Origin of the sequence: Mariniflexile sp. HNIBRBA6329, from assembly GCF_043558645.1 — a bacterium.
Classification (GTDB): Bacteria; Bacteroidota; Bacteroidia; order Flavobacteriales; family Flavobacteriaceae; genus Mariniflexile.
Genome location: NZ_JBIFXS010000009.1, coordinates 1 through 57,671 on the forward strand (window position 1 = coordinate 1; position 57,671 = coordinate 57,671).

Genomic DNA, 57,671 nt, shown 5'->3' on the forward strand with positions numbered 1-57,671 from the left:
GTCAATCCTAAATTAAACAGCTCATTTAAACCAAAAACCACACTGTTTTCCAAGGCTGCAGAAGAGGACATGCCGGCGCCTCCAGGGATGTCGCCACCAAAAGCAATATTGAAATTGCCCAAAGTTTTGCTTCTTTTTTGAATTTCGGCAACAACTCCAAGTATGTAATTTTGCCAACTACCCTGTGCCAGTGGTTTAATCTCATTAAGAGAAAATTCTATGGTTTCGTCTTTATCGGCAGCAAAAGCCATTGAGGTTTTTGCATCGCTTTTTTGGATGCCAGCCACAATACCTTTATCTACGGCAGCGGGAAAAACGAAACCATCGTTGTAATCGGTGTGTTCACCAATAATATTGATCCGTCCTGGGGAAAATATCATAAGAGGTTCTGCTTGGAACTTCTTAATAAAGCTGTTTTTAATGGTGTTGATTAATGTTGTGTTCATGTTTGATTTTATAATTAGTTACAATGAATTTCTTAGTTTTAGGTTGTTGGCGTTTTCTATTTGTAGTTGTTCTTTGTTAAGTATCATTTTTGCCAAACGTTCTCCCATGTTGTTGAAATTGGTAGAGATGGTTGTAATGCCACCTTCAACAATTTCCTTTAGAAGTGTGTCATTGTAAGAAATGATTCCTATGTCTTTTGAAAGCGTAAATTCTTTTTCCTTAATTTTTTTGATAGCTATTAATAGGCTTTTGTCATCAGGTATTATATAGACCTCACCTTTATTTAAGTCCTTATTTTGTAAGGAGCTAATAACTTCGTTTGCAATAGTGTTTAATTGACAAAAATCTTTGAATCCTTTTAGCATGCCTTGGGGCTGCCTATTGTGGTCAAAAAGAAGAATGATTTTTTTATAATGCTGAATGTATGGTAATGCCTTGTTTAGGTTGTTGAAAATATCTTTTTCAAAATTTTGATAGATACCTGAATATTCAGATAGTTCGGGGTGTGTTTGGTCTAGAATGTAAACCTTGTCTTTGGGAAGTGCCTCTAAAACCAAATGGGTGTTCTTTAAATTGGCTGGCATAATCACGTAATGGTTGTAAGCGCCAACGTTTTCTTGGATCAATTTACTGAACATGTCTTCATTAAAATGATGGAAATAGGTGTCTACACGAACGTTTTCTCCAAGATTATTAATAAATGAAGTATATAAATCTTCTTTAAATGAATTGAGTTCGTCAAACAATAAAAATACTTTTTGGGAAACTTCAATATTGTCATTTATAAGGTAATAGCCCTTTCCCACTACAGATTGGATGATGCCTCTATTTTTTAATTCGTTAAAGGCCATCAAAACCGTGTCCCTAGAAAGTTTGTGAGCATCTCTAATACTGTTTAAAGAAGGTAGTTGATCTCCTTTTTTTAAAGTACCAGAAACTATAGCATCTTCAATGGAAGCTATAATCTGCTTGTATTTAGGGATGCTTATTTGTTTTTTTACACGAATCATGCTCATGTGGCAAAGGTAAAAAAAATAATTAAATAAAAAACTAGTAGGTACTGGTATGTTTTATTCATTTTTTCATATATTTGAGAACTTAAATACCATGACTTTCTTAATGGATAGGTAATTCTAATTCTATCTTTAAGATTTAAGTTCTTAACTAATTATTTAACTGACTAATAACTATGACAAATGGATTTGAATTTTGGGACTATGCTGTGTTTGTGGCATATGCTATACTGATATTAGGTGTAGGTCTATGGGTGTCTCGCGATAAGGCAGGGCATGAGAAAAATGCTGAAGACTATTTTTTAGCTAGTAAATCGCTACCGTGGTGGGCCATTGGAACCTCGTTAATAGCGGCCAATATTTCGGCAGAACAATTTATTGGTATGTCCGGTTCTGGGTTTGCATTGGGATTGGCCATAGCCTCCTACGAATGGATGGCAGCTATAACTTTAATAATAGTAGGTAAATATTTTTTACCCATTTTTATAGAAAAAGGACTTTATACCATTCCTGAATTTGTAGAGAAACGATTCTCCACCAATCTTAAAACTATATTAGCGGTATTTTGGATAGCGCTTTATGTATTCGTAAATCTTGCTTCTGTATTGTACCTAGGAGGTTTAGCAATAGAAACCATCATGGGCGTGGATATGATGTATGCCGTATTAGGTTTAGCATTATTTGCTGCGGCTTATTCATTGTACGGTGGATTATCCGCTGTTGCCTGGACAGATGTGATACAAGTAGTGTTTTTAGTTTTAGGTGGTTTGGCTACCACTTATTTAGCTTTGAATACGGTGTCGGGAGGCGAAGGAATGCTAGCAGGTTTTTCTAAAGTAGTAGAAGCAGCTCCAGAAAAATTCCACATGATACTGGATGAATTTGATGCAGATGGAAGTACCAATGCAAATTATTTAAATTTACCAGGGATCTGGGTACTTATTGGAGGTTTATGGGTTGCCAATATTTACTACTGGGGCTTCAATCAATATATTATCCAAAGAACTTTAGCGGCAAAATCTTTAAAAGAATCCCAAAAGGGTATTTTGCTTGCAGCAGGGTTAAAGATCATAATTCCTTTAATTGTTGTAATTCCAGGAATAGCAGCTTATGTTATGGTGAACGACCCATCCATCATGGCAGGTCTAGGTGAAGCAGGACAATTGAGTATGCCCTCTACTGGGCAAGCTGATAAAGCATATCCTTGGTTGTTGCAGTTTTTGCCAACAGGACTTAAAGGTGTGGCTTTTGCTGCTTTAGCTGCTGCCATTGTATCCTCTTTAGCATCCATGTTAAATTCAACATCAACCATCTTTACCATGGATATTTATAAACAATACATCAATAAAAATGCGAATGATAAAACTACTGTAAACGTAGGGCGTATATCGGCAGCTGTAGCATTGATAATAGCCGTTATAATGGCACCGCTTTTAGGCGGCATCGATCAGGCGTTTCAGTTTATTCAGGAATGGACCGGTGTTGTGAGCCCTGGTATATTGGCCGTATTTATTTTAGGCTTGTTCTGGAAGAAAACAACAAACAATGCTGCTATTTGGGGAGCACTTTTATCGATTCCAATAGCATTGTTATTAAAATATATACCTATTGAAGCGTTAAAGCCTTGGATGCACCAAATGGGATTGACCGCAGTATTTACGATGTTGGTTATTGTAGTTATGAGCTACCTTCAAAATAAAGGAAAAGATGATGAAAAGGGCATAGATTTGTCTAAAGATTTATTTAAAACGACACCATTGTTCAACATTGGGTCTTTTGTAGTATGCATTATTACGGCGGCTTTATATTGCCTGTTTTGGTAACAGTGCATTCAATTGATATTTAAATTAAAGAAAACATAATGATACAAAAAGTAGTAGTAACAGGTGGGTTGGGTTTTATTGGCTCGCATGTTGTTGTTGAGCTTCAAAATGAAGGATTTGAAGTTGTTATAATAGATAATCTTTCAAATTCATCAATAGATGTTTTAAAAGGCATTACCGCAATTACGGGGAAACAGCCACTGTTTGAAAAACTGGATTTGCGAGAGAAAGAATCGGTAATCGATTTTTTTAAAAGACATCATGATATTATAGGGGTTATTCATTTTGCGGCTTCTAAAGCAGTGGGTGAAAGTGTAAACCTTCCATTGTTGTATTATGAAAATAACTTGAATACGCTCATCTACATTTTACAGGAACTTCAAAAAAAGGAAGCTGCTAATTTCATTTTTAGCTCATCATGTACTGTTTATGGTCAAGCAGATACCTTGCCAATTACAGAATCAGCTCCCATAAAAGAAGCTGAATCTCCATACGGAAACACCAAACAAATAGGTGAGGAAATTATAAGGGACACGTGCAAGGTAACGGATACATTAAACGCCATTGCACTGAGATACTTTAACCCGATAGGCGCCCATGAATCGGCAAAAATTGGAGAATTGCCCATTGGTACGCCTCAAAATCTGGTGCCTTTTATTACACAGACTGGTATAGGATTACGAGAACAACTATCCATTTTCGGAAATGATTATCCAACAGAAGATGGTACCTGTATTCGTGACTACATTCATGTGGTCGATTTGGCCAAAGCCCACGTAGCTGCTCTAAAGCGCCTTATTAATGGAAATAATACTGATAATTATGAGGTTTTTAATATTGGGACAGGCAAAGGCTCATCGGTACTGGAAGTGATTACCGCGTTTGAAGATGTTTCTAATAAAAAACTTAATTACAAAATAGTTGACCGACGAGAAGGTGATGTTATTGCAGCTTATGCAGATACATCAAAAGCCAATAAAGTATTGGGTTGGAAATCAAAATTAAACCTAAGGGACGCTTTGGCTTCAGCATGGAAATGGGAACAGCGTATTAAATAATTTAGTTCTATTCTGATTTAGTATAAACTGACTAAGTTTCTACCTTTATTCGAACAAAATTTATGACTCTTTGTTGCAAATCCAGATTAAGAGATATTTGTAAAAGAAACAGTAAATCAATATTTAAATTTTTCACCATTATTTGAGTATTAATATTTTTGATTTCTTAAAGAAGATTTTCTGATAATTAATTCTGGCGTTAAAACCACATGCTTTTCAGATTTTACATTTTTGTTGTTTTCTAGTTCTTCTAAAAAAATGTTAGCTGCTATTTTTCCCATTTCTAATGGGGATTGGTTAACTGATGTAATGGGTAATTCCATGAAGCTCGAAAATGGCTCGTTGCTAAAACCGACAACACAGATGTCTTCTGGAACTTTAAGATTATGAGCCTTAATTTCTTGAATGGCACCTAATGCTAGATAGTCATGGATAGCAAATATGGCATCAGGTGGATTATTCATTTCTAAAAGCTTTTTTGTGGTTTTTCTGCCTTCTAGCACCTTATATGGCGTTTCTATTACTAGACTTTCATCATAATCGAGCCCATAATCCAACAAGGCTTGTCTATAACCTAAATACCTGTTTTTAAAAATTTGTAATAAATGATTATTGGTTAAATGAGCAATACGTTTACAACCTTGTTCTATTAAATGTTTCGTAGCGTCGTAGGCACCTTTGTAATCATCAACTACAACAGAACTTATTCCCTTAATATCTTTTTTTCTGTCGAAAAATATAAAAGGTATATTTTTCTTTACTAAACCCTTAAAGATTTCAGTATTGTCTATATCTGAATTAGAAACAGACATAAAAATACAGTCTATTTGAATATCTAGCAAAGAGTTAATGTTCTTAACTTCTAAATCTCCTTTGTCATAGGTTTGGCTAATAATTACATGATATCCATGAGGGTTTAAAGTTTCTTCAATTCCCCTTATAGCAGCTCCAAAAAAATCAATATCTATTTTAGGTACAATAACTGCAACATTATAGCTTTTACCGCTTTTTAAGGCTTGGGCAAATCTATTTTGTGTGTAATTCATTTCTGCAGCAGTATCTGAAATAAGTTTACGCGTTTTGATGCTTATTTTTGTACTACCGTTTAATGCTCTGGATACAGTAGCAGCAGTCAGATTCAGTTTTTCTGCTATGTCATAAATTGTTGTTTTTTTAGCCATTGACTACTAAGGAATAATTTATCAAAAATATTAATTAACCATATAAAGTGCATCCTGTCCTGTCATGGAGAATATGATTTTAGTTAACGGTTTTTTTTAATTTTTCAAATTGAATTTATTTTATAAACCTTTAACATAGAATTTAAAATTTATAACGTTTTGAAATTAAAGTAAGCTCTAAAAAAGTAATATGATTTTTTCAATTTTGTTTACATTTATTCTATCTTTACTTTAGATTGAAAGTGAAAATGCAACAAACTAGTTCAAGCAAAAAGGTAGCAATATACACACCTTAATGTTTGGTTTATTTGTAAAGTATTGAAATTATGACATTTACATAATGGGTTTGAATTCAGTCGATGAATAAAAGACTTAATTTTAAATTTATACCCCTGTAATTATTAAGATTTGCGGGGTTTTTGTTGCAAGTCCAATATTTTTATCATCATTATTAAGTGCAAAAAGAAAAGAGTTACCAAAAACAGGATGATTTAAACTTTAGCTATAGGTGTTCCTTTAATTCCTTCTTCTACAAGCCAAGCAATAAACTTAGCAAAAGGCTTAATATCGTTATCAACACTAGCTTTTTCTAAAGCGTTCATGTATGTATTACGCTCCTCTACTGGTATCACAGTCCAAGGATAGCCTCCAGAGGCCAACATGGTATTCATTAAAAAGCGTCCCATCCTACCGTTGCCATCTTTATACGGATGGATATAAACAAAAATAAAGTGCCCTAAAACAGCTCTAACGCCAGCATGGGTTTCATTTGTTAATAACTCAAATAATTCAGGCATAGTGTCTCTTACCGCTGCTACGTTTAGTGGTACATGTTTTGATTTTCCAATATATACTTGATCATTCCGATAGCCTGCAAGGTCTGATATTTTTAGTATACCTGTGGTTACGCTAGGTGCAAATAATTGCCGATACCAATCTCCATGATCTTCATCTGCGACACTTCCAGAATTTTCATTGTTAAGTATGAGCTTCAAGCTATTTCTCACTCGCTGTGTTGCTAACCAATATCCTCTGGCGGCCATGGCATCTCTTTGTTTTCTATCTTCTTCGTTTTCTTCTGGATTCCATGCGCCACTTCTTACCCTCTCAATCAATCCGGGCGTTACTCGATAGCGTTCAATGGATAATGAATGGTAGGCATCCGTAACATACATATCTTCTACGGCTTTCATATAGTTTTCATGATCATTAGCTAGTCCAGGTTCTTTTGGAAATATTTTTATCACCTCTTCTCGCGTGGTAAACCACATCAGTCTAATTCTGTTTACATATGGGGATTTGTCGCGTATGGATAAAGCAACTGGAGGAGGTGTTTCAAATGGGTCTTCTTCTCGCACATCATAACTGGCTGTTTTCATGGTTTTTATAATTTCATCAGCGATACGAAATCTACCAATGTTTCTAAAAGCACCAGCAAGTCTTCCAGCAATCTTTGTGTGTCCGCCTTCTAATAGAATTTTCAATATTTCAGACGAATCTTGTATCATAGCTAATGCTGTACGTATTTCAATTGAACTTTGCTTAAACATTGTTGGTGTACAATTTACAAGCGAGGATGCGAGATTTAGCATCCGAATATTGTCTTTGGTTTCTATTTCAGCTTTATTAGGTAGCGTAGACTTCATACTGAAAAGAGATGTACCATGTATTAAAGGCGTTATTGCATTTGTACTCTTTATCGTTCTTATAATAAGTTGTTGGGGTACCGCGTTATTGCCAGCATGTATTTGTAGGGATTGTTCTGCTGAAATGCAATAGTCTTGGCCAAAGCGGTCTTCTAAATAGCGTGCACAAAAATTCCAATAGGATGCATACCATGATGTGCTATCTCCTTTTTGCTCATCAGGAGGTACTATGATATACCATCCTTGCATAACTTCTTTTATAAAACCATGCTCTATTAGGCGTTCCCGATTTAGCCTGCTCAAATCCTTAGTTTTAATAGCTGTATATCCCTGATCTTGTAACTTTTTTAGTTTTTCTAAAGATTGGGCTAATTTTTCTTGCGGTGTTGCCATCTTGTTTTTCTTAAATCATAAATATTCAAATACTATAGTGGTGTATACCAATTAGATTTTTGCGATGTGCATATATTAGATTTTTAAGTTGTGCATATGTTAGAATATTGTGTTGTGCAAATATTAGATTTTTAAGTATTAAAACCAAATAAATGCCTAATTTATTATAATTTAGGGCAAAATGAAAATAAATAATATTGTATAATATGTTTGTGGACTTAATATATTGTACTGGACAAAAATTTGCAAGATTTAGAGTTACATAAATTAACTTTGAATCATGAAAAAAAATAGAAATTAAAACGCATCATTTAAACAAAAGGATCGTCTAAATCTATGGGACCTGATAAGTTTATGTTATTTCAAAATTTTAAAATTCATATAGTTTCTGCATTTGTAGATAATATTTAGTTCATTTTATTTACTTTTGAACTTTAGAAAGCTAAAACAGTATATTTCGGTGTCTTAATAGGTGTCCTAATTTGAAATTTAACACTTATTTAATTGATATAAAGGTAGTTGAATCAGGTGTTTTAAATCCTGTCATCCCGACTTTTTTACAAATACATATTCACTTAAAATGTGTTTTTAATAGGCAGAAACTCCTAAACAAAGTGGGGGTATATACTTCCCACTACTTCCTTAAAACTTCAAATTATAATCCTTTTAGGCATAAGAGGGTATACCATGAATTAAAATGTATTACTATGAAGATTAATATATTATACATTTTGGAAAGGAGTAGAATTAACCAACTAGGAGAATGTCCAACAAGATGTAGGGTTACATATCCCGACTTTTTGTTGCAATTCCAATGTAAAGACTTAATGACCCCATATGTTTTATCTTATAGAGCTAAAACACAGTATAAAAAAGCCCCACATTTTTGCATTTATTTATTGCAAAGATGCGGGGTTCTTCAAACTAACTTTTTTAAATCACGTCTATTTAATAACGATCTTAATTAGGCTAGACTTATCTTTTTCAATTACCTTAAGAAAATAAAGGCCTGAATTATATGCATCTACTGAAATTAATAACTCTTTTTCCATCACAGATTCTTTTGCATAAAGCAACTGTCCAGTAGTTGAGTAAAACAAAACTGTAGCCCCTCTTCCTTGTTGACCAAAATTAACACGAAGATTATCATATGTAGGGTTTGGATAAACTAGTAGGGTTTGCTCTTCCTCTGTACTGTTGCTTGATAAAGAAGATTCTTTTGATTTACCTCTTGAAATGGAGCCTGTATTATCATAACTATATACTCCTAATTCATAGATTTCAACGGTTTTGCCATAATAACTGTTGGCAACATACACTCTAACATACCTTGCTTGGAAAGAAACATTATGGATATCAGTACCTCCGTTGCCATTATTAATATAAGTCTCTGTAGTCCAACTAACGTCGTCCTCACTATATTCTATAGCATAAGTAATACCATAAGAAGAACCCCAGTCTATAGTTACATTACTAACATTTATTGGTTGCCCTAAATCTATCCTAATCCATTGCGGCATGCCATTTTTACTTTCCCAATATGTAGAACCAATACCATCATTAGCATATGCTTCTTCACGACCTCCTTTTGATGTCGAAGCCAAAATTGGTTGAGACAAACCAACATTGGAACTCACAGGTGTTACTGTAGAAAACGCAACAGTTTCACTGAATGCTGACTGGTTTCCTGCAGCATCTTTCGCTACTACAGCAACCTCATAGGTAGTACTGTGGCTCAAACTATTTAATGTTGTTGCATTACTAGATACAGAAGAATGATACGCTCCGTTAAGAAAAACTTCATATTCTTGTACCCCCACATTGTCAGTAGAAACCTCCCAATTTACATCTGCACTAATCTCAGTTATATTAGACACTGATAAATTCTGTGGAATTGTTGGCGCCGTTGCGTCAAGTGTTGATTTAGTAATTGAGTTACTTGCATCGGAAACGTTCTCTGCATTATCTTTAGCGGTAACATAAAATTCATATGAAGTAGCTTCTTCTAACCCAGTTACGGAAATATTGCTTTCAGTTGATGATGCATAAAAATTTCCATCAACATAAACATCATATCCAGTTACACCTACATTATCTGATGAAGTATCCCAGCTAAGGTTTATACTATTCTTAGTTGCTCCATTTGCTGCAAGGTTAGCAGGGGTTGTTGGGGGGGTTCTGTCTAGCGTTGTTTCACTAATGGTTTCACTATTTTCAGAAACATTCCCAGCGTCATCTGTAGCGTTAACATAAAATGAATATGTAGTTGCTTCCGATAGCCCTTCAACCGAGATAAACGTTTCTGCTACATTAGTATAAAGCTCCCCGTCTATATATATACTGTACCCTACAACACCGACATTATCCGATGATGCATCCCAACTCAAATCAATACTATTTTCAGTTACATTATTAGATTTCAGATTTTTAGGAACTGACGGTGCAGTTTCATCCGCGCCACTGATAGTTGAAGCGGTAATTATATTACTGCTTTCAGACACATTGCCTGCTGCATCTTTTGCCAGCACATAAAATTGATAGGCGGTCGACTCCTCCAATCCTGTGACTGACGCAATCGTATCATTTACTGTCGTGTAAAGTGAGCTGTCCACATAAACATCGTAGCCCGTTACTTTAACATTGTCGGTTGAGGCATCCCAGTTAAGGTCTATGCTGCTTTCCGTAATGTTTGAAGCCATTAAATTTTCTGGTGCTGATGGAGCAACGGTATCAAGGTTCTCCTCCGGTTCGGTGTAGTTTGCTTCTCCATTTTCGTTCTGCGCTTCAGTAATGGGTGCTACCAATTCATTTAGGTAAACTTCCACATTCGTATAAATTCCGCTAATTGTTTTAATACTTCCGTCATTTGGATTGGAACTATCCAAACCATGCATATCCTCCCAACTGTCTGGCATTCCGTCATTGTCAGAGTCTTGAGGAGCTGGTTCTGAATTATAAGCTGGCCATCCTCCAACATCATTTTGAGTATCTATAAGCCCATTGGTACTACCATTAGAACCTTCAAACGTATATGTACCCGATAATGTTTCCTCTGTTATTCTTAAATCTACATCATCACGTTTGTGGCTTGTACCAGCATATTGAAGTACCTGATTGAAAGTCGCCACGGCTGTATGGGTCGTTATTTGTCCTTTATCAAATTCAGTAGATGACTTAAGCTCTTCTTTATCTTTTGAAGAAGGGTTAGGATGTATACCGATCCAATTATCATTAATAACAGGCTGGCTTTCATTCATATAATTCCCATCTACATAAAATACACCCCATACGCCAGGAAGCTGGTTGTTGGTTCCGCCGTCTGCATTTGGTGAAAATATACGCTCACTTGTATTTGAACTTGTTGCTGGACCAGGCTTGTAATAGTTATTTACTAAATTATAAGACCCTCCTTCACCAGCATAACCACTGTTGGCGCCCCAATTGTAAATTACATTGTTTCTAAAATCCACAATCTCAAGTTCGGGTAAATTAGAATATCTACTTCCGTTCAATCTCGGGTTACGACTATCATGGTGTGCTAAAAGATTATGGTGAAAACTTGCTTTTTTACCTCCCCATATACCGCCATAACCATGCTGTCCTTTCCCATGCACAGAATTCCTTAAACTTTCGGATAGAATACACCATTGCATAGTAAAGTTTGTATTATCATAAAACGATGAGCATTCATCGGTGCTCCAACTCATAGAACAATGATCAATAATAATGTTTTGGTTGTTTCTTCCCCAAATGGCATCATTCTCAGCTTGAGCTTCATCACCCATCCTAAATCTCACATATCTGATGATAACGTTATCAGCTCCCACATAAACGGCATGATTCTTAATCGCGATTCCATCACCTAGTGCAGATTGTCCAGCTATAGTAATATCACTATTACTAATATTTAGGGTAGATTGTAATTCTATAATTCCAGATACCTTAAACATTACAATTCTAGGACCAGAAGCGCTTACGGCTGCCCGAAGACTTCCAGGACCTGAGTCGTTTAGATTGGTTACATAAATTACTTGACCGCCTCTACCACCGGTAGTGAAACGACCGTGGCCTTCAGCTCCTGGAAATGCTGGTTCTGGTGTAAAAACAGGAAGTTCTACAGTAATTCTTCCAGACTTAGATGCTTGGTTGATACCACCAACAGTAGTAATCGTATAGTCGAATGAGCCTACTTCTGAGGGCATTCCGCTGATGTGCACTTCCTGTCCATCATTGTCTATATCAGCACTTACACCTGAAGGGAGACCTTCTACAATTACAGTAACTGCATTGGTCCATCTGTAATAAAAGGGGGTAATCATAGTGTTTAATTCTACAGTCTGTCTAGACGAGCCAGAACCGTGCTTGGTCATTGTCGCTTCATTAACTCCAAGAACAGTAAAGGTTCCATTTTTTGTGGCCGTATTGAGACCTCCAACAGTTGTAATGGTATAATTAAATGTTCCTGCCTCTGTTGGAGAGCCACTAAAGCTTACTTGTCTTAATTCATTGTTAATGTCAACATTTATACCATTTGGAACTCCTGCCACTTCTACTGTATCTGCATTTAACCATCTATAATAGAAATCTTGTATAGGAGCCCCTAAAACTGTTGTTTGGGACGACCCTCCTGCACCATGCTTAATCAACTCTGCTTGTTCTGTATAATTAACTGTAAAGGTTCCATTTTTAGTTGCTGTAGCTCCGCCACCAACAGTTTCAATTGTATAAGGATATTCTCCTCCTTCGGTTGGAGTTCCGCTAAATGACACCGTTTTAGCCGTATTATCTATTACTATATCAATTCCCGTAGGAATTCCAGTTACTTTTACGGTACTTGCATTTTTCCATGAATAATAGAAATCTTCAATAGGTGAATTTTGATCAACCGTTTGTGACGAAGACCCTGTTCCATGTTTTGTTAGTGTCGCAATTTCTCCATTACCTGAGCCTGGGCCTACAGGATCCCAACCATCATTACCAGCTAACACAACTGCTCTTTCATAAAGCGGTGCTTCCTCATCTGTCATGGCTCTAAGACCTGCCCAGTTAGCTCTTCCGCTCATATCTGCCCCAGGCCCTACATTTTGATATTCATATAATTCTAATTTATCAGAAGTAGAAGCATATGCCATATTCCACTCATCGCCCCAACCTTCTGGATGAATCATGCTAGTCATATTACAATATAACCAACTTGTTTTAGGGTATTCTTGCCATGGACGACCAAATCTTATTAAATTGCCATCATCACCAGCTCTTGGGCTGTTATCTGCATAAGTTAGATTACATTCATAAAAAACGAAGCCGTATTTTTGGTTTTCTGGTGTTGAAGGTGCTGTAATCCAAGCACCACCCCAGCTTCTAAGCTCGCATCGGTAAAAGAAATCTATTCCTCCTCCATAAATGTAATCTGTTCGACCTGTAATCAAACAACCTTCAAAATAAGCACGTTTCCCTTCGTTCCAGAACCAGATAGTATCTTGATAGCCTAAAAGATCACAATTAATAAAAACAATTTTATCCCCTCTAATCGTCATAGCTTGAGCTTGCCCAACGGGGCCAGCCGTATTTTGAACGGTAAGGTTTTCTCCTTGAAAGCCATCACCTACTATGGTTAGTGTAGCTGCCGTTCTCATATTTTCAACAGACCATTTCAAGTTTTCTTCTACAGGACAAGTTGGTTGTCCACATGTATAGGTGTGATAGCTAATTACAGTTTCTTTTCTACTTTCACCTCTAAATGTGATGTTTTTCTTATCAGCAGGCACAAATAATTTTTCAGTATCATAGAGTCCATTTTTAATATAAATCACGGTTCTTTGAGCACTATTGCTCGGAACAGCATCAATGGCTGGCTGAATTGTCAAATAATCTCCAGATCCATCTTGAGCTACTATAATATCTGCAAAAACATTAGGGTTTGTTTCGGCTATAGTAGAAGTGGTATGAATATTACTGCTTTCGGAAAGGTTTCCCGCAGCATCTTTTGCTTTTACAAAAAAATCGTACGAGGTAGATGGTTCAAGTCCAGATACTGTTTCTGTAAGGCCTGTGACAGTACTATAATATGCATTATCCAAAAACACGTCATACCCAGTTACTCCAACATTATCGTTGGAATTCGTCCAACTTAGGTCTATACTTGTAGCCTCTACACTGGAAGCGAAAAGATTAGTTGGTGCAGATGGTGCCTCGGTATCGATAGTCTCGCCTGCAAGAGGATTCCAATTTCCAAGAACAACCGCCATCTCATATAATGGAGCTTCCTCATCAGTTAGTGCTCTTAGTCCTGCCCAATCAGCACGACCGCTCATATCAGCACCAATTCCTCTATTTTGATATTCATAAAGTTCAAGGCTATCCGAAGTTGCAGAATATTCCATACTCCACTCATCACCCCAGCCTTCTGGATGAATCTTATCGGTCATATCACAATAAAGCCAGGTCACTTTTGGGTACTCGTGCCATGGCCTCCCCAATCTAACTAGGTTACCATCATCGCCCGATCTTGGGCTATTGTATGCATAGGTCAGGTCACAGTCGTAAAATACAAAGCCATATTTTTGATTGCCTGGTGTGGAAGGAGCTGTAATCCATCCTCCTCCAAAGCTGCGAATTTCACATTGATAGAAAAAATCGATTCCGCCACCATAAATATAATCTGTACGACCCTCAATAAGACAACCTTGAAAATAGGCACGTTTCCCTTCGTTCCAAAACCACACCGTATCTTGATAGGCTTTAATATCGCAATTAATAAAAGTGGTTTTATCTCCTCGAATGGTAAGGGCTTGAGCCTGACCAACAGGTCCTGCAGTATTCCGAACAGTTAGGTTTTCTGCACGAAAACCATCAGCAATAATGGTCATGGCAGCTGCTGTTAGCATATTGTCAACAGACCATTTAACATATTCCTCTGTAGGACATATCGCTTGATTTGTGCAATTGTAAGTATGGTAACTTATAATTGTTTCTGTTCTACTTTCCCCTATTAAGGTAATGTTTTTCTTTTCTGCAGGAATGAACAGCTTTTCGCCATCATACAGTCCATTTTTGATATAAATCACTGTTTTTTCCGAACTGTTGTCTGGAACCGCGTCAATAGCTGGCTGAATAGTTAGAAAATCTCCAGACCCATCCTGTGCGACAATAATGTCGGTGTCTGCGGGTTGTGCATAAATGTCCCAAGTGGTGAACAAGGACAGTAAAAAAATGCAACTGGTTAGTAGTAAATTTTTCATCTTTAGTTTAGTTTTATTTTTAATTTATTGTCTTGATGAATGAAATCCATTTTTTAGATATATAATTGTTCTATTTGTCGTTCTTTAACCTTTCTAATTAGGTGGTTACTTTTCTAGGATTCTTGAGCGTTTACTAAACGGAACGGTTTCTTTCATCATACTTGTGCTAAGTAACGCTAAAAGGATTTACTTATGTTTTTGATATGTTACTAAAGATTCAACGGAGGTTACAACAAGCTGAAACAAGCACAAATCTTTTATTTTTAGATGATTTTACTTATTAAAATATAATTAAAGCTGAAAATAAATACAACTATTAAGAGGTTTCTTTGGTTAGTTTTTTAACATAAGCTTTTGGTGATTCTTTATAGTGTTTTTTGAAAGTTGTATTAAATGAACTAGGCGAAGAGAATCCTGTCATATAAGCAACTTCTGATACGGTGTAATTTCCAGTTTTTATCAAAGCTATTGACTTTTTCAACCTAATGGAGTAAATGAGTTCCAATGGGCTTTGATTAATTAGGTATTTAAGTTTCCGAAATAGATGCACCCTACTTAGTCCAAGTTCTTCTGCAAGTTTCTCTACACTAAATTCCTGATTAGAAATATTTACTTCAATTATTTCTTTACATTTAATAAGTAACTCTTTTTCTCGATTATATGTAGGTGGATCAGAAGGTTGGATTGAAATGCTTTTTTCAAAATATTTTCTTAATCGTATTTGTCTCTTTAAGAGATTTTCCACTTTTGCAACCAATATATCAGAATAGAATGGTTTAAGAACATAATCATCAGCTCCAACATTTATACCTTTCATTTGATCGGATGTGGTTGTTTTCGCTGTAAGCATCAAAACAGGGATATGGCTTGTTTGAAAATTCCCTTTTATTTCTCTACAGAAAGTCAACCCATCCATTACAGGCATCATAACATCAGAGATAATTAGGGAAGGCTGTGATTTTTGGTTAGCAAATTCCAATCCCTCTTTACCATTGTTGGCAATAATTACCTTGTAATCAGAAAACAGTTCTTTAAGTAAATTTTGTATTTCCAAATCGTCCTCTACAACAAGGATTTCTTGAACATTCTCATTTTGAATTGAAATGGGATCTTCGGACTGTTCAAATGTTATTTGAGCAGTTTCATCTTCAACCTCTTGATGTGAAATATTAGCATGCGATATTGGCAACACCTGTAATTCTTCAACATAATTCAGGGGAATTTCAACTGTAAAAATACTGCCCTTTCCTTCTTCACTATGCACATAAATTGTTCCGCCATGAAGTTCCACTAGACTTTTTGTTAGTGCAAGTCCAATTCCCGTACCTCTGGAGGTCACTTCCGATTTTGCACGATAAAACCGGTCAAAAATATTTGGTAAATCTTCCTTTGAAATCCCAATACCTGTATCCTTTACTAAGATTAACAATTTATCCCTAGTAGTGGTACTTGTGATAACCAGTTCTATATGACCATGATTTTGAGTGTATTTAATGGCATTACTTAATAAGTTAGAAAGTACCTTGTTTAAAATATTTGGGTCAACCATTGCATTAAACTCAGACAAGTTTGTATTGAAATGGTAATCGATTTTTTTACTTTCGGCCAAAAAGGAAAATTCAGAAAATGTATTGTGGCAATAGTCAATTACTTGTAGAGACTTCGTATTCAACACAATACTGCCGTTTTCTATCTTTCGGAACTCAAGAAGGTCTTCAACAAGGTTCATTAGAGCCTTAACATTTCTTAAAATGGATACTCCGTGTTTCTTTACTTCTTCAATATTACCCTTTTTAATTTTTACTAATTTTTCAGCAGAAGGCAGAATTATTGTAAGCGGTGTTCTAAGCTCATGAGATATATCGGTAAAAAACCTGAGTTTTTCTTCGATAATTTTTTCAGCCTGAGATTTTTCAAGTTTTATAATCTCCAGTTCATGCTTTTTTCTGTCCCGAAAAGTCGTAAACCTTATTATTTGATAAATGGCAAATACAATAAAAATACCATATAAAGCTTTAGCTATTTTAGATAGCCACCATGGGTCTAAAATCTTGAATGAGATTGTTTGCTGATTTTTAGACCAAACCCCATCGCTATTAGCTCCTATCACATCCAACTTATAGTCACCTGGTTTCAAGCTAGCAAACGAGATATTATTGTTGTTGACTAAGTCTATCCAATCCTTTGTGATGCCCTCCAATCTATATTTAAATTTATTATTCTGTGGGTTAGAGTAATCATTAAGAAAAAAATCAAACGAAATATATGACCCATATTTAAAATGATAACCCTCGAGACTTTCCTTAAAATATTCATCTTTTCCTGGAGAAGAAACTGTGATAGACTTGATTGAAGTGGTTGGGGTAAATAAAATTTTGGAAACGCTTTCAGGCTTAAAAAAATTCAAACCTTTATTTCCTCCAAAATAAATATAGCCATTCTTGGACTTAAGAAAGGCTGTATTGTTAAATACCTCTCCCTGTAAACCATACTGTATGCCAAAATCTATTTTGGTTTCCAATTGGCTATCAAATTCATAAATTCCTTTGTTGGTAGATAACCAAAGAACACCAGACTTGCCTTCAATAATGGAAAAAACACCTGTACCGTCAAATACGTGTTTAGAGAAAGAGTATGATTGTTCATTGTAATTTTTCTCTAGTTTTATCAATCCGTTTAAGAGAGTGCCTATCCATATATTTCCTTGGGTGTCTTGTTGAATTGCTCTGATTGCATTTGAAGGCAATCTAAATTTCTTATCTGAATGATCTGTATGATAATGCTTGACAATACCATTTTTAGGTATATATTGAAGAAGTCCGGAATTTTGCGTTCCAATCCATAAATTCTGGTCATTATCAATAAATAAGCTCCTAATATTATCTTCTAAAGCAGGTACATGAATAGGCGGATTTCCAAAAGACTCTTTTTGGGGATCAAAAACAAACAATCCTTTAGTTGTACCAAGCCATAGTTGATTGTTTTTATCTAATATAATTGAATGTGTCGGTTTGAAATTATAATTTTTGAATACTTTTGATTCAGGAAAAAATTTACTCAAACCTTTTACAGTAGCCATCCATATTTCACCAGATTTTTGTTCGGCAAAACCTTCAACTCTATTGTCCCCAATGCCACTTATGTTGCTAGGTTCATGAGTAAAATGAGTTATGTGCTTTCTTTGGGCATCAATAATATTTATTCCACCTTGTCTGGTGCCAATATATAATTTTTTATCGCTACTTTCAAAAACAGCTAAGATACTGCTACTACTAAGCTTAAGCGGGCTACTGGTTGTATTCAGCAATCCAAATGTTTCCAATCTATGATCGTAAATATAAAAGCCTTCATCTTTTGTAGCTACCCATATAAGACCTTGAGAGTCTTGAGTAATACCTCTTATTTGATAAGCCCGAAATCCATTTTCATAAAGTGCTTTATTAGAGATAAACTCATAAGATTTACCATTCTTATAGAATATATAAAGTCCCCTAGAATAAGAGCCAACCCACATGCGACCCCAGTTATCAAGAAAAACATTATGAATCCCCATTCCTGAAAAATGATAGTTTTCATTTAGGAACTCATTGATTTCATACAATTGCTCTTCACTAAATATAAACAAGCCAGAACGCGTACCAATCCAAAGGTTGCCATCAACATCTTCATCCATAGAAGTAACCCTTCCCTGAGCCTCGTTTACTGGCCAGTAACCTATTTTTTTGTAAGTTTCACTTAATTTAAAAAGCCCCTTGTCAGTTCCTACAAAGTATTGACCAGATTTAAGTTGGTAAATGCAGCGAACCGCTGGATCTTTAGAATTCGTAAGCGGAATCCGTCTAAATCGATTGTTAGATTCAAGGAGACATAATCCTTGTCCGGTACCAATTAACAAATCGGCATTTTTATTTTTGAAAATTTGACAAATGTAATTACTCGGAATCGATGTAGGATTTTCTTCGTTATAAAATCGTAAGAAATCCGATTGCGAATGATTATTCAGCGTCTTTTTTCTCTTATTAAGCCCATCTATTGTTCCTATCCAAAGATTTCCCTCTCGGTCTTCACAAATACTATTAATTATATTACTCGAAATTGAATTCTCATTTTCCTGATTAAACTCATACTGTTTGAAACTTTTACCATCAAAAGAAACTAGTCCTTTATATTCAACTCCTAACCACATTAATTCCGATTGGTCTTGATATATAGTTTTTATTGTTTCACCAGGAATGCCATTATTACCATCATATTTTTTAAACCGAATGGCATTAGATTGCTCGAAAACCTGCCCTTCCACAGCAAAATTGGCAGAAATAGTAATTAGAAAGATTAGGCTAATTTTTTTTATTTCGAAATAATTCATTTGTATGAACTAAGGTTTGGGTTAGTAGGTAATTTACAAGCATATAATAACCTAAATTTAATAACTAGTTAAATAAATCTAATTAGAATAAAGGTGGATTTTTAAGGTCTGTAATAAATTTACAAAAATATCATTTGATTTATGAGAATTTCATAAATAATAATTGTAATCAGATATAAATTCCTAATTTAAGAGCTTATTTTATTTACAATTACATTGAAGTTTTTTATAAAACAAAACTGTTCAATTATAAGTAAATATTATTTAAGAAACTTGCAACAAAAAAGCCAGTTATAATATAACTGGCTTTTAAATTTCTATTAATTGGTTTTTAGTTTTTAATTATTTTGGAAACTTGAGTTCCTTTCTCTGAATCAACTTTTAATAAGTACACTCCCGAAGGAATTCCAGACATATTAATTGTTGTTTTATTACTCTTTATGCTTTCTTTCATAATAAGTCTTCCATCTAGACCAAAAAGAGACATAGTTGTGTTTAGTGATACCGTCGGCATTGATACAAAAACTTCATTATTGAGTACTGGATTTGGATATACCTTAACCCCTAATAAATTATTTTCATTAACACCTAAACTAATATCCACTTGATTTGAAGAAATCCCTAAACCACCCATAGCATTAGCTGCTCTAACCGTATAAACGCCTGTAGAAGTTCCTCCTGGAATAGCATAACTATTGCTAGTAACAAAATCTTGAAATACATTATCTTTAAATACAGCCCATCCTAATACATAGTTACTATCGTCCCAAGTTAATGTTGAGCCTGAAATTGATATTACAGGAGCTGGAGCTTGTTCGGTAGCAAGTGTTGGTTGCCAAGTATCACTACCTCCTAACACATTTTCTATAGTGTATTGGGCAGCTTCACTTTCATCTAATGTAGGGTCTAAGGTTACTGAGGTTGCATCTTTAGTATAATCTGTACGTCTTTGGCTTAAGTCTACTTCAATTCCAGAAGAAGACAAACTATTGTATTCTGCAAATCTGAAAGGAACCACATTCATTGGGTCTCCCCAAGCACCAGCGGTCGGTAAAATATTCATAGTGGTATTAATATAAACGACTTTAGGAGCATTATTCCAAGGTCTACCTAACCCATAAATTCCATTTTGTTGTGCATCACCATCAATGGTACAGTTGCTGAACACATAACCCCAATCAGAACTAGTAGCTGCAGCAGTTACAATACCGCCACCACCAGACGCTCTGTTTTCCATATACATCAGACAGTCGTTAAAGAAAATATCGCCATCTCCAAAGATATAATCTACGGTTCCATGAATTTCACCATTTTCCCAATATGTTCTTCCAGCACCTGTAAAATAGGTATCCTGATTACTTAATAATCTTATGTTTTTGAATATGTTTTTATCACCTTGATGACGTAAAGCTACGGCACGCTTTTCAGGGATGCCCAAGCGATAATCCATTTTATTAAGTAAAGTGAGGTCTTGCATGTATATATTATCAGCGTTAGAAGTAAAGTTGATTGTTGGTGTTTTGTCTATTCCTTCTTGAGCTTGAGTGGGATTGTTAAATAGTGTTACACCTTCAGTACTTTGTCCAATAAAAGAAATGTTAGGCAAACTGATGAATGTTTGTTGAGTTGCATCTCCCGTTGTAGTTCCTAAATCATAATCTCCATTAGGAAAGAATATATAGAACCTATTACCACTATTTTTTGCAGCATCTGCAGCGGTTAAAGCTGCTGCAAAATCACCATCTACACCCACAATAAAGTCATAAGCTCTTTTAGTTACAGTTGGTTTATCAAGTGTAGTAAACGAAATTGAAATAGCATCAGTTAGCGTATTATCCGCTAAATCTGAAATTACGTTACCCGCTAAATCAAAGGTGTAAGTGGTATTGTAGTCCAACCCTGAATAATTAAACGATATGGATTTGCCAAATACAACAGGTGTTAAATTTTTACCATTAAGAGTTGCTGTTGTGTTATTAGCAATTTTAATACGTTCATCAAAATTAAGTACAACTTTTCCTGTTGCTGAAGCACCTGTAGCATTGTTAGCAGGGACAGAGCTAGCAAGAACAGGAGCCGTACCATCATTAAATATGCTTTCTGTACCATAAACATATATGTCAGAAATAGAAGTGCCGTCGTTGCCACTTCCTAGCACAGATGATGTGTAATCTGGAATCCATCTTATATAAACTTCGGCTTGATTATTAGCAGCAGGAGGTAGGGTGAATGAACCATCAACCCATGTGTTTACAGTTGAAGTATCATAAGTTCCAATTTCGGAAAAATTAGTACCGTCTATTGAATACTCACATTTTTGAGTAGCATATCCTGAATAGCTAGTTAACATGGCAGCTTGAACACTTATGTCGGTATAATCAGTCGCATTAATTTTTATTTGATAATAGAATTTATCTGCTAACTGTTTCCAATTAATACGACAATTTTTACCGTACCAGATATTACCAGATAATTTAGAGAAGTTTAATCCTCCCGAAGTTGCTCCAGCAGCATCTCTTAGAACCAAAGTAGTTGCATCGTTAACAACATTTGATGAAAAATCGACGGTAACCACATCATCATAAAAATCCCATCCAACAATATAGTCAGCTGCATTATATGAAGCTGTTACAGTTTTATTGGCATCCATGGTCACAATAAGTTCACTATTGGTTTCACCTGTTCCCCAATTTGAAAAATTAAGAATTGGATTGCCGCTAGCGGTTAAAGTAACGTTAGTTCCTTCAACATACATTCTAGAACCGTTAACCATATTTCCAGCCGGAGAGATATTTACCATGTAGTCATTAGCACCTCCTTCAACCACAACATCCAAAGCATATGTAGTTAATGCATTGAAAACAGCCGTATAGCTTACATTATCTGTTACCGTTATCTCAAATGGATTATCTGTGGACACGGTAGCACCCAAATCGTCTTGCCATTCCACAAATTCATAACCAAAGTTGGCATTGGCGGTAAGGTTAACCACAGTGCCTTCATCAACTGTTGCTGGATTATCTGAAATTATTGCGCCACCTTCAGAAGGCGAAGCAGCCGTTGTAACCGTATATTGAGCAACATCGGCTATTGTGCCATTTAAAAGACCATCAATCTGAATATTAGCAAGCCATACATCTTTACCAGCTCCAAGACCATGGATATAAATTTCTAAAGTGGATTTACCACCCAAAGCAGGAATTGATAACCCCGTAACATCCATAGTAAAGGTATTGGTATCAGCAGCTTCACTGGCTAGATCACCATTTCTGGCAGGTTTAACGTTTATAGCGATAGGATAAGATGTGCCATTTGAATCTTTCCAATAGACATCAATTAAACCAGTACCCGTTCCATTTCTTTGGCAGTCGAAAGTTATATTTGTTGGTGTAAAATCTAAGCCTGTAAGTGGCGTAAATTCGAAACCGATTAAATTGTTTGCGTTATTTCCTCCTGGCGTAGTAGCACCTGTATTATTTAAAAACGAAGTGTAATCTAATGTAGGGTTGCTTCCTGTTTTTTTTCCATTATATGAATAGTTGCTTCCTACAGTAACATTGTCTGGTTTATAGTAAGCAGCTTCGGTATAAGTTGCTGTTTGACCAGCAGTACCCAAATCAAAAGCCCAATCAATAGTAGAAGCGGTATCTGTTGGTAGGGTAGTAGAGGTACCTGATACTTTAAAGGAGTCTATATAAAAATAATTACCTGTTGTTCCACCATTTTGTACCCCTATTAATCTTACCAATACATTGGTTTTGTTTTTGGCAACAATATTCAATTGAGCCGTTTTAAGTGTCCACCAACAACAGTTACCGCTGGCTTGACCTGCTGATGCCCAACTAGTGCCTCCGTCAACAGAATAATATACAGCAAGAATATCTGTTTCAACATTTTGAGTTGTATAAGAAAGATCTAACTTAATCTCTTTGTATCCTGTTGTAGGGAACGAAAATTGAAAATAATTAGCGTGATTTGCAGAGTTTGTAAAATCTGCAGGAGCAACAATACCTTGTAACCTTGCGGAATTATGATATGTTGTTGTGTTCTGATATACATTTTTAATTTGCCCTCCCTGAGCAGGAACCATTGACATTTCGTAATCGGTTAGGGTTCCATCTGAGCTATTGGGATAAAAAATGTCGTTTGAATTAACCGAAATATCTAACCCGTCAGCGGCACCTCTAGCGGTTGCATTTGGAGTGTAACTATAAGGTCCAGTACCGCTTTGATCATAAGCATAATCAAATGTCCATTCAGCAAGCGTTGTTTGTGCAACCAATTGCAAGCTTGTTCCAAAAAAAACAATGAAAAAAGCAAAATAAGACCAATGCTTTTTTAGGTATAAAGTTGAATTCATAATGTAATAATTTAGTTTAGTAATATTTAATTTAGTTGTTATTGTATAATAAAACGCTACCGGTTTTATAGCGAAGACTAAAAAAACCTGCTTTTTAGGGAACAAAAAACTTTGTTGTTTGTGTGCCTTCTTGAGATGCTACTTTACCAATATAAATGCCTTTGGTTGTGGGTGATTTAATAATCAATAAGTCTTCACCATTATTTTTATTGGTCGATTTATATATTAACCTTCCTGTTAAATCATAGATTGAAACTTGACTATTCATGGGAGCATTTTTTATTTTAATAAAACCATCCTCAACTATCCATTTTACTTGATTTTCTAAAGGTTTTTCTAAAGAAAGAGTAGGAGTGGCTACGCCGTGAATATTAACATCTGCCAGACAAATTGTTTTTCCTGTAGCTTCACCGCTATACCAAGGATAAACTCTTAATTTTAAGGTTTCTCCATAAGCGAGTGTTAAAGTGGGGAATTTTGAAACGGCATACATGGTATTAGATGTCATACTTGAAAACTCTTGAACTACAGATGTGGTTGCAAAATTATCTTTAGAATAAGAAATACGGCAACGCATGCCACTACCACCTGCTCCACCAACATATAAGCTTATTTTATCGATATTTAGCTCTGTTCCCTCGCTTGCAGAAATTCCAAACTGAATATAACGGGTTGATACTTCATCAATCTCTCCTGCAGGCCAAACATCTCCATCAAGTAGGTTTCTTTGTGTTTTTCTTGTGGTGTCATAACCGCTTTCTACCGGCCACGTTGTATTTGAATTTGGGGCAGAATACCGCTGCACATACATGTTGCTATGAGACTCATCCAAAGGAATGGCAGGTCCTTCTAAAACATAACTATCATCTGCTGATAGTTCCCAAAGAAGGTTTACTTCAGTACCTCCTGTTAACTCAATAAAATTGGCTGTTAAAGGGATTTCTTTGGTAACCGTTCCGTTAGTTGCAGTAAGTGTTCCTTCTTTAGTTCCTCCTACTGACTGAGATACTGAAATATAAAATTTTGAGAATTCAAGGTTATTGTTTACATAATCCATGGTTATGGAAGAAGTAAAAGTATCTGTTTTATTGGCTGCTATTAAAAAACCATCACTTACTGAAAGTGTAAATGTTCCTGAGGCTGGCTCAAGATCAAAACCTGTAATGGTAAGTTCTTTTGTAAGTGTCTGTCCGGTATATGCATCTCCAAAATCACAGGCGCTGGGATTAATCAATACATCCGTTGATGTATTTATATAAGCTGCCAAAATGTTTTGATTGGTCATTTCCTGAGCACATAATCTGGCAACTAATGTTGCTCCCAACGCATTGGGATGTGTAGAATCGGAAGACACAAAAAGTTGAGCAGTAGCTTCAGCATCACCATAAGATTCAAGCAACCCTTTTGTTAATGTGGTCAAGTCAATAAGTTGAACACTCTTTTCGGTAGCAACTTCTTGCATGGCATAGCTATAATCATAGGTGTGATCTGTTTCAGGAACACCAAAGTTTTCTCCTAAATCATGACGTCCTTTACGGGTAATGGTACCACCACTAAAATATTTTCTGCACATCGCTGTTGCTAAAATAGGTGTAGCACCTAACGCACGCGTCTCGTCAATATATTTTCTAAGATATTCCTTATAAGTTCCTTGAGCAGTGGTTCCACGATAATCAGTTCCATTTATTGGGTTATTGGGGTCGGTTCCACCATCTAAACCGTTATTTTTCTCATCATTGTGAGCAAATTGAATTATTACATAATCACCAGTTTCTATTTGTTGTTTTACAGTAGTCCAATAAGGTGATTCCAAATAAAAACTTTTGCTACTAGCCCCACTTTTTGCACGGTTGTTAACAACGACTTCAGAAGTAAAAAATTGTTGGAACATCATGCCCCAACCTCTTTTATCTGTAGTATTTTCGTCATAATCGGCCATAGTAGAATCACCAATGGTATGGAGGGTAATTTGTGCATCGGCAGAAATAACGTTGCAAAAAGCAAAAACACCAATAAATAATTTTAATAATGAATTCATTTTTTTTTTTTTTTAAGTTTGGTAATGAAGTATCTAGAATTAAAAGATACTTCACCACCTTATATATTTAAGGAAAGTAAAACTTCCAAGTTTAGTTTTTATAAATCTTGATAGCACCTATTTTGCCGTCTAATTTAAAACGAACAATATAGATACCGGATTTTAACCATTTTAAATCTATTTCTTGAGTAGAATTAGTTTGATGGACACGTTGCCCCATCATGTTATAAATCTCAAGATTTTCAAGATTACCTTTTACTCTCAGTATATTGTATTCTAAAAAAACTTTATCATCTACACTTAAACTAGAGTCAACCGTAATCGAACCTGTTCCAGAAAGTAAACCAGGGTGTGTTGAAGCGTTATACGTGCCGTTTCCAAGCGGCGTTCCGTTCAAAGTAAATTCCTTAACTATAACAGCAACGTTTAAGACTGCTGAAGCAGAGCCTGTTATATTCATTTTCAAAACATCTCCTGCACATTTTGCGTGATTAAAGATAGCTTTATTATTAACTGCCAAATCAATTAATCCATTTCCAAAAGCATTTTCAACCAAACCATTAATAGCAGATGAACCACCTGCATTTGCTGCAGGAACCGTTAAATCCCATGTGCCAGTAAATCCGCTATTATCACCACCTAAATTAGCAGTAGCGGTATTATCCACAGTTCTTGTATTACGCACAATCACTTTATAATTTCCAGTAAAAGTTCCTGGTAAATTCATAACACTACCAGCAACATTGGAGCTATTCATAAGTAAAGAAATATCGCCTTCTAAAATGACATCAGCAACTAAATAAAATCCAGTACCACTCGTAGCGTAAGAAATATTGGTTCCTTGATACATGGTAACAGGTCCCAAGCATTTTGAATTACTAGTATTGTTTCTTAGACGGATACTGCCTCCATTTTGCACGTACATATCACCAGAAAACAAATTACCTTGTGCTTCAATAGTTACACCATCTACAATGACCTTTTCTCCTGCTTCAGGTAATAACGCCGGTGAATAATTGTTAGCAACATCCCAATTCCCTCCAAGAAATGTGAATTCACTTGGTCTTCCTATAATAATTTTACCAGTACCACTAATAGTTGATGGATTTGTATTTGCATCATACTGACCAATGTTTTTTATAACACCGTCAATATACCATTCACTAATAGTTATATCTTGGTTTAGTACTAATTGTGCCGTTCCTTCCGTATAAAGTGCCGTGTTAACATCAATGGCATTACTTACATCAATAGTTAGCTTACCATTAGTTTTTACGGTTATTTTTCCAGAGGTTCCTAATGCACTTTCTGTTTTAGCTTGTAAATCCCCAGCTTCAACAACCACATCTCCAGTAAAACCAGTATTAGTATTGTTGAGTTGACATATACCAGCACCTATTTTTGTAATTTGGTGCACACCAATAATAGCAGCTGTAACATCAAGATTATTTGAAGCATCAATGGTCACTTCTCCTTTAGTTTTTATGGTGCCTGATAATGACACACTAGCAGAAGATGAAATTGTTGACTGGTTAAGCGTTAATAAAGTTACCGAACTATTTACTGAAACATCGATAGTTGCTCCATTTACTAAATTTAAATCAGCAGCGAAATTTCCACCATTAGCATTCAAGGTTATACTGCCGTCAACATTTGCAGCTTCTGAAATTGCTGGTACACCATCAGGATCCCAGTTATTAGCTTCTAACCATCCATTGTTAGCGGCTCCACCATCCCAATTATATACTGTTACTGTTGGCGCTATTGCTGTAGGATCCCAATTATCAGAACCTGCCAATACAATTTCTGGCTCGTACAAATCAGCTTCATTTTGATCGACCATGGCTCTTAGTCCTGCCCAATTAGCTCTATTACTCATATCAGCACCTGCTCCAGTATTCATCCATTCATATAAATGAAGATCTGTACTTGTATCTGAATATGTCATATTCCATTTATCTCCCCAACCTTCTGGATGAATTTTATCAGTCATATTACAATATAACCAGGCTACTTTTGGGTATTCATGCCATGGACGTCCAAATCTAACTAATGCTCCATCATCTCCTGCTCTAGGGCTATTAGTCTTATAAGTTAAGTTACACTCGTAAAAAACGAAGCCGTAATCTTGATTGATTGTAGTAGAAGGTGCTGTAATCCAGCCACCGCCATAACTTCTAATCTCACATTTGTTGAAGAATCCCACGCCACGTCCATAAATATAGTCTGTTCTACCTTCAATAACGCAAGTCTCAAAATAGGCACGAGAGGTTTCAGCCATCCAAAAGTAAATGGTGTCTTGATATGCCAATATATCACAATTTACAAACACATTTCGATCCGCCTGAAGTGTTATAGCCTGTGCTTGACCAATTGGTGCCGCGGTATTTTGAATGGTTATATTCTCTGCTCTAAAATCGTTGGCTTGAATGGTCAGTGTCGCGGCTGTTCGCACGAGTTCACTATTACTAGACCAGAGTGCTACTTTATTATCTGGACAAAGACCATCGCCTCCATCATTACAATTATAGATATCGTAAGAAATAATGGTTTCTTCCCTACTTTCTCCAATTAGCGTTATATTTGTTTTGTTAGCAGGTATAATTAATTTTTCTTGATCGTAGAGACCTCGTTTTACATATATTATTGTAGGCGTACCCGCAGGAACGGCATCAAATGCGGCTTGAAGAGAAGTAAAATCTCCTGTTCCATTAATATCCACAACAATATCTGGACTAAAGTTTTGTGCAAATGATAAATAAGAGAATAATAGACCAATAAATAAAAGGCCAAAGCTTTTAATTGATTTCATAATAAGAAGTAGTTTTATTTTATATAGTTTAGTTTAAATGGTCAAATACATTACAACGTAATGCAATCGATTACAAATTTAAATTATTACTTCATTTATTATATGGTCAAATTACAATAAGAAAGGTGTCAAATAACAAAAACGCTTTTAGTTATCATAATACATTGTGATAAAAAAACAAACTCAAAATTCTCGAACAATGTTTAGGACTACTGCAATCAAACAACAGAATACCTAAATAATCGATTGAAATTATTAATGATTTTGGATATTTACATAAAAAAAAATCTTAAAAAGATTAACTATTTAAAAGTTAATAATCCAGTTGTTTTAAAACTATTGCATATTTATAACCTATTCACTATTAGGGTTGTTTTGTGAATTATTCTAATTTTGCTAAAACGACCTTATAATAAGAAATAATTTCAATGAAAATACTAGGGAAAATATATTTATTTATTCTAATAGCTTTTTTGCTACCATATAATATAACGGGGCAACAAAATTTTTCAGTGGAACATTTTTTGGTTGAAGATGGACTTCCTCACAATATAATAAGCCAAATCATTCAAGACAAAAAAGGATTTATTTGGTTGGCTACTTTTAATGGTCTTAGCAAATATGACGGCTATACTTTTCAAAACTACAAAACGCAATCATCAGATAAAGTTTTAATGAAGGATAGCCGCATCGATAAAATTACGGAAGATACATATGGCCGTATTTGGATAAAATCTAATGCATATGAAACATTTACATACTGTTTCGACCCTAAAACAGAAACCTTTTGGAGCACTGAGCTAATTCCTAATATACCAAAAGAAGGATTCACACAAAGTAAGATAAAAGTAAATAAATCTGGACTGGTGTGGCTACTTTCTGAAAGTGATGGATGTATTTTGGTTTCCGACTCTTTATTTTCAGCCAAAATATATAATAAAAAAGCTAATACACTCAATGCATCTGCTGTTCATAATGTTTATGAAGATAATCATAATAATTCATGGCTTTTAACGAACAATGGCTTAACACTTATTAAATCGGGTAATTTAAATGAACCTATTAATTACTTTTCAAACCAAACAGGAAAAGCTATTTCTTTCTTTACCGCTGTTGGACTAGACGATGAAATTTGGTTTGGAGGATCTAACGGAATAATAGCCAAGTATTCAAAAAACGGACACACTTTTAGAACACAAAAACTGGAATTGGATGCTGATATTACTTGGATGACTAAACTGAATGAACAGACAGTTATTGCTTTAACAGACCAAAAAGGCTTTTGTACCATTAACATCCACAGCGGAAACATTCAATTCTATAATTCTAAAACCCAACCAGGTCTTGTAACCAAGAACATGGCACCTGTTGCCGTTACACAAAATAGTCAACTATGGTATACAAATAATCAAGAAACAGGTATTTATCTTTTTGATTTTTCTAAACAAAAATCTTATTACTACCCACCTATTTTGGAAGGATTAGCAAGACCAGCTAGACCTACAAGACCTTATGTTATTACAGATTATAAAGGAGATATTTGGGTACAACCTTATGGGGGTGGGTTTTCAAGATTTAATCCAAGCAATTATGAACTTATTCCATTTAAATACAGTGGTTATTTTCCCAAGGGTAATTATACAAATAATTTTGTCTCCGCTTTTTTTGACAAGCAAGGAAATTTATGGTATAGCAGTGAATCAGCAGGTTTAGTGAAAGTTGTGTTTAGTGAAAACAATTTCAAAACATCTAATGTAACCAATAAACTAATCCAGTCATCTACGAAAGATGTGAGGTCTATTTTTCAGGATAAAACTGGGAATATCTGGGTAGGTAACAAACAAAGTCAAATAGTTATTTTAGATAAAAATTTAGATAAAATTGGGAGTCTTTCTCTCTCAGGGAAATTAAAGGAAAATTCTCAATGGAATAAAGCTGCTTATAGTATCATGCAAGACAATCAATTGAACGTTTGGATTGGTACTCGTGGAGACGGACTCTATAAATTAATACCACAAGATGATCCGCTAACTTATAAAGTAATTAATTATAAAAGCGATAAATTAAACCCATATAGTATAACAAGTAATGATATCTATTCCATTTTTCAAGATAAAAATAATCGTATTTGGATAGGAACTTTTTATGGTGGTGTCAATCTTATAGACACCAATGAGCATGGAGAGACGCAATTCATTAATTATAAAAACAAATGGAAATCTTACCCTATTGATGATTTTGATAAAGTACGCTGTATAAAACAAACCCCAGAAGGACTTCTGTGTGTTGGAACAACCAAAGGGTTACTTGTGTTTAACCCCAACAATGTTTTAAGTACGTCTTCTGCACTAAATAAATATGAAATTGGGGTTGATAATACTCATATAGGGTTAAATGGTAATGACATTATAGATATTTGTATCACAAAGAAAAAGGAAATTTTTATAGCGACTACTTCTGGAGGTGTCAGTAAAGTCGTTAAAAAAGATGCTTTTGGTTTTCCTGTAACATTTAAAAGTTATACAAAAAAGAACGGTTTGCCTTCGGATAATATTCTTTCGTTATTGGAAGACCCTGATGGGAAAATATGGATAGCAACTGATTACAACTTATCACGTTTTAATCCTGATCAGGAATTTTTTGAGGTTTTTCATGAAGTAAAACCAATTATTTCTAATTTCAATTTTTCAGAGGCTACAAGATTGCAATTAAGTTCTGGCGAATTGCTATTTGGATATTCAGAAGGCATTTTACATTTCTTTTCAGACCAAATAAAGACGAATAATTTTGTTCCTTATTTAGCAATATCTAATCTTCAACTTTTTAACAAAACAGTTTCAATTAGCAAAGACTCTCCTTTAAACGTATCTATTGATAATTGTAATGAATTGGTTTTATCACATGATCAAAATTTCTTTACTATTGAATTTGCAGCACTAGATTATAAAAACCCAGTAAATATTAATTATGGATATAAGTTAGAAGGATTTGATAAAAATTGGAACTATACCCAAAAGCATGGGATGGCAACCTATACCAATGTGCCCAAAGGTAACTATGTTTTTAAAGTAAAATCAACCAACAACCAAGGTATTTGGGCAGACAATGAGCGTCAACTCCCCATAACCATCAAACCTTCCATGTGGAATACACGTTTAGCTTATGCTGTATATGCTTTGGTTATAATAGCTATTATTCTATTTATCAATTATATTATAATTACAATATACAGATTAAGAACCAATGTGAAATTAGAAAAGGAAATGTCTAATATGAAACAAAAATTTTTCATAGACATCTCTCATGAATTACGCACTCCCTTAACCCTAATTTCTTCACCAATAGAATACTTAATAAATGATAACAAAACACCCGAAACAATAAAAAAGCAACTTTCTTATATAGCCCATAGTTCCAATAGACTGCAAAGACTCGTTAATCAAATTTTAGATTTTCGTAAAATTCAGGATACCGGACTTAAAGTTTCTAAAATAAGTATTGCTGAGTTTGTTAAAAATGTTTTTAATGATTTTATTGAGGTTGCTAAGGGACAAGAAATTGATTTTACTTTTCAGAACGATGCCGGGGATGCTAAAATCTGGGCTGATAAGGACGCTCTTGAAAAAATTATAATGAATCTTCTATCTAATGCCTTTAAATATACGCCAAAAGGAAAGTCTATTAATGTCCAAATTACGAAAAACAAAAAACAAGTAGGTATCCATTTTATTGATGAGGGGATTGGAATTCCAAAAGAAAATCAGAGTAAATTATTTACTCGGTTTGTTTCTTTTGGTGACAAGAGTAATAGTCCTAGCACAGGAATCGGTTTATCCATGGTAAAAGAACTTGCTGAAAAACATCAGGCTAAATTGTATTTTGAGAGTGAACCAAATAAAGGAAGTTCTTTTTCTATATTTTTTAAATTAGGTAAAGAACATTTTTCAAATGATGTTGAGTTCATAAATGAAGAAAAAGAATCGGAATCTAATTTGGTAATACCACCAAAATTATCTGCAAGGGATAATCAAGAAAAAATTCGGATTTTGGTTGTTGAAGATGAACCAGAGTTACGATCATTTATTAAAAGTATTCTTGAAGACACATATCATGTTATAGAAGCTGAAGATGGCGATATAGGTTATAAATTGACTATTAAAGAACATCCGGACTTTATTGTCAGTGACATTATGATGCCAAAACTAAATGGCGTTGATCTTCTAAAAAGGATTAGGAACAATATTGAAACCAGCCATATTCCAGTAATTCTACTTACTGCAAAAGCTAATATAGAAAGTAAACTTGAAGGCCTATCTTATGGTGCGGATGATTATATTACCAAGCCATTCAGTGTGTCTTACTTTATCGCTCGAATTGAAAACCTCTTAAATCAAAGGAAACGATTACAAAATATTTTTGGTGTTTTAGATAAAAACGAGTTCAAGAACTTCAAACCTATGCCTTGTTTAATCACAAATCAAGATGAAGAAATAATGAAAAAAGTCATGCTTGTAATAGAAGAGAACATAGATAATAATAATTTTTCAGTAGAGGAATTAGGTTCTAATGTTGGACTTAACCGAACTACACTAGGGAATAAAATAAAAAGTCTGACTGGATATACACCTGTCGAATTCATTAGAGACATCAGAATAAAGAGAGCTGCTCAACTCATAGTTGGTAGCCAACTATTAATAAAAGAAATTGCCTTTATGACAGGGTTTTCGGATATGAAGTATTTCACCAAATCCTTCAAAAATAAATATGGTGTTGCTCCTACGAAATATCGAAAACAAAATAAGTAGTTATCTGGAATTACACCTTTATTAGCACAGAAAATTTAAGACTGTTTGTTACTAGTCCACATTCGCTCCATGTTTTCGGGCAAGCTTCTATCTAAAAAAACACACCCAAACCGTAGACGAACAAAACCTAAATAAATAAACCGTACCTTTGCTGCTTAATAAAATTAGAGGTGATGTTTATAATATAGATTGTCATCTCAAAATGTCCCACAAAAAGGACTCACCAAACAATTTATATGCAATTCAACCAATTAGGCTTATCCCAAGCCTTGCTAAAAGCTATTAGCAAAAAGGGATACACTACCCCAAGTCCCATACAACAAAAAGCCATTCCACCCATATTACAAGGAAAAGATGTATTGGCAAGTGCCCAAACGGGTACGGGCAAAACAGCAGGTTTTACATTACCATTGTTACATATTTTATCTGAAAACCCAAAAGAAAAATATCGACCCATTCGAGCCTTGATACTAACGCCCACAAGAGAATTGGCAGCACAGGTATATGCGAATGTTAGGGAATATAGCGAGTTTTTAAACTTGAAAAGTGCCGTTATTTTTGGAGGCGTTAACCAAAACCCACAAGTAGCCACCATGCGCCAAGGGATTGATGTGTTGGTAGCCACACCAGGACGTTTGTTGGATTTAATTAATCAAAACCACATATCACTGAAGCGTGTAGAGATTTTGGTTTTAGATGAAGCCGACCGTATGCTAGACATGGGTTTTTTGCGCGATATAGAACGTATCATTAAAATAATGCCGGAAAAGCGCCAAAACTTAATGTTTTCAGCAACTTTTTCACCTGATATTAAAAAATTGGCACATGGCATTTTAAACCATCCCGTTCAAGTTGAAGCAACACCTGAAAACACCACGGTTGATGCCATTACCCAAAAAGTATATAGAGTGGCCAAAGGTTTAAAAACCGATTTGATTATTAAGTTGATATCAGATGGAAACTGGAAACAAGTATTGGTATTTACCCGCACCAAACATGGAGCTAACAAACTGTGTGAAAAAATGGGTAAAGCAGGCATTAAAGCTGCTGCCATACATGGTAATAAAAGCCAGGGCGCACGAACCAAAGCATTGGGTGGTTTTAAAAATGGCAGTGTGAGTGTGTTGGTAGCGACTGATATTGCAGCACGTGGTTTGGATATTCCGTTATTACCACATGTTATTAATTTTGAATTGCCCAATATTGCTGAAGATTATGTACACAGAATTGGTAGAACCGGTAGAGCAGGAGCCAGAGGTGAAGCACTTTCGTTGGTAAGTGCTGATGAAACTACTTATTTAAGGGATATTGAAAAATTGGTAGGAATAAAAATCCCTGTTGAAATAGTAGAAGGCTTTGAACCCGACCCGAACGCTTCTACCGAACCCGAAAAGCGCCAACAACGTGGTGGAAGAGACCGTTCTAGAAACAACGAACGTTCTGCTAACAGCAATACCCAAAAAAATGATAGCAGCAGGCGCCCAAAACGCAATAACGAAAGAAGACGAAACGATAGACGAAGTTAATAGGTATGACGCCCAGTTTAAAAGCTAAAATTATTGAAGTTTGTAATGAAAAAATAAAAGCTAAAGGTGAAAACCTCGGTCTATCTTTTTATGCATTTTTTGCGAATAAAAATGACAATCCCGAGTTGCTTATGGAAGCTGCTACTTGGTGGATAAAAACCCATAAGTTAGACCATTTTGAAAAGGCGGTAAAAATTAGAGATTTAGTACATGGAACAGCAACCAAATAATCCTTTGCACGGCATAAAGCTGGAACAAATTATTAACGATTTGGTGGCACATTACGGTTGGGAGTATATGGGGCATACCGTTAAAATTAATTGTTTTATAAGCAATCCTACGGTTAAGTCGAGCCTAAAGTTTTTAAGAAGAACACCTTGGGCAAGAACAAAGGTGGAAGCCATGTATTTGAATATGTTGAAACAAAACGAAAAGAAAAAAGGCTCAAGTTAATTACTTGAACCTTTTGCTTGATATAAATAATAACTAATTAATCTTCACTTTCTTCTTGTTTTTTCATGCCTTCACCTTGGCCTCTACCTTTCATTTTGGATATAGCGGTTTTGAACTCTTCTAAAGTTACAGCACCATTAGCATCGGCATCCATAGCAGCAAATCTTTTTTCTTGAGCTTCAGGAGTAACTTCTCTTTTAGTTTTACGGGCTTTCAGTTCATCTAAACTAACAGAACCATCTTTGTTTGTGTCTAGTGCAGTAAACATTTTTTCAGGGTCTGGTTTTTGTTTGTCTTGAGCGTTTACTTGAGAAAAAGCTAATAAAGCAAATGAGAATAAAGCGAATTTTAAAATTGTTGTTTTCATTATTTTAAAGTTTTAGATTGTTATTATCCACTATGACTCTAAATTTCAAAAAAGGTTTAATAAGGTGTTGGTTTACAGTTTTATTAGTTTTCCGTTATAGCTACCACTGTCGGTTTTAAGTTGGTATATATACAAGCCACTGGGTAATGTTATATGGTTCCACTCAATGGTGTTTAAACCAGTTTTAATTGCTCCGGTATAAACAACATCCATTAATTGACCGTTGAGGTTATAAATAGATAACACAAGGTTTTCAGATAATGATGTGTTAAAAGTAAATGTGGCACTGTTTTTTATAGGATTAGGATAACATTTGACTGACGTACCAAATTGAGGGGTGTCGTTTTCAGTAGAAAGTAGTGCGCTACCGGTTTCAAGTTTTAAAGTATCGTACATTAAACCGCCTCTATTGCCAACGCTTGTCATTTTAAATTTAATAGTGTTGTTTCCAATAACCAAATTAGATGCAGGAAAGGTTAACTTTTTCACTTCATGTCTGCCTCCCAGTACAGCACTTCTATATACCGAAGCATCGTTTCCAAAAGACCATGTTGTGGTTTTTACATCATTAACATACACTTCAACATTGGGGTTTCCTGTTGCGCCTGCAATTGAAACAGTTAGGGTGGCATTACCAGATAGCGGCGTACTGTTATTAAAAGCCACTGTCCACATACCGGTTTTTGTTTGCGCGTAGTACCAATCTGTTTCAGGGATGCTAGTGCCTATGTTATAGGTTAAATTGGCTGGAGGTAAATCGTATAAACCATAAGCACGGGGTAAATCGCTCATGTTAAAGCCCTCGGTCAATCGGTCGTTTTCTCCAATTCGCCATAAAAGGTTTTCGTATTTAGCAGGAGTCCAATCAATGGTGCCCAAATTCATATCACTACCAGAAACAGTAATATTGTCCAAGGTAAAGGTGTCGGTAATTTCCCCTTCGGTAGCATATGCGTATAAGGAGTACTGGCCTGGGCGAACATGGGGTATTGTAAATTGCCCATTAGCATCAGTTTTAGACCAGAACATATAATCGGTTCCTTGGTTATAAAGGCTAACACCCGGTTTTGCCAATACAACTTGCAGTTTATCAGGGGAAAGTCCGTTTGGAATATTAATTTGTCCAGATACAGCCGTTCTATCCACAGGAAAAAGCGGATTGGTAAACCATTGATAAGGCCATTGCGCTTTTTGAAGTGCGGCTTGCTGTTTGGCATCGGCTACCATTTCGCTATGTGTATTACCAGAATTAACATAAATAAAGAAGGGTCCATATATTTTATCAACACCTGTTGAGTAATATTGAGACGCAGCACCAAAATGTTCGCCTTGTAACATTTGTAAAACTAATGGGGTTTTATTGGTGGCGTGTACGGTTAGTTCTTGTTTCATAGGGCCGCCATTCGTGTATTCGTTACTGGCAGCAATGGCCCAAACACCTTCATTATTAGACATGATGCCATGCACATTATCTCTATCTATATAATTTGCCCAATTATATTTTGTGTAAACAGAACCATCTGGTAATTGATAGGTGGCATCCATAATAGGGCTGCCATCTACAGCTTTCATAACGGCTGCCGTAGGCAGTTCTCCTTGCATACTTTCGGTAACATAGCCATAGTTAAATAAGTTGGGGTCTACACGGTACACCAAGCGCATTTCTCGCAATCTAATTTCTGTTGGGGTTCCTTTTACAACGACATAGCTGTAAATACCGCTTTCTCCTTTTTTTATAACATAACCCTGCTCAACAAGTAAGGTGCCCGATGTTTTGGAGTAAACCACTTCAGCATAATCATCGTTTTGTTTTTCAAGTCTTACGCTATTGGGGCTTAATTCACTATAAGCACTTTGGTCGTTATAGCTAAAGTAAAATTTACCGCCATTGGCCACAAGGTTTTTGCCATTATAAATTAACGAGGTTACTTGGCCGTTGCTATTTATGGCTACAGAAACAATGCCATTATTCATGCTGGCAGTTCTATTGCCGGTATCTACAGATGCCGATACGTTTGCTTGTGCGCCTAATGTATGCCCAGATATTATTAGGCAAAGAGTATAGATGATTTTTTTCATGTGATAGGACTAGCTTATTTATTAGGAGTTTAGAACAATTAAAGCTTGTTGATACGTTTAATAATGTGTCTGTTAAAATTAGAGACCTTAATTAGGTAAACACCAGAGGAAAGCCCTTGCATATCTATAGATTGCTTAGAGTTTTTTAAAAGCTGGTTTACAATTAAACGTCCTGTACTGTCGTATAATTGAATTCGTGCATTTTCTGCAATAATTTCTTTCAGTTCAATTATAACTAATGAACTGGTAGGGTTAGGGTATAGGCTAAAATTAGATTCTGGTATGGTTTGGGCTACCGATAGTTTTTCACCAGCACAAATATCCAATCTATCTAAATTAGCAGCTCCAGAATCGGTAAGCGATGTAAACCTAATGGTGTTATTGCCTTGGTTTAGGTTTAAAGTGAAATTGGCATCTAACCAAGTTGTCCAAGCTCCAGTATTAGGGAACCCTAAATTATTAATTTGTGTATTGCCATTAACGGATACGCTTTGTGAGCGGTCTACAGTACCTCCATTGCCATAGCGAAATCTAAGATTGTAATTGCCTGCAGCAGGAACATTAATGATATATTCGCACCATTCTCCAATGGCATTGGTTGTGTTTACAAATCCAGTACCGGTAAAGCCAGCATGGTTACTGTCAATAGTGCCAGAACTAATAGTACCATCTTCGGCTTGGTATTCTACCCAAGAGCAGGTATCATCACACGGTGCTGTGCCAGTATTGCCTCCAGAGCAAACTCCACAGCCATCAATACTTGCTGTTCCGTTTTCTACACCATTACAATCGATAACGCAAGCAGTTAAACCAGTATTTCCTTCAACACAAGTATCACAATCGTCTATATATGCTGAGCCTAGGTAATCGCCGTTACAATCATCACCCATTTTACCAACACCAGTCCATTGTGGAACTAAAGTTTTTACATCTGCTGTGTTTGTTGTTAGCACGGAAGCGTATTCGTAAGGGATATCAGCTACACAATCATTAGGAAAAGGTCTTGAGGCTTGACTTACTATGATGTTATCAATTCTTTCCGTGTTACCTGGCGAATCTGAAGGCGTGTAAATAGCATAATGCAAAGCTTCGTAATAATTCTTTTCAACACGAACACAAGTGTTGGCTCTAATCTCGGTAGCATCTGTTGCACCAACTATATAATTATTAAAAAAGTGTCCAGTAGCTCCTCTATACATGGGTACACGTAACAAAACCTTATTGTAATAGTTGTGGTGAAGTGTTACTTTACGATCTGCCCAAAGGTCAGTATCACTAGCACCTACTAATCCTCCTTTATGATGGTCGTGAAGGTAACACCAAGAGATTGTTATAAACCCAGTAGTACCTTTAATGTCTATCAATCCATCGTATAAATCTTTGTTGGTTTGTATGCTTGGGTCTTCAGAGAATATTTCGCAATGGTCTATCCATATATTTGTTGAAGTACCACTAATAGAAACGCAGTCACCACCATTTACAAGAATTTGTGGCTGCCCATTATCGCCAGTTGATGAGTACACGCCAGGAATATCTACACGAGTAGTTACTCCAATAAGTGATATTTTTAAATTTTGAATAATAACATTGTTGTGGTTGGCAATTTCTAGACCAATACCGTTTAAAAAAGCATTGTCTCCTATGCCAATAATTGTTTTGTTGGATTTTATACTTATTCTACCACCATTGGCACCGTTAGAAATAGTTCCTTGAACCATAATTGTATAAGGAGTAGAACTTTCGGCATAAGTTTTTAATTCAGCGTAAGAGGTCGCAGTAACGGTAGAGCCACTTTGTCCTCCTGTAGTTCCTCCATTTTCAGTTGCAAAGCCTACTAAATTAAAATTAGGTTGGGCTTGTAATGAAGGAGAAATGATGGTTAGAAAGGCAATAGAAGTTAATAATAGTAATAGTCTTTTCATTTTTAGTTAGTTAAACATGCAATTTCAAAACTAAGAAAAATGAAATAATTAAGAACGTAAAATTGTACCAATAAAACATGAATTTTATATTTTAATGTGATATAAAAACTTTATTATTTACAAAAACCAGATTATTTTTTGTGAAAATATTGATTATAAATGTTTCACGCCTTCATAAACAACAATAGCTACAGCGTTTGCCAAGTTTAAACTTCTAACATGTTCACTGTAAAGTGGTATTTTGAAAAGTTTATTAGCATGTTTTTCAATAATCGTTTTTGGGAGTCCCACCGATTCTTTTCCAAATACTAAAAACTGGTTGTCTTCAAAAGGAATATCCCAATGGTTTTTAGTGCCGTGGCTGGAAAGAAACACCATGTTGGCATTTTTGTTTTTGTTGAAGAACTCATCTATATTATCGTAATAAATAATAGATAGGTGTTTCCAATAGTCTAAACCGGCACGTTTTAAACGGGTATCATCTATTTCAAAACCAAAAGGCTTTACTAAGTGCAATGTAGAACCAGATGCCAATGCCAAACGCCCAATATTACCAGTATTGTTGGGTATTTCGGGTTCTATAAGTACGATGTTTAAGGGCATATATTATTTAACCTTGTAGGTAAGTTTCATAGTAATAGATGCTGTTTTTTCTTTGGAAGACGTATTGTATGCACCGCCCCAAGAATAATCTTCATTTGAATTTTGTCCTGTAATTTGAAAAATACCCATTTGGGCAACGGATAGCTCACCTAATTTTGTACCCGAGTTTTCTGCAATACTTTTAGCACGAACATGGGCATTGTCAGTTGCTTGGGCTACCATTTCAATTTTTAAATCTTCCAATTTTGTATAGTAATATCTTGGTGGAATGGAATACAGTTGAATGCCTTTATTTAAAAGCTCTGTTACTTCCCTAGAAATTTTTTCAACTTTTTCAACATCATTGGAATTTATTTGAACAGTTTGGGTAAGTGTATAGCCTGTAAACTCTTGTCCTAAATATTTTCCGTCTGGTGTATAGTTTTGTTTGAAATTTTTATCGGTTTCAACAGCATTAAATACAATAACATTTTCGTTCAACCCTTTAGATTTGAAATATTCCAAGATGCTTTCTTTGTCCTTTTTTAAATCGGAATAAGCTTGTTTTAAATCGGTGTTCACTTGAGAAAATCTGGCTTCCCAAACTATTAAATCGGAAGTGAAATTGGTTTGTCCCAGCCCTGTAACCGAAATAGTTCCAACCTGTTTATTTCTATTAATTACGGCGTGTCCTAAAATGATGGAGGCAGTTACAATAGCTATAGCAAATACAATGGCGCTGATACTATTTTTCATAGAAATAAGAGTTTAAATGTTAGAATCATCGAATGGATTTAATAAACTTATCAATATCGCTCACAGAATTATTACTAATAAACTTTATAAAAGCACTTCCAATAATAGCACCTTTTGCATGTTCCGTAGCTTGATTAAAGGTAGTATTATTATTGATTCCGAAACCAATAATTTGTGGGTTTTTCAAGTCCATATTTGATATGCGTTCAAAATAATGTTTTTGGTCGTCTCCAAATCCAGCTTGAGACCCCGTAACACTGGCGCTACTTACCATATAAATGAATCCGTTTGAAATGGAATCAATAAAATTGATGCGTTCTACGCTTGTTTGCGGCGTAATTAAAAACACATTGATGAGTCCGTATTTTTCGAAAGTCGATTTGTATTGGTCATTATAAACATCGACTGGTAAATCGGGAATTATTAAGCCATCAATGCCAATTTCTTGACATTTTTTGCAAAATGCTTCCACACCATATTGTAACATGGGGTTGAAATAACCCATAATGATTAACGGAATGGAAACTGTTTTACGAATATCTTTTATTTGATTAAAAAGCACTTCGGTAGTCATGCCGTTTTTTAGAGCTTGGGTAGAACTCGCTTGTATGGTTGGTCCATCAGCTAAAGGGTCACTGAATGGTAATCCAATTTCAATCATGTCAACACCACTCTTTTCTAAGTTTTGGATGATAGAAACCGTGTCGTTAAGGGATGGGAAACCAGCCGTAAAGTATATAGAAAGTAACTTATTGCTTTCCTGAATTTTTTGATTTATTCTATTCATTTTGAAATATTTTATAAGATCTCACAGGTTTTTAAAACTTGTGAGGTCTGGTTTTGCGTTAGGGATTGCAGCGGCATCCTTTTGTTTTTCTTAGGATATAAGAAAAACTTTTTGGATGCACTTTTATTTAATTGTGGATTCCTGCCTTCGTAGGAATGACAAAAAACAAAAGATATAGCGAAAAGCCCGACCCTTGTGGTAACGCCATAATTTTATAATTTAAAATAATCGATATAGGTGTTTAAATCTTTATCGCCACGTCCAGATAAACTTACCACAACGATGTCTTCCGGTTTGAATGTTTTCTGTTCGAAAATAGCTAAGGCATGCGAACTTTCAATGGCCGGAATAATGCCTTCTAGTTTACATAATTCCAGACCAGCTTTCATAGCTTCCTCATCGGTAATAGACATAAATTCGGCGCGACCTGTTTTTGCCAAATGTGCATGCATGGGGCCAACACCTGGGTAATCCAAACCTGCGGAAATAGAGTATGGCTCGGTAATTTGCCCGTCTTTAGTTTGCATTAACAAGGTTTTACATCCGTGTATGATGCCTTCTTTGCCTAAAACAGATGTCGCAGCACTTTCGCCAGAATCGACCCCTAAACCAGCAGCTTCAACGGCAATAATATTAACATCATCTTCATGTAAAAAATGATAATAAGTTCCTGCGGCATTACTGCCGCCACCAATACAAGCTACTACATAATCTGGCTTTTCACGACCTTCGTGCTCGTTTAATTGCCATTTTATTTCTTCGGAAATAACCGATTGAAAACGTGTTACCATATCTGGGTACGGATGCGGACCAATGGCGGAACCAATAATGTAATGCGTGTTTACGGGATTGTTAATCCAATCGCGAATGGCTTCGTTAGTGGCATCTTTTAAAGTGCGACTGCCAGATAAAGCTGGTACAACGGTAGCACCTAACATTTTCATACGCGCCACATTTGGTGCCTGACGTGCAATGTCAATTTCGCCCATGTACACAATACATTCCAATCCCATTAAGGCACAAACCGTAGCCGTAGCCACACCATGTTGTCCTGCACCTGTTTCGGCAATAATACGGCGTTTGCCCAAACGTTTTGCCATTAAAATTTGACCAATGGTATTGTTTATTTTATGTGCTCCGGTATGGTTTAAATCTTCGCGTTTTAAATAAATTTTGGTGTTGTATTTTTCTGAAAGACGCTTTGCAAAATAAAGTGGGGATGGACGCCCAACATAGTCCTTTAAAAGTTGGTCGAATTCCTTTTTAAAGTCGGGTTCTGCCATTATTTTTAAATAGTTTTGGCGTAATTCTTCTACGTTTGGATACAACATTTCTGGAATGTATGCGCCTCCAAATTCGCCGTAATAACCTTTTTCGTTTACGTTGTAATTCATTTTGTAAGTTTAAAGTTGAAAAGTTCAAAGTTTCAAGTTGACCTATTCTTTGAGCTTTTCTCTAAAATATTTTAATAACTCTATGTTTTTTAATCCTGGTTCTATTTCAAATTTACTGTTCACATCAATGGTGTAACAGAATTTTGAAGCAGGACTCTGAATAAATTCTTTTAATTTATCTGCTTCTTCGCATCCAATTCCACCACTTAAAAAGAAGGGTTTGGTTGATGGATACTTATTTAGAACATTCCAATCAAACGTATAACCGTTACCACCGGGTAATTTTCCTTTGGTATCGAATAGGAAATAATCACAAACGCTTTCATAGGGTTTTAAGACTTCAAAATTGAATTCGTCTTTTATGGAAAATACTTTGATGAGTTCTATAGGATGTGATGCTGAATCAAGTCCAGCATGACGCTTTTTTAAAGTGGCACAATATTCAGGTGATTCTTCACCATGAAGTTGAACCGCTTGTAAATTATGGGTTTTAATTTTCTCAAGAATATCATCTAAACTAGCATCAACAAAAACCCCTACTTTTTTAATTGAACTCGACAACTTAGGAATTTCCGAATCAAAATGTCTTGCAGATTTTTCATAAAATATAAATCCAAGATAGTCTGGTTGCAAAACTGCAACTTGTTCTATATTGTCTTGGTATTTCATGCCGCAGACTTTAAGCCTAATCCTCTCCCTAACACTCTCCAAAGGAGCGGGAACTGTTGCGGCAATATGTTTGTTTTTCCTATTCATAAGAGTAAGCGTTCTCCTCCTTTGGAGGAGTTAGAGGAGGAGTTTATTAATAAATTGTTTAGCACTTTCTCCTGCATCATCGGTTTTCATAAAGTTTTCACCAATTAAAAACCCTTTGTAGCCGTAAGGTTGTAATTCTTTAATGGCTTCTACGTTACTAATACCACTTTCCGATACTTTTACAAAGTCGTTTGGAATCAGTTCACTTAGTCCTTTGCTTGTGTTTAAACTAACATCAAAAGTTTTTAAATTACGGTTGTTTACTCCCAACATGTCTAAACTGGGCATGATGGATTTATGTAATTCTTCTTCGTTGTGAACTTCCAACAGCACATCTAAATGTAGTCCTTTTGCAAATTCTGAAAACTTTTTGATTTCTTCTCTGGTTAAAATAGCGGCAATAAGTAAAATAACATCAGCGCCATAAGCCTTTGCTTCTAATAATTGATACTCATCAATGATGAATTCTTTGCGAAGCAGTGGCAGGTTACAACTTGCTCTGGCTGTTAGTAAATCGTCTAACGAACCACCAAAATATTTACCATCGGTTAAAACGGACATGCCGCAAACACCAGCATCTTCATAACCTTTAGCTACATCAAACACATTTAAATTTTGATTGATAACCGATTTTGATGGAGAACGACGTTTGTGTTCAGCAATGATGCCTGTTTTGCTATCGATTAATTTTTTAGCTAGTGAAACCGTATTTCTTTCGAACAAAACCGATTGTTCCAATTGTTTAACAGGAATTAACGATTTTCTTAAATCGACTTCAACGCGTTTATCGGCTACAATTTTATCTAGTATATTCATTTTAGTATTCACTATTCAGTAATTCAGTTCCGAGTAAGCAAACTGCCTACTTTGACTGTGGCTAATAACTATTTTCTGCTTAATTCAATTAATTTATCTAAACTTGCTTTGGCTTTTCCGCTTAACAACGATTCTTTAGCCAATTCAAAACCTTCTTTATGCGAAATTTGTTTGGTTGTTGCAATGGCTAATCCTGCATTGGCGCAAACCACACTGTTTTGGGCTACTGTACCTTGGTTGTTGATAATGTCTACAAATATTTTTGCAGCATCAGCAATGGTGTTTCCGCCAAAAATGGCTTCTTGTTTTACTTTTGAAATCCCTAAATCTTCTGGTAAAAAAAGTGTTTCTGTACGATTGGAAACAATTTTTGCATCTCCAGTTAACGAGATTTCATCGTAACCATCTAAAGCATAAACAATATTATAATTTTTGTCTGTATTTTGATATAGAAAACTGTACAAACGCAACAATTCTAAATTAAACACTCCCAACATCTGATTTTTAGGAAACGATGGGTTTACCATAGGACCCAACATATTAAAGAAGGTTTTAACACCTAATTCTTTTCTTATGGGCGCTACATTTTTCATGGCTGGATGAAAAAGAGGTGCATGTAAAATGCAAATTCCGGTTTGGTCTATGCATTTTTTTAAAAAGTCTTCATTGTTTGAAAATTTAACACCTAAATATTCCATAACGTTTGACGACCCCGAAGTGGATGATACCCCATAATTGCCATGTTTAGCTACATGAACTCCTGCTCCTGCTGTAACAAATGAAGATAGGGTTGAAATGTTGAACGTGTTTTTCCCATCGCCACCAGTGCCAACAATGTCAATAGCATTGAAGTCTTTCAGGTCTATTTTAATACAAAGATCTAGAAGCGCATCTCTAAAGCCACTTAATTCCTCAAGTGTGATACTGCGCATCATGAAAACGGTTAAAAACGAAGCAATTTGACTTTGGTTGTACATACCGTTTGATATGTTTACCAAAATTTGTTTTGCTTCTTCGCTGGAGATGGTTTCGTGATTTATTAATCTGTTTAATATTTCTTTCATGTTTTTTTATTTAGCCACAAATGCACGAATGTTTTCTTTTTTATGATTTTTGAATTACGATTAACGATTTAATATTGAGGCCTCGATTGCGCTCGACCTGACAAACTAACAACTAACTATTCACCCAATTCTCTAAAATCTTTTTACCGTGTGGTGTAAGTACCGATTCTGGATGGTATTGCACACCTTTCACATTATATTCTTTGTGTCTTAACGACATCACTTGTCCGTTTTCATCAAACGAAGTGGCTTCTAAGCTTTCGGGAAGCTCTGAATTTACTACCCATGAGTGGTAGCGGCCAACTTCAATAGTTTTTTCCAATCCGTTAAAAATAGGTTCGTCGTCTACACAAATGGTTACATTGGTAGCTACACCGTGGTACACATCTTCTAAATTGATAAGCGAACCACCAAAAACTTCGCCAATGGCTTGTTGCCCTAAGCAAACACCTAAAATACTTTTGGTAGGTGCAAATTCTTTGATGATGGCTTTTAGCAAACCAGCTTCATCGGGGATGCCAGGACCTGGAGATAGTACAATTTTATCAAACGGCTTAACATCGTCTAAAGTTAATTTATCGTTTCTTAAAACGGTAACATCACAATTTAAATCTTCTAAATAATGTACAAGATTGTATGTGAAACTGTCGTAATTATCTATAACTAATACTTTCGTCATTTTTTTGTCTTTTTTAGAGACCTCACAGGTTTTTAAAAACCTGTGAGGTCTAGTTCGCGTTAGGGGTTGCAGCGGCATCCTTTTGTTTTTCTTAGGGCCGAAGAAATACTTTTTGATGCACTTTTATTTAATTGTGGATTCCTGCCTTCGCAGGAATGACAAAAAACAAAAGATATAGCGAAAAGCCCGACCCTTGTGGTAACGCCATAATTTTAAATGTCTTCGCCCAATTTGATGGCTTTTGTTAACGCTCCCAATTTATTGTAAACTTCTTGCAGTTCGCTTTCTGGGTTGGATTTTGAGACCATGCCCGCTCCGGCTTGCCAATTTAATTTGTAATCTTTACTTAAAAAGGTACGAATCATGATAGCGTGATTGAAATTGCCATCAAAATCCATAAAACCAATGGCGCCACCGTAGTAACCACGACTGGTTTTTTCGTATTTTTCTATAAGCTGCATGGCCATATGTTTTGGCGCGCCGCTTAAGGTGCCCGCAGGAAAAGTGTCCGCCACTACTTGCATGGTAGATGTTTCTTTGTGTTTTTGTCCAACAACTTTACTTACCAAATGGATAACGTGTGAAAAGAACTGAACCTCGCGGTAAGTTACAACATTTACTTGGCTACCATGACGACTTAAATCGTTTCTTGCTAAGTCTACCAACATAACGTGTTCGGCGTTTTCTTTGTCGTCTTTTTTTAGTTTTTCTGCTAAAACTTCATCTTTTTGATCATCGCCGGTGCGTTTAAAAGTTCCGGCAATGGGGTGTATTTCGGCTAAACCGTCGGTAACAATAAGTTGTGCTTCGGGCGAGCTTCCAAAGATTTTAAAATCGCCATAATCAAAATAAAACAAATACGGTGATGGATTGATGCTTCTTAGGGCACGGTATACGTTGAAATCATCGCCTGTAAATTCTTGTGAAAAACGTCTGGATAAAACCAACTGGAACACATCGCCACGGTTGCAATGTTTTTTTGCTAAATCTACTTGTTCTTTAAATTCATCATCGGTTAAGTTTGATTTTATATCTCCTTTTGAATGGAATTTATAGGAAGCAAAATTTTGAATGTTTATGAGTTTGTCTATTTCATCAATATTATTCTCGTGATCTTCATAGCAATGTGCAAAAACATAGGCCTCATTTTTAAAGTGATTGATGGCTATAATGTTTTTGTAAACCGCATAATAGGCATCTGGGATTATAACCGAATTGTCTTTTTTGCTAATTTTTACATCTTCAAAATACCTAACGGCATCGTAAGCTGTGTAGCCAAAAATACCATTATTTATAAACTTGAAATTTTCCTCGGTTTTTACATCAAAACGTTTTGTGAACTGATGGATTTCATCGGCAACATTGGTATCGGTAGTAATGTTTAGACGTGTTGAACTTCCATCAGGAAACGTTTGTGAAATCACTTCGTTTTCAAGCTTTATGGAAGCTATGGGGTTGAAGCATATGTACGAAAAGTTTTTATGGTTTCTATGGTAATCGCCACTTTCCAACAAGATGCTATTTGGGTACTTATCCCTAATTTTATAATATACAGAAACGGGGGTAATGGTATCTGTTAAAATTTTTTTGTGATGTGTGTAAAGACTAAATTTTTTCATCTTTTGTTATTTGTTTTTTGTTCCAATTTCGTATCGGAACAAAGAAAAAGGCCTGTCGTGAATGACAAGCCTTTTGGATATTTTAAGTTTTAAATATACTAGGTTTTTACTTCACGAATATTAGTTTCGAAAGCTCCACCACCAAGTATTATTTAAAATTGTATTCATTTCTTTTGTTTTAACGAGTTCAAATATAGAAATGAAAATATAATTACACAATACTTTTGGCTGTTTTTTATATAAAACTATGTTAAACTATACTCAAAATATAAAGTATTAATTATTTTTATGCTTCTATTGAATTTTTGGTAAGTTGAATTTATCGATTTAAAAAAAACATTAATGAAGTTTAAAATTCTGTTCCTTTTTGCATTGGTGCTTTTAGCGTGTAACAATTCTAAAAAAGCGAATGTAGATACTAATGAAAGTGCACTGGTAGAAGAAAAAACTGTTACAGCGGTTAACGATTTGGAAGTTTATGATTTTGCTGGTTTTGAAAAGTTTTTGAATCAAAAGGATGACAAGATTCATGTCATCAATTTTTGGGCTACTTGGTGCGCACCCTGTGTAAAGGAATTGCCTTATTTTGAAAAATTGAATACTGAATATTCTAATAAAAATGTGGAAGTATTACTGGTGAGTTTAGACTTTCCGCATTTATACGATACCAAGTTGAAGCCTTTTATTGAGGAGAAAAAACTAAAATCGAAAGTGATAGCCTTGGATGATGTGGATATGAATACATGGATACCTAAAGTAGATGAAACATGGTCTGGCTCTTTACCAGCTACCATTGTTTATAAAAATAATAAACGTAAATTTTTTGAAAAATCATTTACGTATGAAGAACTTCAAAACGAACTCAATCAATTTTTAAAATAAATTATTATGAAAAAAACAATTAAATTAATTTCTGCTGTTGTTATTGTATTGTGCGTTAGTGCTTTTACAATAAATAAAACATCTACAAGTGAAGGTTATAAAATTGGCGATGTAGCCGAAGATTTTACGCTTAAAAATGTTGATGGAAAAATGGTATCCTTAGCCGATTATAAAAATGCCAAAGGATTTATTGTAACGTTTACATGTAATACTTGTCCATATGCTGTGGCATACGAAGACAGGATTATTGCTTTAGATAAAAAGTATGCGCCAAAAGGATATCCTGTGGTTGCCATTATGCCTAATAATATATCTATTAAACCAGATGATAATTTAGATGCCATGAAGCAACGTGCCAATGAAAAAGGGTTTACCTTTCCTTATTTAATTGATAAAGAACAAACGGTGTATCCTAAATTTGGAGCTACAAAAACACCGCATATGTTTGTATTACAAAAGACAAAAAAAGGGAATGTAGTTAAGTATATTGGGGCTATTGATGATAATTATAAAGACGCTTCATCGGTAACTACAAAGTATGTGGAAAAAGCGGTTGATGCCTTGTTACAAGGAAAAGAAGTAGAACAAACCACAACAAAAGCCATTGGTTGTTCCATAAAAGCTTAATGTTTATGTAAATTGAACGTTTAAAAAAATCTAAAGTGTAATCCTTTAGATTTTTTTTCGCCTATAAATTTTAGAAGTGTTAATTTTGTACAACACAAAATAGATATTAAAAACAATGGAAGATTTATCACAAGAAGAATGGGCTTCTCGATTAGCAGCAGATGAAAATGCAGTAGTATTGGATGTAAGAACGGATGCTGAAGTAGCAGACGGTATTATACCTAACGCTATTCATATAGATATATATAAAGGTCAAGGTTTTATAGAGGAAGTTGAAGCCTTAGATAAAGCAAAGAATTATTACGTATACTGCCGTTCAGGAAACAGAAGCGGACAAGCCTGTGCTATTATGGGACAACTAGGTTTTGAAAACGCTTACAATTTAGAAGGCGGTATTTTAGAATGGGAAGGCGATTTAGTTGATTTTGATTAGATAGCATATAATAAATGCTATACATTTCTTAATCGTTTTAGTTTGTTATTTGTGCTTTGAACTTATTTTTGGGTAATTTATCTTTTTTATTTTTTGGAGAATTACTGTTTAAGTATCTTTATAATATATTAATTCATAAAATTTATCCCTTATGGAAAACGGTTATGTTATATTAGGAATAATAGCATTATTATTTATGAGTATGTATGGCTATGCTTATTTTTCTGTTTTAAAGGAAAAGTTAAGAGCTAAAAAAAATCAGGATTTAAAAGCTGAGAAAGAAGCCATGAGACTTGAACAACGTAAAAAAAATCAGGAACTCATAGACGAACGTGTTAGAAAGTTTAATGAAAGAAAAGAAGAAATTCATCGTGAGTTAATGCTTTTGGAAAAAATGAAAGAGAAGCAACGGGTTAGTTAAAGCAAAATCAATTATACAAAAAAAAGCCTATGCAAACATATGTTCGCATAGGCTTTTTTATATTTAAACTTAAAAAATTATAAGAATAATTTATTTATAATATATCAATAACGGTAGTTGTCAAATTAAACTCTAAGTTTTTTTTTGTTAATAGTTGAAAATCTAGTCTTTAAGGGGCTCTATGTAAAAACCATCTTCAGTAATTAACTCAATAATAACTTTATTATCAATTTCGCCTATGGTGTTTTCAACACGCAAAATATTATCACAATCTTCAAGGTCGAAGTTGATTTTATATTTTGGAAACGTTTGATTAAGCTTCACTATTATTTGATTGGACTGTTTTTGTTTACTAATGTTGGTTTTAAATACTTCTACCATTTTAGAAATCGTTTAATTAATTTACTCACATAATATTATGTACTGATGCTATAAACTAGATTTAGTTGCGTTTAATTATTCTCTTTTTTTTTAAAGTGCTGATTGAGTGTTATTAAGTTTGTGGTAGTAGATATAAGAAACCATTAGAATAGCCAGAATAATAAGAGGGAAAAAGGTGTTAAAACCAAATCTATCTACAACCCAATGGCTAATGCTTGCAAATAAAAAATCGAATACAAAACCCGCGTATGCCCATTCTTTAAGACGTTTTGGTATTTGTGGAATTACTAAAACCAATACCCCAAGAATTTTAAATACTACCAGTATATTTCCAAAATATTCAGGGTACCCCAAGTGTTTTATCCCTTCCTTAGCAAGTTCTGTTTGCGATGTTAAAGCAGGCATAACACCTTCAAACAAAAAAATAATAATTGTTGATGTCCAAAAAATAATTTTTTGAGATTTTGTTGCTTTCATGTTTTGTTGTTTAAGATTAAGAATGATTGTTTTTATAATTGAGAAGCCAATGGTTCCCGTATTTATCAATAATAGTTCCTGTTAAATTGCCCCAGTAATTATGCTCTAAAGGCTGTTCAATATTTCCTCCTTTTGAAAGTTTTTCGAAGCAAGTTTGTATCTGCTCTAAACTTTCGCAATGCAGGGAAAGGGAAATGGCATTACCTTTAATAAGTCCTTTTGAAGAGACGATATCGCTTCCCTTTAAAACCAATGCATCTTTTACAAGTGTGGCGTATAAAATGCAATCTTTCATTCGTTTTGGCATTTTTTCTGAAAGTGGTGAATCGCCAATAGTTTGTAAAGTGAGTTCGCCACCCAAACATGCTTTGTAAAAAATCATAGCTTCACGACAATTACCGTTGAAGGTTAGGTATGCATCCATCTGTATCATTTATCCGATGCTTTAAAATTTAAACCTACGGTTTCTAAAAGTGCTTTAAGTTTTGGGATGGTGGTTTTGCCGATACCATGTAGTTGTAGAATGTCATTTTCAGTATATTTAGAAAGTTCCAGTAAGCTTCCTATATCTTTGTTTTCTAGGGCTCTTCTAGCTGGAGCTGAAATTCCTATGAATGCACTTTTTTCTGATTTACTTTCGTTCTCACAAATTGGGCATACAGGACAGTCACTGCTTTTGTAATATTGATGCCTGTTTTTACAAGTTCGTAAGGTTTTCTTGTTTCTCATAAATAATTAGGCGTCTGGAATTTCAGGTTCAACCAATTTTATCAATTTGTCTAATGATTCTTGCCAACCTAAATAACACATCTCAGCAGGTATGGCGTCTGGGATACCTTCTTGTAAAATTTTAAGTTCAGCACCACAAATAACCTTTTTAAACCATATTGTCGTTGTCATTTCTCCTGGTAAATTTGGGTCATCAAATCTATCGGTGTGTTTAATAAGTTCGTTGGGTTTAATATCTAGAAAACTTCCACCAAAAGTATGACTGTTTTCTGTTGTAAAATTGGTGAACGACATTTTGTAGCTGCCACCAATTTTAAAATCCATGTGATGTACAGTACAAAAAAATCCATAAGGAGGAAACCAACTTGCACATGCCGCAGGATTAGAGAAAGCACGGAAAACTTTTTCGGGTGCTACTTTCAATATTCTGTGTAGAGTTACGCTATTATTTTTCATTGTTTCTATTTTTAAGATTCATCATTTTCAGTATATTTTTTGAAATTATCCAAAATAGCTTGCCAACCATCTCGTTGCATCTCAATAGGGTTTTGTGTTTCGGGATCAAAAGCGGTAATAACTTCTGTGTTACCTTGGGTTTCTTTAAAGTCAATTTTAGCTTTTCGTCCATCTTCCATGGTGTAAGCTATTCTTTTTTGAGGCTCAACTTCGTCGTATGTTCCACTAAAATCGAAACCAAAACTTCCATCTTTGGCTTCCATTCTAGATAGAAATTTTCCACCAACTCTTAAATCATTTTCGGCTCGTGGTGTATGCCAATTTTCAGAAGCTGTGTTCCATCTTACAATATGGTTTGGATCTGTCCATAAATCCCAAACTTTTTTTGCAGCTGCTTTTACTGTGGTTTTTACTGTTATTTGTTCCATGATTTTATATTTAATTATTAGATATTACAAATTTCGAAAAAATATATAATGTATATATGGTGTAATAACGCCTATGTAAAGGGTTGATTACGACAATTGGTTTTGTTATATTTGAAACATGAAAAAAGTATCCATTTTAGTGCCAGAATCGGCAGTCATTGAAGCGGTGGCAGATCCGCAATATATGTTTTCTGCTGCAAACCAGTTTTTACAAACCAATGGGCAGAAACCTCTTTTTGATGTGAAACTTGTTGGACAAAAAAAAGAAGTAAAGTTCAATAATGGAATGTTTTCAGTATATACTGATATGTTGTTGGATGATGCTAAGCAAACAGACCTTATTATTATTCCAGCACTTTTTGGTGATATGAAAACCGCTGTAGATTTGAACCGAGATACGATTCCATGGATAGTAAACCATTATAAAAATGGGGTAGAAGTGGCGTCTTTATGTGTAGGCGCTTTTTTATTGGCTTCCACAGGTATTTTAGATGGAAAAAAATGTTCTACACATTGGGCATTTTATAATGAATTTCGAGAAACGTTTCCAGATGTTGAAATTATGGACGGAAGCATTATTACCGAAGAAAATGGTGTGTATTCAAGTGGTGGCGCAAATTCGTATTGGAATTTGCTACTGTATCTTTTAGAAAAATATACCGATAGGGATACCGCTATATTGGCATCAAAATATTTTGCTATTGATATTGATAGGGAAAGTCAAGCAGCGTTTATGATGTTTAACGGACAAAAGGACCATAATGATACTGAAGTAAAAAAAGTACAAGAATATATAGAAGCCAATTATCAAGATAAAATAACGGTAGATGATATGGCAGATATGGTCGCCATAAGTCGAAGAAGTTTTGAGCGCAGGTTTAAACAAGCTACCGATAATACTATTATAGAATATCACCAACGTGTGAAAGTAGAAGCGGCTAAACGAAGTTTTGAAAGTACCAGAAAAAACATTGCAGAAGTTATGTTTGATGTCGGTTATACAGACACAAAAGCATTTCGAACGGTATTTAAAAAAATTACTGGGTTAACTCCCATAGAGTATAGAAACAAGTACAGTAAAATTTAGTATAAAGATTATTATTGTTCATAAACAACAATGGGTAATCTTTATACAATCGACCCTTAGATTATCCACTCAAAAACGGGCAATTAAGTTGCCTACTTCTACAGTTTTATTTCTATCGTAAATATCTTGTCTTTATAATTGGGTAAACGTTTTTATTTCAGATAGCACCAAAAAGATCGAAATATTTGCTAATACGCCAAGGATAAAATAGCCTATTTCTTATTTTTTCATCAACCTTAAAAGTCAAACAATAGATACTATCAAATTTTAGTTCAATATTCTTTTTTTTAGATAGTTTCCATTACCCAAACTTCAGCTATTAAAAATTCATAAATTATCGTATTTTTGCACCACAATTTAAAAAGGTAAATGTTAGATAAATTACAAATAGTAAAGCAGCGTTTTGATGAGGTCAGTGATTTAATCATCCAACCGGATATTATGACCGACCAAAAACGTTACATTGCTTTAAATAAAGAATACAAAGATCTTAAAGTTCTTATTGGAAAGCGCGATGAATATATTGAAGTAACCAATAATTTGGCGGAAGCTGAGGATATTATTTCAGAAGGCGGTGATCCGGAAATGGTCGACATGGCTAAAATGCAGTATGAAGAAGCCAAAGAACGCATTCCTAAATTAGAAGATGAGATCAAATTTCTTTTAATACCGAAAGATCCGGAAGACTCTAAAAATGCCGTAGTAGAATTACGTGCAGGAACTGGTGGTGACGAAGCGAGTATTTTTGCGGGTGATTTATTTAGAATGTACACCAAGTATTGTGAAAGCAAAGGCTGGAAGGTTGATACGGTAGATTTTAGCGAGGGAACAAACGGTGGTTTTAAAGAGATCCAGTTTGAAGTTTCCGGTGAAGACGTATACGGAACTTTAAAGTTTGAAGCAGGTGTACACCGTGTGCAACGTGTACCACAAACTGAAACCCAAGGGCGTGTGCATACCAGTGCCGCAACCGTTATGGTGTTTCCAGAAGCTGAAGAATTTGATGTGGAAATCAACCCAAAAGAAGTACGAATAGATTTTTTCTGTTCTTCGGGTCCAGGTGGTCAGTCTGTAAATACAACCTATTCGGCGGTGCGATTAACGCATATACCAACAGGGTTGGTAGCGCAATGTCAAGACCAAAAATCACAACATAAAAATAAAGAAAAAGCATTTAAAGTATTACGTTCTCGTTTATACGAAATGGAGTTAGCCAAGAAAAACGAAGCAGATGCTGCAAAGCGTGGTTCGATGGTAACTTCGGGTGATAGAAGTGCGAAGATTAGAACTTATAATTATCCGCAAGGACGTGTAACCGACCATAGAATTGGTTTAACGCTTTACGATTTGTCGAACATCGTTAATGGTGATATCCAAAGAATTATAGACGAATTACAATTAGCTGAAAATACTGAGAAGTTAAAAGCCAATAGTGATGTGATTTAATTAAAGATACTACGAATTCACGAATTTTTTTTTTTTTTTTGAAAAATTATAGATAAACATTCGTGAATTCGTGGCTAAAACAATATATGAATACTACCCAACTAATCACTGAAATAAAAAAAAAGAAATCCTTTCTATGTATAGGGTTAGATGTTGATTTAAATAAAATCCCACAGCATCTTTTAAAAGAAGAAGATCCTATTTTTGCTTTCAATAAAGCTATTATTGATGCTACGCACCATTTATGCGTGTCTTACAAACCCAATACAGCATTTTATGAAGCTTATGGTTTAAAAGGTTGGAAAGCATTGGAAAAAACCATTAAGTATCTAAACGAAAATCATCCTGATATTTTTACGATTGCTGATGCTAAACGTGGAGATATTGGCAATACAAGTACCATGTACGCCAAAGCTTTTTTTGAAGATTTAGCCTTCGATTCGGTTACTGTGGCACCTTATATGGGAAAAGATTCGGTGGAGCCTTTCTTGGCGTTTGAAAATAAGCATACCATTTTATTGGCATTAACATCTAATCAAGGTGCATTCGATTTTCAAACGAAAATAGTAGAGGGCAAAGAGTTGTATAAAAAAGTGTTGGAAACTTCAAAAACTTGGAAAAACGCCCACAACTTGATGTATGTGGTAGGGGCAACCAAGGCAGAATATTTAGCTGATATTAGAAATATTATTCCAGATAGTTTTTTGCTTGTGCCTGGAGTAGGAGCGCAAGGAGGTAATTTACAAGATGTTTGTAAATATGGAATGACTGACAATGTTGGTTTACTAATAAATTCTTCCAGAGGCATTATTTATGCTTCCAATGAAGAAGATTTTGCGCAAGTAGCGGCTGAAAAAGCCAAAGAGCTTCAACAGGAAATGCAACTTATTTTATCGAAATAGAATCTACCCGTTTATAGTTTTAGGGTAATCAACTATACTAATGTCTTCAACAAAATTTGAAATTCTTTTTTCAAATTCTTTTAGACTCATCAACTTGTTCAAATTAGGTTTGATTCTTCCAACTTTGCAGAAATGTGTATTCATAACGTCTTTTTGTATAAAGTACGGAAGTTTATGCCTTTTGGATGTAACTGGAAAGTTAAAGAATTAATAAAAAAAATGAAATTAAGATTTTACTTGATTTCTAGAGAAATATCGAAGGGTGTTTAACTTGTTTAGCAAACGCATGGCTCTAAATTCAGCAAGGTCGCTAAGTTCAGAATCCGTTTGACGGAAATTATACGCTTGCTCCATCAGCTCTTTATATTGCTCATTGAGTCTTTTTTGACGGTTTTTTATGATATCGTTGATGCTCATATAGACGGCTGAATAACAGATAATTAAATATACATTTTTTATTCATAAATGAAAAAAAATATTTAATTTATTTTTCAACCACTATAAAACAGTCAATAATCTAGCCTCTTTTTAGTCTTGCAACGCAAACACTTTTCTTAATAAATCGGTAGTTCTAGAGCCTATGTTATTGCGTATCTCTTTTTCTTCAACAGCAATCATAGTAAAAACCCCTTTTAGTGCTTCGTTGGTAACATAATCCGTTAAATCTGGATTTACGTCTGTAGTAAAAGGAATGCTGTTATACTTACTAATAAGGTTGTTCCAGATCTCATCGGCACCCACTTTACTAAACGAATTTTTTATAACAGGATTGAATTTCGCATATAAAGCGGTTTGTGTTTTGCCATTTAAGTATTGGGTTGCAGCATCATCATTGCCAATTAATATGTTTTTAGCATCGGCAAACGTAATGCCTTTTACAGCATCAACAAATATAGGGGTTGCTTCTTTTACGGCATCTTCGGCAGCTCTATTTAGTACTTTTAATCCTTCATCAGCTAATTTGCTTAAACCAATATCTCTAAGGCCTTTATCTACCTTTTGTAATTCAGCAGGTAATAAAATTTTTACCAATTCATTTTTATAAAAACCATCGGTTTGAGTCAGTTTGCTTACTTGCTTTTCAATTCCAAAATCTAAGGCTTGTCTTAAACCAGATGCAATTTCATCGTTTCCAATACCAATGGTTCCTTGAGGTAATTGGTTTACAACTTGTTGTAATTCTGCGCAGGCAGTAAGGTTTAAAACTAAAATAAATACTAAAATTTTACGAATCATGATTTTTGTGTTTGGGGGTTTAAATAATGGTAAATATAGGTAATTAAGAAAAGATTACGGTTTTATTGTTATAAACCATTACTTTTCTGTTAGTATGTAGTTTTACGGCATTTGCCAATACAATTTTTTCTAAATCGCGTCCCTTTGCAATTAAATCTTCAATGGAATGCGAATGGGACACAC

Annotated in this window: 43 protein-coding genes (1 of these 43 running past the window's edge); 13 read left to right on the top strand and 30 right to left on the bottom strand. The window is 35.0% G+C overall.

Features of this window, described 5'->3' with window-relative positions:
• Both ACGK9U_RS10885 and ACGK9U_RS10890 read right to left on the bottom strand, forming a co-directional pair.
• On the bottom strand, positions 1–446 hold a 446-nt coding region (locus tag ACGK9U_RS10885; RefSeq protein ID WP_394466405.1), incomplete at its 3' end, for a galactokinase.
• 18 nt (positions 447–464) lie between these two features.
• Positions 465–1,463, bottom strand: coding sequence for a GntR family transcriptional regulator (locus ACGK9U_RS10890; RefSeq protein ID WP_394466406.1), 999 nt, complete (start codon positions 1,461–1,463; stop codon positions 465–467).
• Positions 1,464–1,636: 173 nt separating this feature from the next.
• On the opposite strand from ACGK9U_RS10890, the gene ACGK9U_RS10895 reads away from it, so the two are divergent.
• Entirely contained in the window at positions 1,637–3,283 is a 1,647-nt protein-coding gene (locus tag ACGK9U_RS10895; RefSeq protein ID WP_394466407.1) for a sodium/sugar symporter, read from the top strand.
• A gap of 38 nt (positions 3,284–3,321) precedes the next feature.
• Positions 3,322–4,341, top strand: a complete 1,020-nt coding sequence (galE, locus tag ACGK9U_RS10900; protein ID WP_394466408.1) for a UDP-glucose 4-epimerase GalE — start codon at positions 3,322–3,324, stop codon at positions 4,339–4,341.
• 149 nt (positions 4,342–4,490) lie between these two features.
• On the opposite strand, the gene ACGK9U_RS10905 is transcribed toward galE, so the two are convergent.
• The 7 genes from ACGK9U_RS10905 to ACGK9U_RS10935 form a co-directional block, all read right to left on the bottom strand.
• Complete coding sequence (locus ACGK9U_RS10905; protein WP_394466409.1) at positions 4,491–5,522, bottom strand: LacI family DNA-binding transcriptional regulator; 1,032 nt, start codon at positions 5,520–5,522, stop codon at positions 4,491–4,493.
• Positions 5,523–6,013: 491 nt separating this feature from the next.
• The gene (locus ACGK9U_RS10910) at positions 6,014–7,561 is read right to left on the bottom strand and encodes a Fic family protein (protein WP_394466410.1); all 1,548 of its coding nucleotides are present in this window, start codon (positions 7,559–7,561) and stop codon (positions 6,014–6,016) included.
• 944 nt (positions 7,562–8,505) lie between these two features.
• Positions 8,506–14,802 carry a pectinesterase family protein gene (locus ACGK9U_RS10915; protein WP_394466411.1) on the bottom strand — a complete coding sequence of 2,099 codons (6,297 nt, stop codon included), beginning with the start codon at positions 14,800–14,802 and terminating at the stop codon, positions 8,506–8,508.
• Positions 14,803–15,118: 316 nt separating this feature from the next.
• Positions 15,119–19,168, bottom strand: a complete 4,050-nt coding sequence (locus ACGK9U_RS10920) for a two-component regulator propeller domain-containing protein (RefSeq protein WP_394466412.1) — start codon at positions 19,166–19,168, stop codon at positions 15,119–15,121.
• A 331-nt stretch (positions 19,169–19,499) separates the two neighbouring features.
• Entirely contained in the window at positions 19,500–23,528 is a 4,029-nt protein-coding gene (locus ACGK9U_RS10925) for a pectinesterase family protein (protein ID WP_394466413.1), read from the bottom strand.
• Positions 23,529–23,622: 94 nt separating this feature from the next.
• Entirely contained in the window at positions 23,623–25,566 is a 1,944-nt protein-coding gene (locus ACGK9U_RS10930; protein ID WP_394466414.1) for a GDSL-type esterase/lipase family protein, read from the bottom strand.
• 91 nt (positions 25,567–25,657) lie between these two features.
• A complete protein-coding gene (locus tag ACGK9U_RS10935; protein ID WP_394466415.1) occupies positions 25,658–28,378 on the bottom strand; it encodes a pectinesterase family protein in 2,721 nt (906 codons plus the stop codon).
• Between the two features lie 428 nt (positions 28,379–28,806).
• Here ACGK9U_RS10935 and ACGK9U_RS10940 point away from each other — a divergent pair, with 428 nt between their 5' ends.
• From ACGK9U_RS10940 to ACGK9U_RS10955, 4 genes are all read left to right on the top strand, one after another.
• Entirely contained in the window at positions 28,807–33,183 is a 4,377-nt protein-coding gene (locus ACGK9U_RS10940; protein ID WP_394466416.1) for a two-component regulator propeller domain-containing protein, read from the top strand.
• Positions 33,184–33,419: 236 nt separating this feature from the next.
• Positions 33,420–34,709 carry a DEAD/DEAH box helicase gene (locus ACGK9U_RS10945; protein ID WP_394466417.1) on the top strand — a complete coding sequence of 430 codons (1,290 nt, stop codon included), beginning with the start codon at positions 33,420–33,422 and terminating at the stop codon, positions 34,707–34,709.
• A gap of 5 nt (positions 34,710–34,714) precedes the next feature.
• The gene (locus tag ACGK9U_RS10950; RefSeq protein WP_394466418.1) at positions 34,715–34,939 is read left to right on the top strand and encodes a DUF6500 family protein; all 225 of its coding nucleotides are present in this window, start codon (positions 34,715–34,717) and stop codon (positions 34,937–34,939) included.
• Positions 34,920–35,162: a VF530 family DNA-binding protein gene (locus tag ACGK9U_RS10955; protein WP_394466419.1), complete on the top strand. Its 243-nt coding sequence runs from the start codon at positions 34,920–34,922 to the stop codon at positions 35,160–35,162. Before ACGK9U_RS10950 ends, ACGK9U_RS10955 begins: the two co-directional genes overlap by 20 nt.
• 37 nt (positions 35,163–35,199) lie before the next feature.
• Here the strand turns inward: ACGK9U_RS10955 and ACGK9U_RS10960 are convergent, their stop codons facing one another.
• The 12 genes from ACGK9U_RS10960 to ACGK9U_RS11015 form a co-directional block, all read right to left on the bottom strand.
• The gene (locus tag ACGK9U_RS10960; RefSeq protein WP_394466420.1) at positions 35,200–35,529 is read right to left on the bottom strand and encodes an EF-hand domain-containing protein; all 330 of its coding nucleotides are present in this window, start codon (positions 35,527–35,529) and stop codon (positions 35,200–35,202) included.
• 72 nt (positions 35,530–35,601) lie between these two features.
• Positions 35,602–37,608 carry a polysaccharide lyase family protein gene (locus ACGK9U_RS10965; RefSeq protein WP_394466421.1) on the bottom strand — a complete coding sequence of 669 codons (2,007 nt, stop codon included), beginning with the start codon at positions 37,606–37,608 and terminating at the stop codon, positions 35,602–35,604.
• A gap of 38 nt (positions 37,609–37,646) precedes the next feature.
• Positions 37,647–39,530, bottom strand: coding sequence for a T9SS type A sorting domain-containing protein (locus ACGK9U_RS10970; RefSeq protein ID WP_394466422.1), 1,884 nt, complete (start codon positions 39,528–39,530; stop codon positions 37,647–37,649).
• 153 nt (positions 39,531–39,683) lie between these two features.
• The gene (locus ACGK9U_RS10975) at positions 39,684–40,133 is read right to left on the bottom strand and encodes a tRNA (cytidine(34)-2'-O)-methyltransferase (RefSeq protein WP_394466423.1); all 450 of its coding nucleotides are present in this window, start codon (positions 40,131–40,133) and stop codon (positions 39,684–39,686) included.
• 3 nt (positions 40,134–40,136) lie between these two features.
• On the bottom strand, positions 40,137–40,868 hold the full coding sequence (locus ACGK9U_RS10980; RefSeq protein WP_394466424.1) for an SIMPL domain-containing protein: 732 nt from the start codon (positions 40,866–40,868) through the stop codon (positions 40,137–40,139).
• A gap of 25 nt (positions 40,869–40,893) precedes the next feature.
• Complete coding sequence (gene trpA, locus ACGK9U_RS10985; protein ID WP_394466425.1) at positions 40,894–41,655, bottom strand: tryptophan synthase subunit alpha; 762 nt, start codon at positions 41,653–41,655, stop codon at positions 40,894–40,896.
• A gap of 212 nt (positions 41,656–41,867) precedes the next feature.
• Positions 41,868–43,049, bottom strand: a complete 1,182-nt coding sequence (trpB, locus tag ACGK9U_RS10990; protein WP_394466426.1) for a tryptophan synthase subunit beta — start codon at positions 43,047–43,049, stop codon at positions 41,868–41,870.
• 42 nt (positions 43,050–43,091) lie between these two features.
• Positions 43,092–43,739 carry a phosphoribosylanthranilate isomerase gene (locus ACGK9U_RS10995; protein ID WP_394466521.1) on the bottom strand — a complete coding sequence of 216 codons (648 nt, stop codon included), beginning with the start codon at positions 43,737–43,739 and terminating at the stop codon, positions 43,092–43,094.
• Between the two features lie 96 nt (positions 43,740–43,835).
• The gene (trpC, locus tag ACGK9U_RS11000; protein ID WP_394466427.1) at positions 43,836–44,621 is read right to left on the bottom strand and encodes an indole-3-glycerol phosphate synthase TrpC; all 786 of its coding nucleotides are present in this window, start codon (positions 44,619–44,621) and stop codon (positions 43,836–43,838) included.
• Positions 44,622–44,689: 68 nt separating this feature from the next.
• Positions 44,690–45,685, bottom strand: coding sequence for an anthranilate phosphoribosyltransferase (gene trpD / locus ACGK9U_RS11005; protein WP_394466428.1), 996 nt, complete (start codon positions 45,683–45,685; stop codon positions 44,690–44,692).
• A gap of 112 nt (positions 45,686–45,797) precedes the next feature.
• Positions 45,798–46,364: an anthranilate synthase component II gene (locus ACGK9U_RS11010; protein ID WP_394466429.1), complete on the bottom strand. Its 567-nt coding sequence runs from the start codon at positions 46,362–46,364 to the stop codon at positions 45,798–45,800.
• 212 nt (positions 46,365–46,576) lie between these two features.
• A complete protein-coding gene (locus ACGK9U_RS11015; protein WP_394466430.1) occupies positions 46,577–47,983 on the bottom strand; it encodes an anthranilate synthase component I family protein in 1,407 nt (468 codons plus the stop codon).
• A gap of 342 nt (positions 47,984–48,325) precedes the next feature.
• On the opposite strand from ACGK9U_RS11015, the gene ACGK9U_RS11020 reads away from it, so the two are divergent.
• From ACGK9U_RS11020 to ACGK9U_RS11035, 4 genes are all read left to right on the top strand, one after another.
• The gene (locus tag ACGK9U_RS11020) at positions 48,326–48,865 is read left to right on the top strand and encodes a TlpA family protein disulfide reductase (protein ID WP_394466431.1); all 540 of its coding nucleotides are present in this window, start codon (positions 48,326–48,328) and stop codon (positions 48,863–48,865) included.
• 6 nt (positions 48,866–48,871) lie between these two features.
• The gene (locus ACGK9U_RS11025; RefSeq protein ID WP_394466432.1) at positions 48,872–49,492 is read left to right on the top strand and encodes a thioredoxin family protein; all 621 of its coding nucleotides are present in this window, start codon (positions 48,872–48,874) and stop codon (positions 49,490–49,492) included.
• Positions 49,493–49,607: 115 nt separating this feature from the next.
• Positions 49,608–49,925 carry a rhodanese-like domain-containing protein gene (locus ACGK9U_RS11030; protein WP_394466433.1) on the top strand — a complete coding sequence of 106 codons (318 nt, stop codon included), beginning with the start codon at positions 49,608–49,610 and terminating at the stop codon, positions 49,923–49,925.
• A 151-nt stretch (positions 49,926–50,076) separates the two neighbouring features.
• Positions 50,077–50,346, top strand: a complete 270-nt coding sequence (locus ACGK9U_RS11035; protein WP_394466434.1) for a hypothetical protein — start codon at positions 50,077–50,079, stop codon at positions 50,344–50,346.
• Between the two features lie 162 nt (positions 50,347–50,508).
• On the opposite strand, the gene ACGK9U_RS11040 is transcribed toward ACGK9U_RS11035, so the two are convergent.
• From ACGK9U_RS11040 to ACGK9U_RS11065, 6 genes are all read right to left on the bottom strand, one after another.
• Positions 50,509–50,727: a hypothetical protein gene (locus ACGK9U_RS11040; protein ID WP_394466435.1), complete on the bottom strand. Its 219-nt coding sequence runs from the start codon at positions 50,725–50,727 to the stop codon at positions 50,509–50,511.
• A gap of 90 nt (positions 50,728–50,817) precedes the next feature.
• A complete protein-coding gene (locus ACGK9U_RS11045) occupies positions 50,818–51,204 on the bottom strand; it encodes a DoxX family protein (RefSeq protein WP_394466436.1) in 387 nt (128 codons plus the stop codon).
• 16 nt (positions 51,205–51,220) lie between these two features.
• Complete coding sequence (locus tag ACGK9U_RS11050; RefSeq protein WP_394466437.1) at positions 51,221–51,628, bottom strand: VOC family protein; 408 nt, start codon at positions 51,626–51,628, stop codon at positions 51,221–51,223.
• Between the two features lie 5 nt (positions 51,629–51,633).
• Entirely contained in the window at positions 51,634–51,933 is a 300-nt protein-coding gene (locus tag ACGK9U_RS11055; RefSeq protein ID WP_394466438.1) for a hypothetical protein, read from the bottom strand.
• Positions 51,934–51,939: 6 nt separating this feature from the next.
• Positions 51,940–52,389 carry an SRPBCC family protein gene (locus ACGK9U_RS11060; RefSeq protein ID WP_394466439.1) on the bottom strand — a complete coding sequence of 150 codons (450 nt, stop codon included), beginning with the start codon at positions 52,387–52,389 and terminating at the stop codon, positions 51,940–51,942.
• A gap of 11 nt (positions 52,390–52,400) precedes the next feature.
• Positions 52,401–52,817 carry an SRPBCC family protein gene (locus ACGK9U_RS11065; protein WP_394466440.1) on the bottom strand — a complete coding sequence of 139 codons (417 nt, stop codon included), beginning with the start codon at positions 52,815–52,817 and terminating at the stop codon, positions 52,401–52,403.
• A gap of 118 nt (positions 52,818–52,935) precedes the next feature.
• On the opposite strand from ACGK9U_RS11065, the gene ACGK9U_RS11070 reads away from it, so the two are divergent.
• From ACGK9U_RS11070 to pyrF, 3 genes are all read left to right on the top strand, one after another.
• The gene (locus ACGK9U_RS11070; protein ID WP_394466441.1) at positions 52,936–53,904 is read left to right on the top strand and encodes a GlxA family transcriptional regulator; all 969 of its coding nucleotides are present in this window, start codon (positions 52,936–52,938) and stop codon (positions 53,902–53,904) included.
• A 369-nt stretch (positions 53,905–54,273) separates the two neighbouring features.
• Complete coding sequence (prfA, locus tag ACGK9U_RS11075) at positions 54,274–55,350, top strand: peptide chain release factor 1 (protein ID WP_394466442.1); 1,077 nt, start codon at positions 54,274–54,276, stop codon at positions 55,348–55,350.
• A gap of 86 nt (positions 55,351–55,436) precedes the next feature.
• The gene (pyrF, locus tag ACGK9U_RS11080) at positions 55,437–56,252 is read left to right on the top strand and encodes an orotidine-5'-phosphate decarboxylase (protein ID WP_394466443.1); all 816 of its coding nucleotides are present in this window, start codon (positions 55,437–55,439) and stop codon (positions 56,250–56,252) included.
• A 225-nt stretch (positions 56,253–56,477) separates the two neighbouring features.
• On the opposite strand, the gene ACGK9U_RS11085 is transcribed toward pyrF, so the two are convergent.
• The 3 genes from ACGK9U_RS11085 to purU all read right to left on the bottom strand — a co-directional run.
• Positions 56,478–56,669 carry a Lacal_2735 family protein gene (locus ACGK9U_RS11085; RefSeq protein ID WP_394466444.1) on the bottom strand — a complete coding sequence of 64 codons (192 nt, stop codon included), beginning with the start codon at positions 56,667–56,669 and terminating at the stop codon, positions 56,478–56,480.
• Between the two features lie 111 nt (positions 56,670–56,780).
• Positions 56,781–57,488, bottom strand: a complete 708-nt coding sequence (locus ACGK9U_RS11090) for a DUF4197 domain-containing protein (RefSeq protein WP_394466445.1) — start codon at positions 57,486–57,488, stop codon at positions 56,781–56,783.
• Positions 57,489–57,531: 43 nt separating this feature from the next.
• Positions 57,532–57,671 carry the 3' portion of a formyltetrahydrofolate deformylase gene (purU, locus tag ACGK9U_RS11095; RefSeq protein WP_394466446.1) on the bottom strand. It continues 715 nt past the right edge of the window, so 140 of the gene's 855 nt are visible here — the last part of the coding sequence; its start codon lies beyond the right edge, outside the window — the gene reads right to left on this strand; the stop codon is at positions 57,532–57,534.

What these genes read in the sequence shown, in the direction of transcription:
- ACGK9U_RS11035 (WP_394466434.1), top strand. Translation starts at nt 50,077, where the DNA reads ATGGAAAACGGTTATGTTATATTAGGAATAATAGCATTATTATTTATG.
- galE (WP_394466408.1), top strand. Translation starts at nt 3,322, where the DNA reads ATGATACAAAAAGTAGTAGTAACAGGTGGGTTGGGTTTTATTGGCTCG.
- ACGK9U_RS10975 (WP_394466423.1), bottom strand. Translation starts at nt 40,133, where the DNA reads ATGCCCTTAAACATCGTACTTATAGAACCCGAAATACCCAACAATACT.
- ACGK9U_RS10915 (WP_394466411.1), bottom strand. Translation starts at nt 14,802, where the DNA reads ATGAAAAATTTACTACTAACCAGTTGCATTTTTTTACTGTCCTTGTTC.
- ACGK9U_RS10940 (WP_394466416.1), top strand. Translation starts at nt 28,807, where the DNA reads ATGAAAATACTAGGGAAAATATATTTATTTATTCTAATAGCTTTTTTG.
- ACGK9U_RS10945 (WP_394466417.1), top strand. Translation starts at nt 33,420, where the DNA reads ATGCAATTCAACCAATTAGGCTTATCCCAAGCCTTGCTAAAAGCTATT.
- ACGK9U_RS11065 (WP_394466440.1), bottom strand. Translation starts at nt 52,817, where the DNA reads ATGGAACAAATAACAGTAAAAACCACAGTAAAAGCAGCTGCAAAAAAA.
- ACGK9U_RS10905 (WP_394466409.1), bottom strand. Translation starts at nt 5,522, where the DNA reads ATGGCTAAAAAAACAACAATTTATGACATAGCAGAAAAACTGAATCTG.
- ACGK9U_RS11045 (WP_394466436.1), bottom strand. Translation starts at nt 51,204, where the DNA reads ATGAAAGCAACAAAATCTCAAAAAATTATTTTTTGGACATCAACAATT.
- ACGK9U_RS10950 (WP_394466418.1), top strand. Translation starts at nt 34,715, where the DNA reads ATGACGCCCAGTTTAAAAGCTAAAATTATTGAAGTTTGTAATGAAAAA.
- ACGK9U_RS10935 (WP_394466415.1), bottom strand. Translation starts at nt 28,378, where the DNA reads ATGAAATCAATTAAAAGCTTTGGCCTTTTATTTATTGGTCTATTATTC.
- ACGK9U_RS11040 (WP_394466435.1), bottom strand. Translation starts at nt 50,727, where the DNA reads ATGGTAGAAGTATTTAAAACCAACATTAGTAAACAAAAACAGTCCAAT.
- ACGK9U_RS11090 (WP_394466445.1), bottom strand. Translation starts at nt 57,488, where the DNA reads ATGATTCGTAAAATTTTAGTATTTATTTTAGTTTTAAACCTTACTGCC.
- ACGK9U_RS11030 (WP_394466433.1), top strand. Translation starts at nt 49,608, where the DNA reads ATGGAAGATTTATCACAAGAAGAATGGGCTTCTCGATTAGCAGCAGAT.
- ACGK9U_RS10925 (WP_394466413.1), bottom strand. Translation starts at nt 23,528, where the DNA reads ATGAATTCAACTTTATACCTAAAAAAGCATTGGTCTTATTTTGCTTTT.
- ACGK9U_RS11025 (WP_394466432.1), top strand. Translation starts at nt 48,872, where the DNA reads ATGAAAAAAACAATTAAATTAATTTCTGCTGTTGTTATTGTATTGTGC.
- pyrF (WP_394466443.1), top strand. Translation starts at nt 55,437, where the DNA reads ATGAATACTACCCAACTAATCACTGAAATAAAAAAAAAGAAATCCTTT.
- ACGK9U_RS10895 (WP_394466407.1), top strand. Translation starts at nt 1,637, where the DNA reads ATGACAAATGGATTTGAATTTTGGGACTATGCTGTGTTTGTGGCATAT.
- ACGK9U_RS10965 (WP_394466421.1), bottom strand. Translation starts at nt 37,608, where the DNA reads ATGAAAAAAATCATCTATACTCTTTGCCTAATAATATCTGGGCATACA.
- ACGK9U_RS10890 (WP_394466406.1), bottom strand. Translation starts at nt 1,463, where the DNA reads ATGAGCATGATTCGTGTAAAAAAACAAATAAGCATCCCTAAATACAAG.
- ACGK9U_RS11050 (WP_394466437.1), bottom strand. Translation starts at nt 51,628, where the DNA reads ATGGATGCATACCTAACCTTCAACGGTAATTGTCGTGAAGCTATGATT.
- ACGK9U_RS10980 (WP_394466424.1), bottom strand. Translation starts at nt 40,868, where the DNA reads ATGAAAAATAGTATCAGCGCCATTGTATTTGCTATAGCTATTGTAACT.
- ACGK9U_RS11020 (WP_394466431.1), top strand. Translation starts at nt 48,326, where the DNA reads ATGAAGTTTAAAATTCTGTTCCTTTTTGCATTGGTGCTTTTAGCGTGT.
- ACGK9U_RS11010 (WP_394466429.1), bottom strand. Translation starts at nt 46,364, where the DNA reads ATGACGAAAGTATTAGTTATAGATAATTACGACAGTTTCACATACAAT.
- trpD (WP_394466428.1), bottom strand. Translation starts at nt 45,685, where the DNA reads ATGAAAGAAATATTAAACAGATTAATAAATCACGAAACCATCTCCAGC.
- trpB (WP_394466426.1), bottom strand. Translation starts at nt 43,049, where the DNA reads ATGAATTACAACGTAAACGAAAAAGGTTATTACGGCGAATTTGGAGGC.
- ACGK9U_RS11015 (WP_394466430.1), bottom strand. Translation starts at nt 47,983, where the DNA reads ATGAAAAAATTTAGTCTTTACACACATCACAAAAAAATTTTAACAGAT.
- ACGK9U_RS11085 (WP_394466444.1), bottom strand. Translation starts at nt 56,669, where the DNA reads ATGAGCATCAACGATATCATAAAAAACCGTCAAAAAAGACTCAATGAG.
- prfA (WP_394466442.1), top strand. Translation starts at nt 54,274, where the DNA reads ATGTTAGATAAATTACAAATAGTAAAGCAGCGTTTTGATGAGGTCAGT.
- ACGK9U_RS10960 (WP_394466420.1), bottom strand. Translation starts at nt 35,529, where the DNA reads ATGAAAACAACAATTTTAAAATTCGCTTTATTCTCATTTGCTTTATTA.
- ACGK9U_RS10910 (WP_394466410.1), bottom strand. Translation starts at nt 7,561, where the DNA reads ATGGCAACACCGCAAGAAAAATTAGCCCAATCTTTAGAAAAACTAAAA.
- ACGK9U_RS11055 (WP_394466438.1), bottom strand. Translation starts at nt 51,933, where the DNA reads ATGAGAAACAAGAAAACCTTACGAACTTGTAAAAACAGGCATCAATAT.
- ACGK9U_RS11070 (WP_394466441.1), top strand. Translation starts at nt 52,936, where the DNA reads ATGAAAAAAGTATCCATTTTAGTGCCAGAATCGGCAGTCATTGAAGCG.
- ACGK9U_RS10955 (WP_394466419.1), top strand. Translation starts at nt 34,920, where the DNA reads ATGGAACAGCAACCAAATAATCCTTTGCACGGCATAAAGCTGGAACAA.
- ACGK9U_RS11060 (WP_394466439.1), bottom strand. Translation starts at nt 52,389, where the DNA reads ATGAAAAATAATAGCGTAACTCTACACAGAATATTGAAAGTAGCACCC.
- ACGK9U_RS10920 (WP_394466412.1), bottom strand. Translation starts at nt 19,168, where the DNA reads ATGAATTATTTCGAAATAAAAAAAATTAGCCTAATCTTTCTAATTACT.
- trpC (WP_394466427.1), bottom strand. Translation starts at nt 44,621, where the DNA reads ATGAATATACTAGATAAAATTGTAGCCGATAAACGCGTTGAAGTCGAT.
- trpA (WP_394466425.1), bottom strand. Translation starts at nt 41,655, where the DNA reads ATGAATAGAATAAATCAAAAAATTCAGGAAAGCAATAAGTTACTTTCT.
- ACGK9U_RS10930 (WP_394466414.1), bottom strand. Translation starts at nt 25,566, where the DNA reads ATGAATTCATTATTAAAATTATTTATTGGTGTTTTTGCTTTTTGCAAC.
- ACGK9U_RS10970 (WP_394466422.1), bottom strand. Translation starts at nt 39,530, where the DNA reads ATGAAAAGACTATTACTATTATTAACTTCTATTGCCTTTCTAACCATC.